Source organism: Lentzea chajnantorensis, from assembly GCF_054300775.1.
Map to the genome: position 1 here is coordinate 679,483 of NZ_JBSDZT010000002.1, position 57,671 is coordinate 737,153.

General features: G+C 70.6%; 49 protein-coding genes, 1 tRNA gene and 2 pseudogenes (2 of these 52 only partly in view). 30 read left to right on the forward strand and 22 right to left on the reverse strand.

Features of this window, described 5'->3' with window-relative positions:
* Positions 1-46, reverse strand: a pseudogene (locus tag ACVDFE_RS03895) (fumarylacetoacetate hydrolase family protein) (it extends 810 nt beyond the left edge of the window).
* Positions 47-159: 113 nt separating this feature from the next.
* On the opposite strand from ACVDFE_RS03895, the gene ACVDFE_RS03900 reads away from it, so the two are divergent.
* Positions 160-2,970 carry a S8 family serine peptidase gene (locus ACVDFE_RS03900; RefSeq protein WP_458429596.1) on the forward strand — a complete coding sequence of 937 codons (2,811 nt, stop codon included), beginning with the start codon at positions 160-162 and terminating at the stop codon, positions 2,968-2,970.
* Between the two features lie 51 nt (positions 2,971-3,021).
* Entirely contained in the window at positions 3,022-3,945 is a 924-nt protein-coding gene (locus ACVDFE_RS03905; RefSeq protein ID WP_458429597.1) for an N-acetylglucosamine kinase, read from the forward strand.
* Here ACVDFE_RS03905 and ACVDFE_RS03910 read toward each other — a convergent pair.
* Positions 3,940-4,848 carry a LysR family transcriptional regulator gene (locus ACVDFE_RS03910; protein WP_360385352.1) on the reverse strand — a complete coding sequence of 303 codons (909 nt, stop codon included), beginning with the start codon at positions 4,846-4,848 and terminating at the stop codon, positions 3,940-3,942. The genes ACVDFE_RS03905 and ACVDFE_RS03910 overlap by 6 nt on opposite strands.
* Before the next feature lie 206 nt (positions 4,849-5,054).
* On the opposite strand from ACVDFE_RS03910, the gene ACVDFE_RS03915 reads away from it, so the two are divergent.
* From ACVDFE_RS03915 to ACVDFE_RS03925, 3 genes are read left to right on the forward strand one after another with little or no spacing between them, the layout of a single operon-like run.
* Positions 5,055-5,849 (forward strand): 2-amino-3,7-dideoxy-D-threo-hept-6-ulosonate synthase, encoded by a 795-nt coding sequence (locus ACVDFE_RS03915; RefSeq protein WP_360385350.1) that lies wholly within the window; start codon positions 5,055-5,057, stop codon positions 5,847-5,849.
* Positions 5,846-6,919, forward strand: a complete 1,074-nt coding sequence (locus tag ACVDFE_RS03920) for a 3-dehydroquinate synthase II family protein (protein ID WP_458429598.1) — start codon at positions 5,846-5,848, stop codon at positions 6,917-6,919. Before ACVDFE_RS03915 ends, ACVDFE_RS03920 begins: the two co-directional genes overlap by 4 nt.
* Position 6,920: 1 nt before the next feature.
* Entirely contained in the window at positions 6,921-8,300 is a 1,380-nt protein-coding gene (locus ACVDFE_RS03925) for a class I adenylate-forming enzyme family protein (RefSeq protein WP_458429599.1), read from the forward strand.
* Here the strand turns inward: ACVDFE_RS03925 and ACVDFE_RS03930 are convergent.
* Positions 8,264-8,944 carry a DUF3159 domain-containing protein gene (locus ACVDFE_RS03930; protein ID WP_360385344.1) on the reverse strand — a complete coding sequence of 227 codons (681 nt, stop codon included), beginning with the start codon at positions 8,942-8,944 and terminating at the stop codon, positions 8,264-8,266. The two genes, ACVDFE_RS03925 and ACVDFE_RS03930, sit on opposite strands and share 37 nt — an antisense overlap.
* A gap of 127 nt (positions 8,945-9,071) precedes the next feature.
* On the opposite strand from ACVDFE_RS03930, the gene ACVDFE_RS03935 reads away from it, so the two are divergent.
* The 6 genes from ACVDFE_RS03935 to ACVDFE_RS03960 are packed head-to-tail and all read left to right on the forward strand — an operon-like array spanning position 9,072 to position 15,788.
* Positions 9,072-10,283, forward strand: a complete 1,212-nt coding sequence (locus ACVDFE_RS03935) for an ROK family protein (RefSeq protein ID WP_458429600.1) — start codon at positions 9,072-9,074, stop codon at positions 10,281-10,283.
* A 16-nt stretch (positions 10,284-10,299) separates the two neighbouring features.
* Positions 10,300-11,625, forward strand: a complete 1,326-nt coding sequence (locus ACVDFE_RS03940) for an ABC transporter substrate-binding protein (protein ID WP_360385340.1) — start codon at positions 10,300-10,302, stop codon at positions 11,623-11,625.
* Between the two features lie 11 nt (positions 11,626-11,636).
* Positions 11,637-12,611, forward strand: a complete 975-nt coding sequence (locus tag ACVDFE_RS03945) for a carbohydrate ABC transporter permease (RefSeq protein ID WP_360385338.1) — start codon at positions 11,637-11,639, stop codon at positions 12,609-12,611.
* On the forward strand, positions 12,608-13,501 hold the full coding sequence (locus ACVDFE_RS03950) for a carbohydrate ABC transporter permease (protein ID WP_360385336.1): 894 nt from the start codon (positions 12,608-12,610) through the stop codon (positions 13,499-13,501). Before ACVDFE_RS03945 ends, ACVDFE_RS03950 begins: the two co-directional genes overlap by 4 nt.
* Positions 13,498-14,766, forward strand: a complete 1,269-nt coding sequence (locus tag ACVDFE_RS03955; RefSeq protein ID WP_458429601.1) for a 6-phospho-beta-glucosidase — start codon at positions 13,498-13,500, stop codon at positions 14,764-14,766. Before ACVDFE_RS03950 ends, ACVDFE_RS03955 begins: the two co-directional genes overlap by 4 nt.
* A 5-nt stretch (positions 14,767-14,771) precedes the next feature.
* Positions 14,772-15,788 carry an N-acetylglucosamine kinase gene (locus tag ACVDFE_RS03960; RefSeq protein ID WP_360385333.1) on the forward strand — a complete coding sequence of 339 codons (1,017 nt, stop codon included), beginning with the start codon at positions 14,772-14,774 and terminating at the stop codon, positions 15,786-15,788.
* A 185-nt stretch (positions 15,789-15,973) separates the two neighbouring features.
* Here ACVDFE_RS03960 and ACVDFE_RS03965 read toward each other — a convergent pair whose 3' ends face one another.
* On the reverse strand, positions 15,974-16,372 hold the full coding sequence (locus tag ACVDFE_RS03965) for a hypothetical protein (RefSeq protein ID WP_458429602.1): 399 nt from the start codon (positions 16,370-16,372) through the stop codon (positions 15,974-15,976).
* 215 nt (positions 16,373-16,587) lie between these two features.
* On the opposite strand from ACVDFE_RS03965, the gene ACVDFE_RS03970 reads away from it, so the two are divergent.
* Entirely contained in the window at positions 16,588-17,352 is a 765-nt protein-coding gene (locus ACVDFE_RS03970; RefSeq protein WP_458429603.1) for an SGNH/GDSL hydrolase family protein, read from the forward strand.
* Between the two features lie 139 nt (positions 17,353-17,491).
* Here ACVDFE_RS03970 and ACVDFE_RS03975 read toward each other — a convergent pair whose 3' ends face one another.
* Positions 17,492-20,257 carry an AfsR/SARP family transcriptional regulator gene (locus ACVDFE_RS03975; RefSeq protein WP_360385329.1) on the reverse strand — a complete coding sequence of 922 codons (2,766 nt, stop codon included), beginning with the start codon at positions 20,255-20,257 and terminating at the stop codon, positions 17,492-17,494.
* 103 nt (positions 20,258-20,360) lie between these two features.
* Here ACVDFE_RS03975 and ACVDFE_RS03980 point away from each other — a divergent pair, with 103 nt between their 5' ends.
* Positions 20,361-21,395, forward strand: coding sequence for an ADP-ribosylglycohydrolase family protein (locus ACVDFE_RS03980; protein WP_458429604.1), 1,035 nt, complete (start codon positions 20,361-20,363; stop codon positions 21,393-21,395).
* Between the two features lie 309 nt (positions 21,396-21,704).
* On the opposite strand, the gene ACVDFE_RS03985 is transcribed toward ACVDFE_RS03980, so the two are convergent.
* The 3 genes from ACVDFE_RS03985 to ACVDFE_RS03995 form a co-directional block, all read right to left on the reverse strand.
* Positions 21,705-22,241 (reverse strand): FAD:protein FMN transferase, encoded by a 537-nt coding sequence (locus ACVDFE_RS03985; protein ID WP_458429605.1) that lies wholly within the window; start codon positions 22,239-22,241, stop codon positions 21,705-21,707.
* Positions 22,242-22,451: 210 nt separating this feature from the next.
* Positions 22,452-22,949 (reverse strand): FMN-binding protein, encoded by a 498-nt coding sequence (locus ACVDFE_RS03990; protein ID WP_360385323.1) that lies wholly within the window; start codon positions 22,947-22,949, stop codon positions 22,452-22,454.
* A gap of 11 nt (positions 22,950-22,960) precedes the next feature.
* Positions 22,961-24,319 (reverse strand): ferredoxin reductase family protein, encoded by a 1,359-nt coding sequence (locus tag ACVDFE_RS03995; RefSeq protein WP_458429606.1) that lies wholly within the window; start codon positions 24,317-24,319, stop codon positions 22,961-22,963.
* Between the two features lie 143 nt (positions 24,320-24,462).
* Between ACVDFE_RS03995 and ACVDFE_RS04000 the strand changes: the two genes are divergently transcribed.
* Together ACVDFE_RS04000 and ACVDFE_RS04005 are read left to right on the forward strand one after the other, a co-directional pair.
* Entirely contained in the window at positions 24,463-25,161 is a 699-nt protein-coding gene (locus ACVDFE_RS04000; RefSeq protein ID WP_360385321.1) for a response regulator transcription factor, read from the forward strand.
* On the forward strand, positions 25,158-26,558 hold the full coding sequence (locus ACVDFE_RS04005) for a sensor histidine kinase (RefSeq protein ID WP_458429607.1): 1,401 nt from the start codon (positions 25,158-25,160) through the stop codon (positions 26,556-26,558). Before ACVDFE_RS04000 ends, ACVDFE_RS04005 begins: the two co-directional genes overlap by 4 nt.
* Before the next feature lie 119 nt (positions 26,559-26,677).
* Here the strand turns inward: ACVDFE_RS04005 and mgrA are convergent, their stop codons facing one another.
* Together mgrA and ACVDFE_RS04015 are read right to left on the reverse strand one after the other, a co-directional pair.
* Positions 26,678-27,706, reverse strand: coding sequence for an L-glyceraldehyde 3-phosphate reductase (gene mgrA / locus ACVDFE_RS04010; protein WP_458429608.1), 1,029 nt, complete (start codon positions 27,704-27,706; stop codon positions 26,678-26,680).
* 303 nt (positions 27,707-28,009) lie between these two features.
* A tRNA-Thr gene (locus ACVDFE_RS04015) sits at positions 28,010-28,082 on the reverse strand.
* Positions 28,083-28,258: 176 nt separating this feature from the next.
* On the opposite strand from ACVDFE_RS04015, the gene ACVDFE_RS04020 reads away from it, so the two are divergent.
* The 3 genes from ACVDFE_RS04020 (at position 28,259) to otsB (ending at position 33,769) form a co-directional block, all read left to right on the forward strand.
* Positions 28,259-29,689 (forward strand): threonine/serine ThrE exporter family protein, encoded by a 1,431-nt coding sequence (locus tag ACVDFE_RS04020; protein ID WP_458429609.1) that lies wholly within the window; start codon positions 28,259-28,261, stop codon positions 29,687-29,689.
* A gap of 69 nt (positions 29,690-29,758) precedes the next feature.
* Complete coding sequence (locus ACVDFE_RS04025; protein WP_360386613.1) at positions 29,759-31,192, forward strand: alpha,alpha-trehalose-phosphate synthase (UDP-forming); 1,434 nt, start codon at positions 29,759-29,761, stop codon at positions 31,190-31,192.
* 45 nt (positions 31,193-31,237) lie between these two features.
* Positions 31,238-33,769: a trehalose-phosphatase gene (otsB, locus tag ACVDFE_RS04030; RefSeq protein ID WP_360385313.1), complete on the forward strand. Its 2,532-nt coding sequence runs from the start codon at positions 31,238-31,240 to the stop codon at positions 33,767-33,769.
* A gap of 36 nt (positions 33,770-33,805) precedes the next feature.
* On the opposite strand, the gene ACVDFE_RS04035 is transcribed toward otsB, so the two are convergent.
* Entirely contained in the window at positions 33,806-34,336 is a 531-nt protein-coding gene (locus ACVDFE_RS04035) for a hypothetical protein (RefSeq protein WP_360385311.1), read from the reverse strand.
* Positions 34,337-34,569: 233 nt separating this feature from the next.
* Positions 34,570-35,976 carry a DNA repair protein RadA gene (gene radA / locus ACVDFE_RS04040; RefSeq protein WP_360385309.1) on the reverse strand — a complete coding sequence of 469 codons (1,407 nt, stop codon included), beginning with the start codon at positions 35,974-35,976 and terminating at the stop codon, positions 34,570-34,572.
* A 160-nt stretch (positions 35,977-36,136) separates the two neighbouring features.
* Here radA and ACVDFE_RS04045 point away from each other — a divergent pair, with 160 nt between their 5' ends.
* A complete protein-coding gene (locus tag ACVDFE_RS04045; RefSeq protein ID WP_360385307.1) occupies positions 36,137-36,568 on the forward strand; it encodes a hypothetical protein in 432 nt (143 codons plus the stop codon).
* Between the two features lie 66 nt (positions 36,569-36,634).
* On the opposite strand, the gene ACVDFE_RS04050 is transcribed toward ACVDFE_RS04045, so the two are convergent.
* Positions 36,635-37,387, reverse strand: a complete 753-nt coding sequence (locus ACVDFE_RS04050) for a hypothetical protein (RefSeq protein ID WP_458429610.1) — start codon at positions 37,385-37,387, stop codon at positions 36,635-36,637.
* 254 nt (positions 37,388-37,641) lie between these two features.
* On the opposite strand from ACVDFE_RS04050, the gene ACVDFE_RS04055 reads away from it, so the two are divergent.
* From ACVDFE_RS04055 to ispF, 3 genes are read left to right on the forward strand one after another with little or no spacing between them, the layout of a single operon-like run.
* On the forward strand, positions 37,642-38,130 hold the full coding sequence (locus ACVDFE_RS04055; protein ID WP_065915127.1) for a CarD family transcriptional regulator: 489 nt from the start codon (positions 37,642-37,644) through the stop codon (positions 38,128-38,130).
* Positions 38,131-38,169: 39 nt separating this feature from the next.
* Positions 38,170-38,862 carry a 2-C-methyl-D-erythritol 4-phosphate cytidylyltransferase gene (ispD, locus tag ACVDFE_RS04060; RefSeq protein WP_458429611.1) on the forward strand — a complete coding sequence of 231 codons (693 nt, stop codon included), beginning with the start codon at positions 38,170-38,172 and terminating at the stop codon, positions 38,860-38,862.
* Complete coding sequence (ispF, locus tag ACVDFE_RS04065; RefSeq protein ID WP_458429612.1) at positions 38,859-39,326, forward strand: 2-C-methyl-D-erythritol 2,4-cyclodiphosphate synthase; 468 nt, start codon at positions 38,859-38,861, stop codon at positions 39,324-39,326. The genes ispD and ispF overlap by 4 nt, the downstream gene beginning before the upstream one ends.
* Here ispF and ACVDFE_RS04070 read toward each other — a convergent pair.
* Positions 39,323-39,601: a DUF6191 domain-containing protein gene (locus tag ACVDFE_RS04070; protein ID WP_458429613.1), complete on the reverse strand. Its 279-nt coding sequence runs from the start codon at positions 39,599-39,601 to the stop codon at positions 39,323-39,325. The two genes, ispF and ACVDFE_RS04070, sit on opposite strands and share 4 nt — an antisense overlap.
* A 26-nt stretch (positions 39,602-39,627) precedes the next feature.
* Between ACVDFE_RS04070 and ACVDFE_RS04075 the strand changes: the two are divergent.
* The 6 genes and pseudogenes from ACVDFE_RS04075 to ACVDFE_RS04100 form a co-directional block, all read left to right on the forward strand.
* Positions 39,628-39,948: pseudogene (locus ACVDFE_RS04075) on the forward strand (TIR domain-containing protein); the annotation flags it as partial.
* Between the two features lie 673 nt (positions 39,949-40,621).
* Positions 40,622-41,245 (forward strand): HAD family hydrolase, encoded by a 624-nt coding sequence (locus ACVDFE_RS04080; RefSeq protein WP_458429614.1) that lies wholly within the window; start codon positions 40,622-40,624, stop codon positions 41,243-41,245.
* Complete coding sequence (gene cysS / locus ACVDFE_RS04085) at positions 41,242-42,636, forward strand: cysteine--tRNA ligase (protein WP_458429615.1); 1,395 nt, start codon at positions 41,242-41,244, stop codon at positions 42,634-42,636. Before ACVDFE_RS04080 ends, cysS begins: the two co-directional genes overlap by 4 nt.
* Before the next feature lie 5 nt (positions 42,637-42,641).
* Positions 42,642-43,613: a 23S rRNA (guanosine(2251)-2'-O)-methyltransferase RlmB gene (gene rlmB, locus ACVDFE_RS04090; RefSeq protein WP_360385290.1), complete on the forward strand. Its 972-nt coding sequence runs from the start codon at positions 42,642-42,644 to the stop codon at positions 43,611-43,613.
* Between the two features lie 570 nt (positions 43,614-44,183).
* On the forward strand, positions 44,184-45,410 hold the full coding sequence (locus tag ACVDFE_RS04095; RefSeq protein ID WP_360385288.1) for an MFS transporter: 1,227 nt from the start codon (positions 44,184-44,186) through the stop codon (positions 45,408-45,410).
* 253 nt (positions 45,411-45,663) lie between these two features.
* Positions 45,664-47,085, forward strand: coding sequence for a GGDEF domain-containing protein (locus tag ACVDFE_RS04100; protein WP_360385286.1), 1,422 nt, complete (start codon positions 45,664-45,666; stop codon positions 47,083-47,085).
* A gap of 426 nt (positions 47,086-47,511) precedes the next feature.
* Here ACVDFE_RS04100 and ACVDFE_RS04105 read toward each other — a convergent pair whose 3' ends face one another.
* The 7 genes from ACVDFE_RS04105 to ACVDFE_RS04135 form a co-directional block, all read right to left on the reverse strand.
* Positions 47,512-48,336 (reverse strand): metal ABC transporter permease, encoded by an 825-nt coding sequence (locus tag ACVDFE_RS04105; RefSeq protein ID WP_458429616.1) that lies wholly within the window; start codon positions 48,334-48,336, stop codon positions 47,512-47,514.
* A gap of 43 nt (positions 48,337-48,379) precedes the next feature.
* The gene (locus tag ACVDFE_RS04110; protein WP_360385282.1) at positions 48,380-49,171 is read right to left on the reverse strand and encodes a metal ABC transporter ATP-binding protein; all 792 of its coding nucleotides are present in this window, start codon (positions 49,169-49,171) and stop codon (positions 48,380-48,382) included.
* The gene (locus ACVDFE_RS04115; protein WP_458429617.1) at positions 49,168-50,112 is read right to left on the reverse strand and encodes a metal ABC transporter solute-binding protein, Zn/Mn family; all 945 of its coding nucleotides are present in this window, start codon (positions 50,110-50,112) and stop codon (positions 49,168-49,170) included. Before ACVDFE_RS04115 ends, ACVDFE_RS04110 begins: the two co-directional genes overlap by 4 nt.
* A 98-nt stretch (positions 50,113-50,210) precedes the next feature.
* Positions 50,211-51,305, reverse strand: coding sequence for an ABC transporter ATP-binding protein (locus ACVDFE_RS04120; RefSeq protein ID WP_360385278.1), 1,095 nt, complete (start codon positions 51,303-51,305; stop codon positions 50,211-50,213).
* Between the two features lie 151 nt (positions 51,306-51,456).
* Positions 51,457-52,353, reverse strand: coding sequence for a sugar ABC transporter permease (locus ACVDFE_RS04125; RefSeq protein ID WP_360385276.1), 897 nt, complete (start codon positions 52,351-52,353; stop codon positions 51,457-51,459).
* 1 nt (position 52,354) lies between these two features.
* Positions 52,355-53,272: a carbohydrate ABC transporter permease gene (locus ACVDFE_RS04130; RefSeq protein WP_458429618.1), complete on the reverse strand. Its 918-nt coding sequence runs from the start codon at positions 53,270-53,272 to the stop codon at positions 52,355-52,357.
* A gap of 61 nt (positions 53,273-53,333) precedes the next feature.
* Positions 53,334-54,593: an extracellular solute-binding protein gene (locus ACVDFE_RS04135; protein ID WP_360385274.1), complete on the reverse strand. Its 1,260-nt coding sequence runs from the start codon at positions 54,591-54,593 to the stop codon at positions 53,334-53,336.
* A gap of 220 nt (positions 54,594-54,813) precedes the next feature.
* Here ACVDFE_RS04135 and ACVDFE_RS04140 point away from each other — a divergent pair, with 220 nt between their 5' ends.
* Positions 54,814-55,851, forward strand: a complete 1,038-nt coding sequence (locus ACVDFE_RS04140; RefSeq protein WP_458429619.1) for a LacI family DNA-binding transcriptional regulator — start codon at positions 54,814-54,816, stop codon at positions 55,849-55,851.
* A 134-nt stretch (positions 55,852-55,985) separates the two neighbouring features.
* Positions 55,986-57,089 (forward strand): LacI family DNA-binding transcriptional regulator, encoded by a 1,104-nt coding sequence (locus ACVDFE_RS04145; RefSeq protein WP_360385270.1) that lies wholly within the window; start codon positions 55,986-55,988, stop codon positions 57,087-57,089.
* 7 nt (positions 57,090-57,096) lie between these two features.
* On the opposite strand, the gene ACVDFE_RS04150 is transcribed toward ACVDFE_RS04145, so the two are convergent.
* Positions 57,097-57,671 carry the 3' portion of a hypothetical protein gene (locus ACVDFE_RS04150; RefSeq protein ID WP_458429620.1) on the reverse strand. 97 nt of this gene lie beyond the right edge of the window, so 575 of the gene's 672 nt are visible here — the last part of the coding sequence; its start codon lies beyond the right edge, outside the window; its stop codon occupies positions 57,097-57,099.

Sequence of the window (57,671 nt, forward strand, 5' to 3'; positions counted from 1 at the left end):
CCGCGGGACGTTCAGCGCCGACCGGTCCGAGCCGCAGAAGCTGCACGGCGGTTCCTCCTCTGCTCACACCGCACGAAATACATCGGATGTATAGCCCTGCCGAGGCACTCGCGTCTAGGCCCTGACGTGAAGTCGTCCGATGACTAGGAGAGGTTGATCATGAATTTGGCCATCGCGTCACTCCTGGTGGGCGCGCTGCTGACACCCGTTGCTTCGCCGCCGGATGTAACCGTTTTCGTCGAGCTGACCTCGGCCCCGGCGGTCGAGTCGAGGGACGCTTCTCAGGCGCGTTCCGCACGGGAGCGGATCTCCGAGCACGTGTCGCGGGTCGTGTCCCGGTCCGGTGGGAAGGAGGTTGCGCGAACGACCAACGCGGTGCCCGGCGTCGTCCTCGCGGTCGGCCGTTCCCACCTGTCGGAACTGGCGCGGATGCCCGAGGTCCGCGCGGTCCACCGGATGGTCCCGAAGGAGCCGTCCAACGCCTCCGCCGTTCGGCTCACCCGCACCTCCGACGTCTGGCGGTCGCTCGGCCGCCTCGGCGAGGGCGTCCGGATCGGCGTGATCGACACGGGCATCGACTACCGGCACGCGGACTTCGGCGGCGGCACGTTCCCCACGGCCAAGGTGGTCGGGGGGTACGACTTCGCCGGTGACGCCTACACCGCGGGCAAGGCCCCGCCGGTGCCGGACGCGGACCCGCTGGACTGCCAGGGCCACGGCACGCACGTGGCCGGCACGGCGGCCGGGTTCGGCGTGAACGCCGACGGCTCGACCTACCGCGGCTCGTACTCGTCGGTCGACCTCGACTCGATGCGGATCGGGCCGGGAACGGCACCGCGGGCGTTGCTGTACGCGCTGAAGGTGTTCGGCTGCCGGGGTTCCACCGAGCTGACCGCGAAGGCGCTGGACTGGGCGCTCGACCCGAACGGTGACGGCGACTTCTCCGACAAGCTCGACGTGGTGAACCTGTCGCTGGGCAGCAACTTCGGCGCACCGGACGACCCCGACTCGCTGTTCGTGCGCAAGCTGGTCGAGCACGGTGTGGTCGTGGTCGCGGCGGCGGGCAACGGCGGCGACCTCTACGACGTGTCCGGGTCGCCGGGCAACGCACCGGGCGTGATCTCCGTGGCGAACAGCAGGGACGCGGGCGAGGTGCTCGACGGCGTCGAGGCGCTGGGACAGCGGTGGCCGGGCCAGTACAGCATCGGTTACAAGGACCCGATCGACCTGACGCTGCCGGTGGTGCGGCTGAAGTCCGGTGTGGACGGTTGCGAGCCGATCAGCGAGCCGCTGGCCGGCAAGCTCGTCTGGCTGGAGTGGGACGACGACGACGCGACGCGCGCCTGCGGTTCCGGTCCGCGCACGGACAACGCGTGGCAGGCCGGCGCGGCCGGGGTGCTGCTGCCGACGACGTTGCCCGCGTTCGCGGCCGGCATCGCGGGCAACGCGCACATCCCGGCGTTCCAGCTGACGGCGGCCGCGGCCACGGCGCTGCGGCCCGCGCTGGAGGCCGGGACGCTGACGGTGCGCCTGGCGTCGTCGCTGAAGCGCGCGGTGCCGTCGGTGACGCCGGAGATCGAGGACACGATCACGCCCTCGTCGTCGCGGTCGCGGTCGGCGATCTCGGCGGCCGCCCCCGGTGACACGATCTTCTCCGCTGCCTCGGGCACCGCCTCGGACGGTGTGTCGATGGGTGGCACGTCGATGGCGTCGCCGCACGTGGCGGGCATCGCGGCCCTGCTGCGCGAGGCGCATCCGCAGTGGACGGTCGAGGAGATCCGCGCCGCGCTGGTGAACACGGCCTCCGGGGTGGTCCGGTCCGCGTCCGGCGTGCGGGAGGCGCCGATGCGGGTCGGGTCCGGCCGGGTGGACGGGCTGGCTGCGCTCGGCGCGGACGTGCTGGTGCTGGGCGACGCGTCGTTCGGCACGGTCGAGGTGGACGGGCCGGTGCAGGCCACGCGGACGTTGCGGGTGGTCAACAAGGGCACGGAACCGGTGCGGCTGAACCCGTTCTACGAGCCGATCACGAAGGTGCCGGGGGTGGCGTTCTCCGTGTCGCCGTTCGTGGTGGTGCCCGCAGGCGGGTCGGCGCCCGTGCGGGTGCAGCTGCGGATCACGAACCCGGCGGCGCTGCGCAAGACACCGGACCCGAGCGTGTCGCTGGCCGACGGCCGGCAGTTCCTGGCGGAGGCGTCCGGGCTCGTGCGGTTCACCGGCGACCGGTCGTTGCAGGTCCCGGTCTACGCGGCGCCGAAGCCGGTGTCGCGGCTGTCGGTGTCGTCCGGCCGGGTCACCGGGCAGGGCCTGGACCAGGGCGAGTTCGTCGCGCGCATGACCGTGCTGGAACTGGGCGCGCGCTCACCGCGGCTGCCCGCGTGCACCCCGGAGGTGCGCGACGGCTGCACCGCGAACCGGACGGCCCGCGGCGCCGACCTGCGGTACGCCGGCGCGACCGCCACGCCGGAGCTGCTGGCGTTCGGCGTCGCGACCTGGGACACGTGGCAGAACCAGGGCGGCAACACCCGGCCGCGGGTGCGGTTCACGGTGGGCGGCAAGGAGTTCCTGACCGAGGCGGTCAGGCAGGAGGGCGCGGACGGCACCGTGACGGCGGACGTGTGGCTCGCGCGCACGACCGACGTCGCCTCCGACGAGGTGGTGGACGAACAGCCGCTCAACGGCCTGGCCGGTTCCACCGACACCAACCTCTTCGACAGCGACGTGGTGGTGCTGCCGGTGTCGCGCTCGGTGCTGCCGACCGGCCCGGTGACGTACACGGTGGCGGTGGCCAGCCGATACCCCGCGCCCGCCGACGCCGACGAGCTCGTGGACGTGACCGAGCCTGCCGTCTTCACCTACGGGACCGAGGTCCCGTCACTGTCCACTGTGGTCCATCCGGGTGATCGAGTTCCACCGGGCACCCTGGTGTTCTTCCACCACAACGCGACGGGTGACCGCGCGCTGACCGGGTGACACCCGGTTGGGCGTGCCACCGGTGACCTGACCTCGGCATACTCGGTCGTCATGGATCTCGTGGTCGGTCTGGACGCCGGTGGCACGTCCACCAGGGCAGTGGTGCTCGACCTCGGCGGCGCCCGGCTGGGCCAGGGCCTCGCCGGCGGCGCGAACCCGAACTCGCACCCACCCGCCCTCGCCGCGGCCCACATCGGCGAGGCACTGAAGGAGGCCCTCGACGGCCTCGACACCCGCCGCGTCCGCTCCGGTGTCCTGGGCATGGCCGGTGCCTCCCGGATGTCGGACCCGGCGGTGTCGGCCCTGTTCGAGGAGGCCTGGGAACGCGCGGGCCTGCACTGCCCGATGCGCGTGGTCACCGACTGCGAGGCCGCGTTCGCCACGGGCACCTCCTCCGCCGACGGCACCGTGCTGGTCGCCGGCACGGGCTCCATCGCGGGCCGCATCGTGGACCACCGCATGGTCGGCCAGTCCGGTGGCTACGGCTGGCTGCTCGGCGACGACGGCTCCGCGTTCTGGCTGGGCCGCGAGGCCGTCCGCGCCACGGTGCGCCTGCTGGACCTGGACGCGCCGCTGGAGGGGCTGGCCACCGCCGTGCTGACGACGGCGGGGGTGCGCGGGCGCGGTGCGTTGATCACCGCGGTGAACTCCTCGCCACCGATCGCCCTCGCGCGCTTCGCCCCACTGGTGTCGGCCGCCTACCACCACGGGGACCCGGCGGCGCTGTCGATCGTGGCGTCGGCGGCGCGGTTGCTGGCGGACATGGCCTCGGCGGTGCGCACGCCGGAGGACACGTCGCCGATCGTGCTGGTGGGTTCGTTGATCAAGACACCGGTGGGGGTGCACCTGAAGCAGGAGCTGCAGGGGCGGTGCGGTGCAGAGGTGATCATGGCGACGGAAGGGGCCGTGGGGGCGGCCTGGCTGGCGGCGGTGGACGTGCTGGGCCCGGACGCGCCGCGGCCCAGCCGGTCATGAGGCCAGCAGCCTGCCCGAGTGCGGTGTCCGCTCGCGGTAGGCCCGGAGCAGCCCGGCGTGCACGTCGTCCACGTGCTCGGCGGCGTCGTCGTTCCACACCAGCGTGATCCGGCGGTACAGCGGGTTGCCGGTGATCGGTTTGAGCAGCACGCCCGGCGCGTCCTGGCCGGGGAAGAACCCCGCCACGGCACCGGTCGACCGCACCAGGTCGGCGGCCACCGCGGCATCGGCACCGAAGTGCGCGCACCGGGGCGTGAACCCGACGGCCTCGCAGGCCTGTTCGAGGTTGAGCCGGCCGCCGTGGTTCTCGTCCGGCACGACCCACTCCTCCCCTGCCAGCTCGGACAGCCGCACCTCGCTGCGGCCCGACAGCCGGTGGCCCACCGGGACGCCGATCAGCATGCGTTCCGTCACGACACCGCGCAGGCCGATCGCTTCGGGAAACCGCAGTGGGCTGCGCGGGAACTCCACCACCAGGGCCAGGTCCAGCTCGCCCGTGCACACGAGCTCGAGCACGGTGTCGCCGCCGCGTTCGACGTGCGTGGTCTGCGGCAAGCCGGGCAGCACCTCGCGCACGGCCCCGACGAGCAGCCCGGTGGGCGACCCCGCCACGCCACCGAGCCGGATGCCCGAGTCACCCCGCCGCACCAGCCGGTGCGAGGTGACGATCAGGTCGTCGAAGCGTTCGACCAGGTCCTGAGCCCGCAGCACGACGTGGCGGCCCAGTTCGGTCAGCTCGACGCCGTCGGTGCGACGCAGGAACAACGGCCCGCCGAGGCTCGCCTCGATCCTGCGCACCTGGGCTGTCAGTCCGGCCTGCGCGATCTTCAGCTGCGTGGCGGCCCTGGTGATGCTGCCCGCACTCGCCACGGCGAGCACCACGTGCAGATGTCTGAGCTCCATTCGCACTGACGAAGCCTAGGGCAGTGGAGGAGCGACAAACACGGCCACGCGGGTGTCACCAAATGACCTTTCTGCGGCCCGCGCCGACCCTCGGATTGCTCCGTTCGGCCGATAAACCGGGAGTTATCGGAACCTCACACCTACCGCTGCGCGCACCGGCTGCCTCAGGCTGCTGTCGACCACCGGATGACACCAGGGGTGAGGCCATGAGGAAAGCGTTGCGGCTGCGACGCCTTTCCCGTCAGCAAGACGACAGGTACCTCTTCGTACCGCTGGACCACAGCGTCTCGGACGGCCCGGTCGTGCCGAGGGACCGGTGGCACGACCTGATCAGCGCCGTCGTGCAGGGCGGCGCCGACGCGGTCATAGTCCACAAAGGACGCGTGCGCACCATCGACCCGGCCGTGCTCGGCGGTTGCGGGTTGATCGTGCACCTCAGCGCGGGCACCGCGCACATGGCCGACGTCAACGCCAAGGTGCTCGTCGGTGAGGTGGACGAGGCGTTGCGGCTCGGTGCCGACGGGGTGAGCGTGCACGTCAACATCGGCTCCGACACGGAGGCGCGTCAGCTGGCCGACCTGGGCACGGTCGCGGCGGCGTGCGACGCCTGGAACGTCCCGCTGGTCGTGATGATCTACGCCAGAGGACCGCGCATCGGAGATCCGCGCGACCCGGCCCTGCTGGCGCACGTCGTCAACATCGCGACGGACCTGGGCGCGGACATCGTCAAGACCAACCTCGCGCACCCGGCGGAGAACATGGCGGACGTCGTCGCGAACTGCCCGCTCCCCGTGCTCGTCGCGGGCGGCGCCGCCTCCTCGCACAGCCTCGCCGGACACGCGCGCGCCGCGATGGCCGCCGGCTGCGCGGGCCTCGCGGTGGGACGGCGGGTCTTCGCCTCACCGACGCCGATGCAGCTCGTCGCGGAGCTCGCGGCGATCGTGCACACGCCCACCGACACCAGCCTCATCGACGCACTGACAGCCTTGGAGAACCGGTGAAGTTCGCCTGGATCGACCTCAGAACCGTCCCGGAAGCGCAGCGCACCGCGGTGGTCGACGCCGCCGTGCACAGCCGCGTGGCCGGAGTCGTCGCGGACGATCCCGCGCTGCTCGACGACCTCCCTCCCACGATCACGCGGGTGCTGCTGGCGGACGAGCCCGTCGAGAGCCCGCACCTCGTGGTCGTGCCGGTGGACGAGCAGGACGAGCTCGACCGGCTGCCCACGCGGTCGGCGTCCGTCACGGTCGGCGACGACCGCACGCTCAAGCTCGCCTGCGCCGCGGCGGAGCGCCTGGACCACACCGTCGTCACGTTCACCGACCCGACCAAGATCCCCCTGGAGATCGTGATCGCGGCCGCGCACGGCGCCCCCGGCAAGCTGGTCACGGTGGTCTCCGACCTCGTGGAGGCCGCGATCGTCCTCGAATGCCTGGAACACGGCTCCGACGGCGTCCTGATGGCCCCCGCCGACGCCACCGACGTGTTCAAGCTCGCCCGGCTGCTCGAAGCCACGTCCCCGCCGCTGACGCTGACCACGCTCACCGTGGAGGCGTTGACCCACAACGGTCTGGGCGACCGCGTCTGCGTCGACACCGCCTCGCACTTCGCCGAGGACGAGGGCATCCTCGTCGGCTCCTTCTCGTCCGGCTTCGTGCTGTGCTGCAGCGAGACGCACCCGTTGCCGTACATGCCGACGCGGCCGTTCCGCGTCAACGCGGGCGCGCTGCACTCGTACGTCCTCGGGCCGGCGAACCGCACGAACTACCTGTCCGAGCTGCGGTCCGGCAGCAAGGTCCTCGCCGTCAACGCCGACGGCCGCACCCGCGAGCTGACCGTGGGCCGCGCCAAGCTGGAGTCCCGCCCGATGCTCACGATCACCGCGCGCTCACCGGAGGGCGTCGTGGTCGACCTGATGGTCCAGGACGACTGGCACGTCCGCGTCCTCGGCCCCGGTGGCAAGGTGCTGAACGTGACCGAGCTCCGCCCCGGTGACGAGCTCCTCGGCCACGTCGCCACCGAGCAACGGCACGTGGGCCTGCCGATCGGCGAGTTCTGCAAGGAGTCCTGACATGCGTGCGTTCATCACCGACCTGCTGCACCGCCACGGCGACGAGGTGCCGTTCCTCAGCCACCGCAGCACGGTCACGCACGGGTTGTTGCGCGCCGATGTCACCGCTCAGGCCCGTCGTTTCGCCGCTGCGGGAATCGGGGAGGGCAGCGCGGTCGCCGTCCAGGTGCCGCCGAGCTTCAGCCAGCTCGAAGCCGTGCTCGCGTTGTGGAGCACCGGTGCGCAGGTGATCTCGATCGACCACCGCCTGACGCCGACCGAGACCCAGGTCCTGCACTCGTTGACCCGCCCGGAGTTCCTCGTGCACCCGAGCGGTGCGGCCGCCTCCGGCTTCCAGGAGCGGTACGACCTGGTGACCACCCGCGCGGACGGCCTGCCCGCCGCCACCGACCACCCGCTGGTCCAGTTCAGCTCCGGCTCGACGGGCCGGCCGAAGGTGATCGGGCGCAGCACGTCGTCGCTGGCGGACGAGGTCGCGCGGTTCGAGGCCGCCGAGGGCATGGTGCGCCGCGGTGAACGCCTGCTGCTGCTGAACTCCCCCGCTCACAGCTTCGGCATGGTCGGCGGCCTGCTGCACTCGCTGGCGGCGGGCGTGCACCTCGTCTTCGCGGAAAGGCCCACCGCGGCGGCGATCCTCCGGCAGGCGCGGGACTTCGAGGTCGACTTCGTCACCGGCCAGCCGTTCCACTTCGACCTGCTCGCCGCCTCCCCCGATCCTTCCGCGCTGCGCACGGCCCGCGGGGCGTTCGCCGGCGGCGAGCTGATGCCGCAGGACGTCGCCTCCCGCTTCCAGGCCACCTACGGCATCCCGGTCGGCGAGTGCTTCGGCACCACCGAGACCGGCGCGCTGACCATGGCCGTCGGCGGTACGGTCCGCCCGTCCGTCGGCCCGCTGATGCCGGGCGTCACCGCACGGGTCCGCGACGGCCTGGTCGAGGTGGCGCTGCCCGCCACCCCCTACCTGTCCGAGGACGGCCCGTCGCGCTTCTCCGGCGGCTGGTTCCGCACGGGCGACCGGGGCGAGTTCACGCCCGACGGCGAACTGCGCCTGCTCGGCCGCTCCGACTCGCTGGTCGTGGTGCGCGGTTTCAACGTCGACCTGACCGAGGTGGAGAAGGTCCTGTGCGGGCACCCGCAGGTGACCGAGGCCATCGCGCTGGGCCAGCCGGAGATCCGCGCCTACGTGAGCACCCGGAGCACGACGCTCACCGCGCGCGCCCTGTCGGAGTGGTGCGCGGAGAGGCTCGCCGAGTTCAAGCTGCCCCGGCACATCCACGTGATGGACGCGCTCCCGCGCACCCCCACCGGGAAGGTCGTGCGGAGCGCGGAGCCGCTCCACGCGTCCTACCTGCGGGCGCGGTCACTGCCCGACCCCGGCTGAGCACCCGGTTCCGGCACCTGCGGGTGCCGGAACCCCGGATGCCCCGAAGGCAGCGCCTTCCGCAGCACCCACCCCGACACCAGGATGCACACGACCTGCAACGGCCACGACAGCGCCGCGCGCAGCGTGGCGAGCCAGAACACCTGGGCGTCGAGCCACAGCGGCGTGAACACCGCCACGCGCAGCACGTACTGGGCGACCCACGGCCAGGAGGCGATCGAGTAGGCGCGCAAAAGGGCAGGATCGCGCCGCCACCGGGTCTTCTGCCCCAGCAGGGTGCCGACCACCACGCCGAGCAACGGCCAGCGCACCGCTGTCGACCCGGCCCACGCCAGCGCCGACGCGACGTTCGACAGCAGCTGGATCAGGAAGAAGTCCTCGACGCGGCCCGTGTACAGGGCGATCAGGGCCGCGGCCACGACCAGCAGCACGGAGAGCACCACGGCGCGGGGTTTCTCGCCGCGCACGAAGCGGATGACGCCGATGACGACGCCGCACAGCACCGCGGCGACAGCGCCTGCTCCGATCGAGTGGCCCCAGACGAGCCAGCCCGCGACGAACGCCAGTGGGGGCAGGGAGGCGTCGAGGGCGCCGCCTCGGCCTCCGAGCAGTGATGCGAGCGACTCCTGGCGCACGTCGGTCATGTTCCCAGACTGCCTTAGGTCAGCCTAAGTCAGGTAACGGAGCTGTATCGGGGATTGACCGCGGTGAACCAGGTCACTACCGTCTCCACGAAATCGTCTGGAAAGTTAACAGACAGGAGCTGACCCAATGCGTGCCGGAAGCCCACGACTGCTGCGGGAGATCAACGACCGCGCAGCCATCGAGGCTCTGCTGCGCAACGGGTCGCTGACCCGGTCGGAGTTGGAGGGCCTCATCGGTCTCTCCAAGCCGGCGACCGCACAGCTGCTCACCCGGCTCGAAACCGCCGACACCGTCGTCCGCAACGGACTGCGCGGGGGCGGGCGGGGGCCGCGGGCCCAGCTGTGGTCGGTCAACGGGACCCTCGCGCACATCGCCGCCGTCGACCTCACCCCCGAGTCGGTCGACGTCGCCATCGCGGACATCTCCGGTGCCGTGCTCACCGAGCACAAAGCGCCGATGCCCGCCAAGCACGGCGTCGTGGAGGCGTTCGCCGGCGCGGTCGGCACCGCGTGCGCGCAGGCCGGTCTGGGTCCCGAGGAGCTGCTGCACGTCGTGGTGGGCTGTCCGGGTGCGGTGAACCCCGCGACCGGCGAGCTCGCGTACGCACCGCACCTGCCCGGCTGGAACGGCTTCGACGTGCCCGGCCGGCTGCGCGAGCGGCTCGGGACGTCGGTGAGCGTCGAGAACGACGTCAACCTCGTCGCACTGGAGGAGATGGTCGCCGGGCGGGCCACGGAGGTGCGCGACTTCGTCGTCATCTGGCCGGCCGACCTCGTCGGTGCCGCCGTCGTGATCAACGGGGTGCTGCTGCGCGGCGCCTCCGGTGGCGCGGGCGAGATCGACGGGTTGATGATCCCCGACCGCGCGACCGCCGACACCGACACCGACCGCTCCGGCGGCACGTACGGCGAACTGCTCAGCAGTGCTTCGATCTGCAAGCTCGCCAGGGCCCACGGGCTCGCCGCGCGCAACGGTCACGGTGCCGTGCGCAAGGCGCTGGCCGCGGGTCCCGCGGGCCGTGAGTTCCTGGCCGACCTCGCCAGGCGCATCGCCACGGGTGTGGCCGGTGTCGTCGCGGTGCTCGACCCCGAGCTCGTCCTGCTGTCCGGCGACATCGCCCAGGCAGGCGGAACCACGTTGAACGACCTCGTTGCCGCGGAGCTGCGGCAACTGGTGGTGCCCAGGACCCCTGTGCAGCTGGCGCTGGTGACCGGGAAGCCGGTGCGCTCCGGCGCACTGCACTCGGCGCTGGCCGTCGCGCGCGAGCAGGTGTTCGGCCTGCCGGCAGCCACCACCGCACCATTCCGCGGCCCCGTGGTCGCCGGGTCCCCACGTTGATCGAGAAGGAGTGCACATGCGCAAGCACACCCGTGCTGCCTTGCTCTGTGTCGCCGCAGCGCTGACCCTCACCGCATGTGCGGCGGGCAAGGGTGGCGGCGCCGGTTCCGACGCCGCAGCTGCTCCCGGCAAGGACGACAAGCTGACGCTCACGGTCTGGAGCAACTACTCCGACCGCGAGCTCGAAGAAGTCACGAAGGCCCTCAAGACGTTCAACAAGAAGTTCCCGAACATCGAGATCAAGCACGAGGGCTCACAGGACGACGACAAGATCACCGCGGGCATCCGGTCGGGCAACACGCCGGACGTCGCGCTGTCGTTCACCACCGACAACATCGGCCAGTTCTGCTCCTCCGGCGCGTTCCAGCCGCTGAAGGCCTACATCGACCGCGACAAGGTCGACCTGAACCAGCTCTCCCCCGCGGTCCAGGAGTACACCGAGTACAAGGGCAACCGCTGCGCGATGCCCATGCTCACCGACGTGTACGCCATGTACTTCAACAAGGACCTGCTGGCGAACGCCGGCGTCACGAACCCGCCGAAGACGCTCGACGAGCTCTACGACGCGGCCGTCAAGGCGACCAAGAAGGCGCCCAACGGCGACATCGAGGTCGCGGGCTACCTGCCCACCATGGGCTTCTACGCCAACCGCCCGACCATCCTCGCGCCGTCGTTCGGCGCGGAGTGGGAGAAGGACGGCAAGTCCGCGCTCTCGACCTCGCCCGGCTTCACCGAGATGATGACGTTCCAGAAGAAGCTCGTCGACTTCTACGGCTACGACGCCCTCGAGCGGTTCCGCGCAGGCCTGGGCCAGGAGTACTCGGCCGACCACGCGTTCCACCAGGGCAAGATCGCGATCATGATCGACGGTGAGTACCGCACCGCGTTCCTCAAGGCGCAGGCACCGCAGATCAAGTTCGGCACCGCCCCGTTCCCGACGTGGAAGCCCGCCGACTACGGCACGGCGTTCACCACCGGCACGATCATGGGCATCCCCAAGGGCGCCAAGAACCCCGGCGCCGCGTGGGAGCTGATCAAGCACCTGACGTTCGACACCGACACGATCGTCGACCTGTCCAACGCCATCAAGAACGTGCCGAGCACCAAGGCCGCCATGGAGAGCCCGAAGCTCCAGGTGGACGAGCAGTTCAAGACGTTCATCGAGCTCGCCAGGAGCGACAAGCTCAAGGGCAACCCCGTCACCCCCATCGGTGACGCGCACATCAAGGCCGTCACCGACTTCTCGGTCTCCTACCAGTCCGGCAAGGTCGCGGACCTGGCGGCGGGCCTCAAGGAGGTCGACAAGAACATCGACGACCAGATCGCCAAGAGCGGCAAGTAGGGGTCCACGAGATGACCGCCACGCTCGGCGCCCGGCCCGCCCCCGGCAAGGGGCGGGCCCGTGCCCGCCACCGTCTGGCCGTGCTCGGGTTCATGGCCCCGGCCCTCATCGGCTTCGTCCTGTTCTTCGGCTACCCGCTGATCGCCACGGTCGTGTTCTCGTTCACGAAGTACGACCTGATCAACCCGCCGGAGTTCAACGGCCTCGACAACTACGCGTTCATGTTCAAGGACCCCTTGCTGGTCAAGGCGATCACGAACACGCTGTGGTTCGTCGTGGTGCTCACGGTCGCGCGGACCGTGTTCGCGCTGGGCGTGGCGTCGGTCATCGCTCGCTTGAAGTCGGGCGTCGGGTTGATCCGCACGCTCTGCTACCTGCCTTCGCTGGCGCCGCCGGTGGCCGCGACACTCGTGTTCTTCATGGTGCTGCGCCCCAACGGCGGCCCGGTGGACAGCGTCCTCGGCTGGTTCGGCCTGGACTCGCCGCTGTGGTTCTCGGACCCGGCGTGGGCCAAGCCCGGCATCACCGCGATCATGCTGTGGATCTCCGGCGACCTGATGATCATCATCCTGGCCGCGATCCTCGACGTGCCGCAGGAGCAGTACGAGGCCGCCGAGCTCGACGGCGCGGGCCCGGTCCGGCGCTGGTGGCACGTCACGCTGCCGACGATCTCCCCCGTGCTGCTCTTCGGCATCGTGAACTCGGTGATCCTCGCGCTCCAGCTCTTCACGCAGGCGGTCGTCGCGGGGTCGGCCGGCTCGGGCGCGGCGGACGCGACGGGGTCGACCAAGTACCTCGGGTTCCCGGACAACTCCACGCTGACGTTCCCGGTCTACCTGTACACGCAGGGCTTCCGCTACTTCGACATGGGCTACGCGGCCGCGATGGCCACGGTCCTGTTCATCATCTCGTTCGCCGTGACCATCGTGCTGGTCCAGCGGATGCGCAAGAACTCCACGGCTGAGGAAGGGGGTCCGGGAGCATGACCGCCACACTGGCCACACCGCCGGTCGACGTCACCGCGGAACCGGAGCAGCCGCGCCGCAAGCGCGACGTCGGGGGCTTCCTCAACTGGGTCGCGACCCACGCGATCGGTCTCGCGCTCGGCCTGATGTTCGCCACGCCCGTCGTGTTCGTCTTCCTCACCGCGGTGATGTCGGACGACCAGGCGTTCACCTCGAACCTGTGGCCGCGCGAGTGGCACTGGGAGAACTTCGTCGAGGTCTTCGACAAGGCACCGCTGCTGGAGTACCTGGTCAACAGCCTCACGTACTCGCTGCTCGCGACCGCCGGCATGCTGATCTCGTCGATCCCCGCCGCCTACGCGCTGGCGAAGCTGCAGTGGCGCGGCCGGAACGTCGCGTTCATCCTGGTCATCGGCGCGATGATGCTGCCACCGCAGGTCGTGGCCGTGCCGCTGTACGACACGTGGTCGTCGCTGGGCCTGACGGGCACGCTGTGGCCGTTGATCGTGCCGTACTTCCTGTTCGACGCGTTCAGCATCTTCCTGCTGCGCCAGTTCATGCTCACGATCCCGCAGTCCTACGTGGACGCGGCACGGGTGGACGGCTGCTCGGAGTTCCAGGCGCTGGTGCGGATCATCGTGCCGATGGCGAAGCCGGGCATCGCGGCCACCGCGCTGTTCTGCTTCCTCTTCACCTGGAACGACTACTTCGGCCCGCTGCTCTACACGGGCGAGGTGAAGGACCAGTGGACGTTGTCGCTGGCGCTGGCCACGTTCAAGGGCATGCACATCGTGCAGTGGAACTCGTCGATGGCGGTGACGTTCCTGACGATGGTCCCGGCCGTCGTCCTCTTCGTCTTCGCCCAGAAGTCTTTCGTCAAGGGAATCACGTTCACGGGGGTCAAGGGATGAAACTCACCGTCGTCGGTGGCGGGTCCACCTACACACCGGAGCTGATCGACGGCATCGCCGGCCGTCGCACCAGCCTGGCGGTGGACGAGATCGTCCTCGTCGACCCGGACCAGCACCGCCTCGGCCTCGTCGGCCCGTTCAGCCAGCGGCTGCTGGAGCACGCGGGACACCCGGCGAAGGTGCGCACCACCTCGTCGCTCGAAGAAGGCGTCGAGGGCGCGTCGGCTGTCCTCCTGCAACTGCGGGTGGGCGGGCAGACGGCGCGGGCCTCGGACGAGACGTTCCCGCTGACCTGCGGGTGCGTCGGCCAGGAGACCACCGGCGCGGGAGGCCTCGCGAAGGCCCTGCGGACCGTGCCGGTGGTCCTGGACATCGCGGACAGGGTGCGGCGCATCGCCGGGCCCGACACGTGGATCGTGAACTTCACGAACCCGGTCGGGATCGTGACGCGCGCGCTGCTGCAGGAGGGTCACAAGGCGATCGGCCTGTGCAACGTGGCGATCACGTTCCAGCGCTGGACGTCCGCGCTGCTCGGCGTGGACCCGGCCACCGTGGAGCTGGAGCACGTCGGCCTGAACCACCTCACGTGGGAACGCGGCGTCTTCGTCGACGGTGTGGACCGGCTGCCGGAGCTGCTCGCCGACCACGTCGACGGGCTGGCCGAGCACATCGGCATCGACGGTGCGCTGATGCGGCGGCTGAACATGGTGCCGTCGTACTACCTGAACTACTTCTACAACCACGACGCGGTGGTGCAGAAGCAGCTCGACTCGCCGCCGCGTGCGGAGGTCGTTGCCGCGGTGGAGAAGGAGCTGCTCGACATCTACGGCGACCCGTCGGTGGTGACGAAGCCGGAGCAGCTGTCGCAGCGCGGTGGCGCGTACTACTCGGAGGCCGCCGTGCAGCTCGTGCACGCCCTGACCGGTGGCGTGGGTGCCGAGAGGCACGTGGTGAACGTGCAGAACCGCGGCACGCTGCCGTTCCTGCCCGACGACGCCGTGATCGAGGTGTCGTCCACTGTGGACGGCAGTGGTGGCACGCCGTTGCCGGTGCGGCCGGTGGAGCCCTCGATCTCCGGCCTGATCTCGCACGTGACCGCCTACGAGCACCTGGCGCTGGAGGCCGCGGTCCGCGGTGGCCGCGACCGCGTGGCGAACGCACTGCTCGCCCACCCGCTGATCGGCCAGCACGCCATCGCGGACCGGCTGGCCGACGAGCTGATCGCGCAGAACCGCGATCTGCTCCCGTGGGTGAAGGGAGCCTGACGACGATGACGGACCGGGTGCTCGCGATCGACGGCGGCAACAGCAAGACCGCTGTGCTGCTGGTCGACGCGGACGGCAGGGTGCTCGCGCAGGTGCGCGGGCCGGGTGCGCCGCCGCAGACCGTCGGCATGAAACGCGGACTCGACGTGTTCGAAGGTCTGGCACGCGAGGCCGCGGCCCTGGCGGGCCTCGACCCCGACGAACCGATCGCCACGCACACAGCCGCCTACCTGGCGGGCGCGGACCTGCCGCGCGAGGAGGAGGACCTGACCCGCGCGATCACCGAGCGGGGCTGGTCGCAGTCCGTCGTCGTCGGCAACGACACGTTCGCGCTGCTGCGTTCCGGCACGGCCTCCGGTGTCGGTGTCGCGGTCGTGTGCGGTGCCGGCATCAACGCGGTGGGCGTCGCGGCCGACGGCCGCACGCACCGGTTCCCCGCGCTGGGCCAGATCTCCGGTGACTGGGGCGGTGGCGGTCACCTGGGTGAGCAGGCGCTGTGGCTGGCGGTGCGCGCAGAGGACGGTCGCGGTGCCGGCACGGAGCTGCTGCCCGCGCTGCTCGCGCACTACGGCGAGCGGTCGATCGCCGCCGTGGTCGAGAAGCTGCACTTCCAGGAGGTCGAGTTCGACCCGCACGTCCTCTGCCCGATCCTGTTCGAGGTGGCGGGCGGCGGTGACGCCGTGGCGCAGGCCGTGGTGGACCGCCTGGTCGAGGAGATCGTGCTGCTCTCGACGGTGTCGCTGCGCAAGCTCGACCTGCTCGGCGAACCCGTTGACGTCGTGCTCGGCGGCGGCGTGATGACAGGCACCGGTGAGGCGGTGCTCGGGCCGGTGCGGTCGCGGGTGCTGGAGGTGGCGCCGCTCGCGCAGGTGCGGGTCGTGGACCTGCCGCCGGTCGTCGGGGCGGCGTTGCTCGGACTGGACACCATCGGCGCCTCACCGGGTGCGGAGCTGCGGCTGCGGTCGGCGTACGACGACCACCTGCCCGCGGTGGACTCCGCGGTCGCGGTGGGCGGCCACTAGACCCCGTCTCAGGGGGCGGACCGGCGGCGGCGCCCCCTGAGACGGTCCCAAGACCCCTTCCCGAGGGGGAGCTGACAACGGCGGCGGCGCTTCTCCTCGGGAAGGCCCACGGCCCTCGCAGCGGCGTCACGCGCCGATGTCGCCGCGGGGGCCGTCGTCATTCCCGGCTCCGGCCGCGGGAACGGTCAGCGCCGCGACGGAGCCGGTGTCCGCCGCCAGGGCGCGACGGGCGGGGAGGTCAGCGGCGGCAGCACCACCGACGGCAGCACGGTCGGCACGGCCCTGCGCGCGGTGGGGGCCACGGGACGCACCACGGGGTTGGAGTGCGGTGGCGGCGTCACGGGCCGCGCGGGGACACGCCGGGCGGTGATGGGGTGCGCGGGAGCGGGCCGCGTGGTCGCGGCCGGTGAGGGCGTGAACTCCATCGGCGGCCGGGTGCCGCCCTCGGTCGGTGCGGCGGCCTCCGGGGCGGACGGGGGTGTGGCGGTCTCCTGGGCCGGGTTCAGCACCGCTGCGGCGAAGATCGCGGCTGTGATGAGTGCGACACCCAGGGAGACGGACGGAAGCGGCAAAACCGAACGCACCCGGCAGAAGCTAGCGACCGGAAGAGACGAATCCCCCTGAACCGCCTCAAGCTTCGCTCGATCGAGTGGTAAAAGGATCATCACCCACTGCGACGAGTCCCGGGCTGCCGCAACCGACGGTGGCGTAACCGGTGGCCGGTTGTGCATGCTGACCAGTCGCCGCGAACGGGAGCCGCGGGTGAAAGGGGGTTGTTGTGCTGCGCTGGAACAGTCTGGTGTCCCTGGGGGACAGTTTCACCGAGGGGATGGACGATCCCGGTCCAGGGGACACCTATCTCGGGTGGGCGGACCGGTTGGCGGGGATGATCGCCCGTCGGGCACCGGAGTTCCGGTACGCCAACCTCGCGATCAGGGGCAAGATGCTGCAGGAGATCGTGGACGAGCAGGTGCCGCTCGCGATCTCGCTCAAGCCGGACCTGGTGACGTTCTGCGGGGGCGGCAACGACATCCTCGTGCCGAACAGCGACCCGGACGCGCTGGCCGAGGTGTACGAGGTGGCCGTCGCCGACCTGCGGGCCGCCGGGAGCGACGTCGTCATCTTCACCGGGTTCGACACGCGGTCGACCCCGCTGCTGCGCAGCATCCGGGGCAAGATCGCGATCTACAACACGCACCTGTGGTCGATCGCCGAGCGGTACCACTGCCGGATGGTGGACCTGTGGGCGATGCACGTGCTGCACGACCGTCGCGCGTGGAGCGCGGACCGGCTGCACCTGTCACCGGAGGGGCACCAGCGGGTGGCGCTCAAGGCGTACGAGGTGCTGGGGCTCGCGGACGACCACGCGTGGAACGTGCCGTGGCCGGTGCTGGAGCAGGCGGACTGGGTGACCCAGCGCAAGGCCGACCTGAAGTGGGCGCGGGAGCACGTCGTGCCGTGGATCGGGCGGCAGCTGCGCGGGGAGTCCATGGGGGACGGTCTGGCGCCGAAGCGGCCGGAGCTGCTGCCGCTGGTCCGCTGTTCCGAGGAGAACCTGCAGTGACGTCGAGGGCCGACCGGCACTCTCCCCCGAATGCCGGTCGGCCCTCTTCGGTGCAGGCGCCGCCCCCTCGGTGATTCCCCCACTCGGCGGCCTGCACGTCCAACATCCCATTTTTTGGGACCAGTCGACTAAACGCCCGCTAAACCTCGGACGACAACGCGTCCAGGGCGGCCCGCACCTCCACCACGCGGGCCGAGTTGACCTGCGCGAACAGCCGCAGCGCCGCGGTCAGCTCCGCTGAGGCCGCACCCCATTCCGAGCGCTGGAGCAGCACCCCGGACAGCACCTGCCTGGCGAAGCCCTCGGTGTAGGTCATCGCCGCGGCGGCGGCGAGGTCAACGGCCTGCCGGGCCAGTGCCTCCGCGTCGTCGAGGTGGCCCGCCTGCAGGTGCAGCTCCGCGAGGTTCGCGAGGCCGTCGACGAGTGCGGGCTGGTCGCCGGAGCGGCGGTAGACGTCCACGGCGTGCGCCTGGTGCCGCAGGGCGACGTCGACGCGGCCGCGGGCCTGTTCGACCTGGGCGACGTTGTTGAGGCCGTGGCCCTCGCCGACCAGGTCACCGGACTGCTGCGCGAGCTGCACGGACTCCCAGAAGTGCAGCAGTGCCTCGTCGTGCTGCTTGAGCCGGAACAGCACGTCCGCGAGCTGCGCGAGCGTCAGCACGAGGTACTGGCGTTCGCCCAGCTCGGTGGCCAGGCGGTGGGCGCGGCGGGCGTCGGGCAGCAGCACCGGGCGGCCCAGCCGGGCGTTCGTGACGTAGGTGGTGTCGAGCATGAGGACCTGGCCGAGCCGGCTGCCGGTGACCTCGGCGGCGGCCGTGCCGAAACCGACCAGCGCGAGCCACTCACCGGTCAACGCGCGCACGGTCGCGTAGGGGTGCAGCATCCGGACCAGCTGCCAGACCTGGTCGTGCAGGCCGGACTCGGCGGCGGCGTGCACGACCGCGACGATGTTCGGCCACTCCCGGTCGAACCACGCGACCGGGTCGTCGTAGCCGGGCAGCGACGTGGACCCGTTGTCCCCCAGCGCGAAGTCCAGGCCGTCGCGGGCCGGCCGGATGGCGCGGCGGACGTGGTCGCAGGCGACGAGGTAGTAGTTCACCAGGCGCCGCAACGAGTCCACGTCCGCGCGGCCGGAGCCGCGCACGTACAGGCGCACCAGCTCGTGCATCGTGAAGCCGTCCGGCCACGGTTCGACCAGCAGGTTGACCTCGACCAGCCGCTCCAGCCGGTCCCGCGCCGACTCGACCCGGATGCGGGTGAGCGCGGCGACGGCGTGCGAGGACATCCAGCGGCCGGGCGCGAGGCCGACGGAGGTGAACACCTGGCTCAGCTCGGAGGGCAGGTCGCGGGTCGACAGGTCGAGCGCCCGCGACACCCCCACGCCCGCTTCCGGCAGGTCCAGGCCGCGCATCCGGTGGCCGTCGTCGGCCAGCTCCCCCACCAGCTCCTCGACCGTCCACCCAGGACTGATCACCAGCTTGGCCGCGGCCACCCGCAGCGCCAGCGGCAGACCGCCGCACAGCTCGGCGAGCTTGCGCGCGGCGACCGGGTCCTCCGTCGACAGCGGCCGGCCGAGCACGTCGTCGAGCAGTGCGCGTGCGGCCTCCTCGGCCAACGGCCCGAGCTTGCGCACCCGCGCGCTGTTGGTGACGACGAGCCGTTCCATCCGGCTGCGGGAGGTCACCAGCACCACCGAGCCGGAGCCCGGCGGCAGCAGCGGCAGGACCTGGTCGAACCCGGTCGCGTCGTCGAGGACCACGAGCACGCGGCGGCGGTTGAGCAGGGAGCGGTAGAGCCCGATGCGGTCCTCCACGGCGACGGGAACGCCGTCGGCGGGCACGCCCAGCGCCACCAGGAACCGGGTCAGCACCTCGCCGGGTTCGGCGTCGCCGAGCGAGGCGAACAGCACGCCGTGCGGGAACATCTCGCTGTTCTCGTGCCCCCACGTGATCGCGAGGGCGCTCTTGCCGACGCCGGGCGGACCGGTCAGCACGGCCACCGTCGTCGCGAGCAGGTTCCTGGTCGCGCAGACGTTGTCGAGCCACCTGCGGTCGTCGTCCCGGCCGAACAGGCGCGACGCGGACGCGGGCAGCAGCGCCGGTGCGACGATGCCCGCGCGGGGCGCCACCGGCCGGCTGTCGACCGCGCCGAGGAGGCTGAGCGCCGGGTCGTCGCGCAGCACCTGCTCCTGCAGCAGCCGCAGCTCTGGTCCGGGGTCGAGGCCGAGCTCGTCCACCGCGCGGCGCTGGAACCGCTGGTAGGCCTCCAGCGCGTCGGCCCGCTGCCCGGACCGGTAGAGGGCGCGCATGCTGTGCGCGACGAGCCGTTCGCGGAACGGGAACTCCGTGCACAGCCCGCGCAGCTCGCCGACGAGCTCCAGGTGGCGGCCCAGCTCCAGCTCGGCCTCGATGCGCTCCTCCAGCGCCGAGAGCCGCAGCTCCTCCAGGTCGGAGGTCAGCGGGTCGCCCGGCACGTCCGCCAGCACCGGCCCGCGCCACAACCCGAGGGCCTCGCGCAGCAAGCCCGCCCTGATGGCGGCGGGCTTGCCGCGCGACGACGCCACGAGCTGCCGGGCGCGGTGCAGGTCGAGGCGCCACGGGTCGACGGTCAGCTGGTACCCGGTCGGCGTGGTGCGGATCTTCGCGGAGCCCGACGGGTCGGCCTCCTCCAGCACCCTGCGCAGCCGTGACACGTAGCCGTGCACGATCGTGCGGGCCGTGGCCGGCGGCGCGTCCGTCCACAGCGCGTCCACGATCTGGTCGATCGAGACGGGCCGGTTCGCCTCGACCACCAGCATCGCGAGCAGACCGCGCATGCCGCGGCGGCCGAGCGTGACCACCCGGCCGTCCGCGAGCACCTGGAGTGGACCGAGCACGCCGAACTCGAGTCCGGTTTTGCTCCGCATGCCCCTCCCTCAAGTGCTCCTGACCTCGTTGCTTGTACAGGTGGGCGGCCGCTGGTCTCAGATACAAGTGCGGCCCGAGTCGGCGGGACGCTACTGTTCACCCGTGCCGCGAGATCCGAACTCCGTGGTTGACCGCGGCGCCGGGTGCCTGCTCGGCGGCGCTCTCGGTGATGCGCTCGGCGCACCGGTGCAGTACCTGGGCTGGGCGGACATCCAGCGCGAACACGGCACCGAGGGCGTACTGGCGCCGCCGAAGCCCGCCCTGGTCACCGACGACACCCAGCTGACGCTCTTCACCGCCGACGGGTACCTGCGCGCCTGGGTGCGCGGGAAGCACACCGGCGAGTGGCAGCCGTCGGACATGGTCTGGCACAGCTACCGGCGCTGGCTGATCACCCAGCAGCAACCGGCCCCCGAGCACAACGCGGTGGGGCTGCTGGCGGACGAACGGCTCTACGAGAGCCGCTCGCCCGGTCTGACGTGCCTGCGCGCGCTGGCCGCCGAGACACCGTCCACTCCGGAGAACCCGCACAACGAGTCCTCCGGCTGCAACGGCGTCACCCGCACCGCGCCCGCCGGTTTCGCGCCGTCGGCGGCCATCGCCTACGACCTGGGCTGCCGGTTCGCGGCGCTCACCCACGGCGGCACCGGCGGCTGGGTCTCCGGTGGCGCGCTGGCGCTGCTGGTGCACCTGCTCGCGGTGAAGGGCCGCCCGTTGCGCGAGGCGATCGACCAGGTCATCGGCCGGGTGCTGCGCGACGACACGTACACGGCGACGGTGCTGACCCGAGCGGTCGTGCTGGCCGAGGAGCACGACGGCGCCACCCCGGTGCGGGTCGACCGGCTCGGCAGCGGCTGGACCGGCCCCGAGGCCCTGGCCATCGCCGTCTACACCGTGCTGACGCACCCGAAGCCGGTGCAGTTCGTCGACGCGATGCGGGCCGCGGCCAACCACTCCGGCGGCAGTGACGCGACGGCGGCGCTGACCGGGAACGTCCTCGGCGCGCTGCACGGCACCGACGCGCTGCCGCGGGACTGGCTGGTCGGGCTGGAGCTGGTGGACGTGCTGGACGCGATGGGCCGCGACCTCGGCCGGTCCGCGGTGAACGCCGAGTTCGACGAACACCGCTACGTCTGACCGGAAACGTTGTGCGAGTTCGTGCCGGTCGTCCGGTCACCCGCTCGTGCCGGAATCGGCGAAGCCCATTTCGGTGCGAGCGAGTCGGGCGGACGACCGGCTTCTCGACGAACTCGCCGCGCGAGCGAGCGAGCGCCGACGAACACAGAAAAGGTCTTGGGTGCGCGCTCCCGAATAGCGCGTACCCAAGACCGTTTCGCACGAGTGTTGGTCGACAGCTGGCCTGGTCTCACCCCGAGCGCGAGCCCCGCGTCAGCTCTTGATCAACGAAATGTGCCCCGGAGATCAAAGCCCCGTTGTGCCGGGATGTTAACAGATGTGTACCGGAAGTCCAGGACTCCGGTGCACCCGCCGATCTTCGTCGACGACGAGCACCTCGCAGTCCGGCTGCGCGGCAGCCCACTCGATCCCTTCTCTCCCAAGGGAGAACGCCGCGGTGGCGGTGGTGTCCGCGATCGCCAGGTCGGCCGCGACGACTGTGACCGAAAGCAACCCGCGCACCGGCTCGCCGGTGCGGCCGTCGAGGATGTGCTGCCCGCGCTCGTACAACGCCGACGTGGCAACGGCTCCGTCGCGCACGCCGAGCACAGCGCACAGCGCGTCGGCCTGGTCGGGGTGCCGAACGCCGACGCGCCAAGGCTTTCCGGGTTCCGGCTCGCCGGCGACCACGACGTCGCCGCCCGCGTTGATGCAGAACCGCACGGCCCCGGCGGCCCGCAGCAGGTCGGCGGCGCGCTGCACGGCCCAGCCCTTCACGACCGCGCACGGGTCGAGGCCGCGGCCCGGCACCCGTGCCGTGAACGCGCCGCCGGTCGAGGTCTCGTACCAGTCGCACAGGTCGAGCACCTCGACGAGGTCGGGGGTGAGCTCCCGCGCGGTGAGCTTCGCCCCGGTCGAGCCGCGAGACCTCGCTGTCCGGCTTGAACGGCGAGAACCGCGCGTCCGCGTCCCGCAGTGAGGCGAACACCAGCTCGGCCAGCTCGTCGTCACCGTCGCGCAGGTCCACCGAGATCGGCAGGCCCATGATCTGCTCGACGCGTCGCAGGGTTCGCACCCCTACCTCGCCGAGTCGAGCGCGGCCTGCAACGACCGCTTGTAGCCCTCGGAGGTCGCGGTGGCACCGGAGACCGTGTCGATGTCGGCGCTCTGGGCCTTCAACGCCTCCTGGCGCAGGATCGGCAGCGCCGTCCTGGTCGGGTTGGAGTTGGGTGCCCGCACCGCCTTCACGTCGGTGATCCTCGTGCCCTGGAACGTGACCTGGACCTGCACGGTGCCCTCGTCGGTCTGCACCGCGGGCCCGGAGACGGTCTTGACCTGGTCCTGCTGCTGTGGCTGGGTCGTCGGCGCGGCGGCGGCGGAGGTCCTGGGCGCCCCGGTCTGCGGCGCGGTCGACCGGGGTGCGGTCGTCGTCGGCGGGGCCTGGCCCTGCGCCGGGGTCTCCGGTGCGGCGGCGGCCTCGTTGATCTCACCCTCGTGCGCCGCGCCCGGTTGGTACAGCCACACCGGCACGAGTCCGGCGACGCTGAGCACCAGTGCGGGGATCGCCCTCTTCACGTCCAACCCTCTCAGTCGGCCAGCGCGAAGCGCTCGGCGTGGACCTGACCCGACGGCACTCCCAGCTCGTCGAGGCTGCGGACGACGGCGTCGGTCATGCCGTTCGGGCCGCAGATGAACACGTCGCGGTCGGCCACGTCGGGGACCAGAGCGGCGATGTTCTCCGGGCCGAGCAGCGGCCCGTTGGCGGTGGTGGTCCCGGAGGAACCGGTGACCAGCCGCAGCACCGCCCCCTTGGAGCGGGCGAGGCCTTCGAGCTCGCGCAGCAGCACGGCCTCGCGCGGGTCGCTCACCCGGTACAGCACCACGACGTGGCCCCTGATCTCCTCCAGCAGCGCGCGGATCGGCGTGACGCCGACGCCACCGGCGACGAGCAGCGCGTTCGGCCTGGTCTGGTGCATGGTCGTGAAGGCGCCGTACGGGCCCTCGGCGAACACGCGGGTGCCGACCCGGACGTTGCGGAGGTCGGCGCTGCCGGTGCCCAGCGCCTTCGCGGTGAGGCGCAGGTACTTGCCGTTCGGTGCCGCGGACAGCGAGAACGGGTTGGCCTGCCACCAGCGGTCCTTGGTCAGGAAGCGCCACAGGAAGAACTGGCCCGCCTTCGCACCGAGCCGGTCGAGGTCCCTGCCCTCGACGTAGACGGAGACGACGTTGTGCGCCTCGGGCACCACGGCGGCGACGCGGAACCGGTGGCGCCGGTTGCGCCAGAGCGGGAGCACGAGCCGGCCGGCGACAACGGCGCCGATCGCGAACGTCCACAGCGCCCACCAGTAGGCGGTGGCGAGCTCGGACTTGCGGAACGTGCTGCCGACCGCGACCTGGTGCGTGAACGCGAGGAAGATCGCGACGTAGGTGTAGAGGTGGATGAAGTGCCAGGTCTCGTAGGCCATCCGGCGCCGGGCGAACCGGGCGGACACCACGCCGACGACCATGATGACCACCCACGCGACCAGCGCGCGGAGGATGCCTTCGAGCTCGGTGGCCTGCCGGACGACCTCCGCGACCGGGCCGTCCGGGCCCGCGTTGCCGAAGGCGATGAACGTCAGGTGCCCGACGAGCATCCAGAAGATCGTGAAGCCCACCCAGCGGTGCCAGGAGGTGAGCTTGTCCATGCCGAGCCGGCGGTCGAGCCACGGCAGCCGCGCGATCAGCAGCAGCTGGAACGCCATCGCGAGCGCGCCGTACAGCCCGGTCAGCCGGCCGAGGTTGACCAGCTTGTTCGAGCCGACACCGGCCGCGTTGAACAGGTAGGTGACGAACGCCGCGTTGGCCAGGAGGAAGACGTAGAGGCCGGCTTTGGCCAGCGCCTTGTGCGGCGTCGCACGCCCGGCAGCGGCCGGCCGCGCGGGAGGCTGCAGGGTGGTCGTCACGGAGGGCTCCTCGGTCGGGCGGTCTCGTCGATCTCGGCGGTCTTCCTCGATCCTCAGCGTCCGAGCTGTGGCCCCGCTTTGCCCGGGCTGTCGACTTCCTGTCGATCGAGCGGGCGGGGCACCAGGTGACGCACCATGAGCACGTGGACAAGGGCAACTCGGTTCGACTGCTCGTCGTGGACGACGAGCCGCACATCGCTGACCTGGTCGCGACGGTCGCGCGCTACGAGGGCTGGACGGCCTCGACGGCGCACAACGGCGAGGACGCGCTCAGAACGGCAGCCGAGTTCCAGCCGGACATCGTCGTGCTCGACCTGATGCTCCCCGACCTCGACGGCTTCACGGTCCTGGACCGGATGCGGTCGGCCGGTGCGATGGTGCCGGTGGTGTTCCTGACCGCGCGCGACGGCACCGCGGACCGGGTCGCGGGCCTCACCCGCGGTGGTGACGACTACCTCGTGAAGCCGTTCTCGGTCGAGGAGCTGATGGCCCGGCTGCGGGCGGTGCTGCGGCGCTCCACCGGGCCGTCGTGGAAGCGGTCGGTGCTGAAGGTCGCCGACCTGGTGCTGGACGAGGACACCCGCGAGGTCCGCCGCGGCGGCAAGCTCGTCACGCTGACGCCGACCGAGTACGAGCTGCTGCGGTACCTGATGCGGCGCTCCCCCGCCGTGCTGACCAAGGCGCAGATCCTCGACCACGTGTGGGAGTACGACTTCGGCGGCCGGTCCAACGTGGTCGAGCTGGTCATCTCGCACCTGCGCCGCAAGCTCGACGACGGCCGCGAACCGTTGATCCACACCGTGCGCGGCGTGGGGTACGTGCTGCGCCGAGCAGCGGAATGAAGCCGCTGAGCCGGTGGCGGCTGGGCACCCGCCTCGCACTCGCACTCGGCGCGCTGGCGCTCACGGTGTTCGTGATCGTCGGCTGGGTCATGGTCGCCTCGATGCAGACGTTCCTCGACCGGCGGCTCGACGACCAGATGGCGATCAGCCAGCAGGGCGCTGCCAACGAGGTCAAGGCGCACTGGCGGGTCGGCAAGATCCCGCCGGACTGGTACGCGGTCGTCTACGTGAAGCAGGACGGCGAGCTGCGGCCCCAGCCCGGTGACCAGCAGCCCGCCGACCGCGCGGAGTTCGACGCGCTCGCGAGGAAGGCCCTGAACGGGGACACGTTCGAGACCGAGTACCTGCGCGGTGACGGCAAGTTCCGGCTGCGCGCGTGCCAGATCGTCAAGGACGAGATCGTGCTGGTCAGCGGTGCCCCGATGGACGACAGGGACGGCACGCTGTCGCAGCTCATCACGGTCGGCGTGGTCGCGTTCCTGGCCGCGCTGGTCGCGTTGGTCGTGGGCGGTCAGGCGTTGATCCGCAAGGGCATGCGGCCGTTGTCGGACATGGCCGACACCGCGCACGACATCTCCTCGCACGACCTGACCGACTCGAACCGCCTGGCGGTGCGGGTGAACGGCGCCGGCGGCGGGGTCGAGGTCGAGGAGCTGCGCGAGGCGTTCAACACCATGCTGGCGCACATCGACTCGTCGCTGGCCGCGCGCACGGCCGCCGAGCAGCGGCTGCGCCGGTTCATCGCCGACGCCTCGCACGAGCTGCGCACGCCGCTGACGTCGTTGCGCGGTTACGCGGACCTCTTCCGGTACGCGGCGGCCAACGAGCCGGGCGAACGCGAGCAGCACCTGGAGAAGCTGCGGTCGGAGGCGGCGCGGATGAGCGTGCTGCTCGACGACCTGCTGCTGCTGGCCCGCCTGGACTCCGCGGCGACCGAGCCGCCGTTGCGCGTCGAGGAGCTGGACCTGGCGGTCGTGGCGGACGCGGCCGCCGACGCGTTCCGGGCGGCCCGTCCGACGCACGGGCTGGAGGTCGACGCGGACACGGTGACCATGGCCGCCGACCCGACCCGGTTGCGGCAGGTGCTCGACAACCTGCTGACCAACGCGGCCGTGCACACCCCGCCCGGCACGCTGGTGTCGTTGCGGGTGACGGCGGAGGACGGCTCGGCGGTGATCAGGGTCTCCGACACCGGCCCCGGAATTCCGGAGGCGGACCAGGCGCGGATCTTCGACCGGTTCTACCGCGTGGACGACTCCCGCACCCGCCAGCGCGGCGGCTCCGGCCTCGGCCTCGCCGTGGTCCAGTCACTCGTGCACGCCCACGGCGGCACCATCACCCTCGCCAGCCGCCCCGGCTCGACCATCTTCACAATCCGCCTCCCCCGCCACCGCTGACGGCACGCGGGGCCCTTTCGCACTCTCAGAGAGTACGAAAGCTCCCCGCGTGCGGTTCGGTCACTCGGCCTGGGAAGCGGGGCCCAGAGGGGCACGCGGGACTCCCGCGTGCCGGGGGATCATTCGGCTTGTGACGAAGGGGCCCAGAGGTCGATGCCGGATTCGACGGCGTACCTGTCGATCTCGGCGAGCTCGTCGTCGGTCAGCGGCGGGGCCTGCAGGGCGGCGAGGTTCTGCTCCAGCTGCCCGACCGACGAAGCGCCGATCAACGCCGAGGTGACCCGCGGGTCGCGGATCGTCCACGTCAGCGCGAGCTGCGCCAGCGACTGGCCGCGCGACTTCGCGATCTCGTTGAGCGACCGGATGCGGCCGAGGTTCTCCTCGGAGAGCAGGTCCGTGGACAGCGACTTGCCCTGCGTGGCGCGCGAGCCCTCGGGGATGCCGTCGAGGTAGCGGTCGGTCAGCATGCCCTGGGCGAGCGGCGAGAACGCGATGCAGCCGGCGCCGACCTCCTCCAGGGTGTCCAGCAGCTCCGGCTCGATCCAGCGGTTGAGCATCGAGTAGCTCGGCTGGTGGATCAGCAGCGGCACACCCGCGCTGCGCAGCAGCTCGGCCGCCTCGCGGGTCTTGGCCGGCGAGTACGACGAGATGCCGACGTAGAGCGCCTTGCCCTGCTGCACCGCGGACACGAGCGCGCCCATGGTCTCTTCCAGCGGCGTCTCCGGGTCGAACCGGTGCGAGTAGAAGATGTCGACGTAATCCAGTCCCATGCGGGTCAGCGACTGGTCGAGCGAGCTCAGCAGGTACTTGCGGCTGCCCCACTCGCCGTACGGGCCGGGCCACATGTCGTAGCCGGCCTTCGTGGAGATGACGAGCTCGTCGCGGTACGGCCGGAGGTCGTCCTTCAGGATCTGCCCGAACGTGATCTCCGCGGAACCGTAGGGAGGTCCGTAGTTGTTGGCGAGGTCGAAGTGCGTGACACCGAGGTCGAACGCCCTGCGCGCGATGCCCCGGCCGGACTCGTACGGCCGGTCGCCGCCGAAGTTGTGCCACAGGCCGAGGGAGATGGCGGGCAGCTTGAGGCCGCTGCGTCCCGTGCGCCGGTAGGTCATCTGGTCGTAGCGCGCGCTATCCGCGAGGTAGGACATGATGCTCACAATGTCACGTCCCAGCAGGACGGAGCAGGACATGAATGGGCGGTCACGGCCTGTTCACCGGTGAACAGGATCAGTCTTGCGGCCGATCTCACCATTCCCGTCCCGCGCCCCGAAGGCACACCGGGCGCCGAACTGGCGAACGGACCAGGCCGTCGGCGGCATGCGGAACCGCAATCGGCGGTTCGCCACGCTGTGTGCCGGAGCCATTACCGAACCCGGTCGCAATAGCCGGTGAAGTGCCTCCCGTGAATGCGACAGGGGCCCGCCCACCTGGGCGAACCCCCGTTGTCGAAGAGCCGGCGAGGGGAATCGAACCCCTAACCTTTCGCTTACAAGGCGAGTGCTCTGCCGATTGAGCTACGCCGGCCTGGCTCGTGTTCGCGAACATCGTAAGCGCCCGTTGCGGGAGCTACCTGCGGCGAACGGTCTGCTCTCAGTGTGATCGGATTGCTCCGACCGGAGGCGGACCAACCAACTGAGTGGCGCAAAGCGCCGAACCGCTCGCCTTGACCAGGTCAGGAGGGTAACCAACGGACAGTGATCATGTCCTCCTTTTCGGGTCGCCCGATCGGAGGTGGCCGACGCCACAGCAACGGCACGAGAACTTCCCACGATCACACGACGGAGGTGCGCGCGATTTACCCGAACAACCTGCACGGTCCCTCATTGCCCGACGACACCACGGTTCACCTGGTACTCGATCTCGCTCTCAAGATCGGCGAGGTCCAGATGGCCAGCGGAGCCGGCGCGGCGGACGTGACAGCCACGATCCTCTCGGTCACGGAGAGCTATGGGCTCCCGCACACCGAGGTCGACGTGATCTACACCTCCATCAGCGTGTCGTGCCACCGGGGAACGGCCGCACCACCGATCACCGCCGTCCGCGTCGTGCGGCAGCGCAGCCTCGACTACACCCGGCTCGCCGCCGTCGAGCACCTGGTGCGCAACCTCGGGCCGATCGAGGAGGCGCACTCGGAGCTCGAGCAGATCACCAACGCCCCGCACCCGTACCCGCGCTGGGTCGCCACGGCCGCGTGGGCCGGCATGGCGGCCTCGGTCGCGTTCCTGGTCGGCGGCGGGCTGTCGCTCGCGATCACCGCGGCCGTCGTCACGGCCGTGATCGACCGGGTCGGCCGGGTGCTGAACCGGCGCGCGCTGCCGTTCTTCTTCCAGCAGCTGGTCGGCGGCGCGCTCGCCACGGGGGCCGCGCTGACCGTGTACTGGACCGGGTTGCTGCCCGCGGTGCGGCCGAGCCTGCTGGTCGCGGTCGGGATCGTGGTGCTGCTGTCCGGGCTGGCGCTGGTCAGCACCGTGCAGGACGCGATCTCCGGCTACAACGTCACGGCCGCCGGGCGCACCGTCGAGACCGTGCTGCTCAGCGCCGGTCTGATCGCGGGTGTCGCGCTGGCCATCCGCACGGCCGTCCACTTCGGGCTGCCCATCCGGCTCAGCGACCCGCTGCCCGCGTTGATCTCGGCGGTGCCGATGCAGTTCGCGGCAGGCGCGGCGACCAGTGCGTTCTTCGCGCTCGCCTGCTATGCCCGGCCGCGTGCGCTGGTGGCCGCCGCGGTGTCCGGTGCGATCGGCACGGCCTCCTACGGCCTCGCCACGAGCTTCGGGGTGGACGCGCTGCTCGCGTCGGCGGTGGCGGCCGCGATCACCGGGTTCGGCGGCGCGACGATGACCCGCAGGCTGCGCATCCCGACGCTGGTCGTGGTGCAGGCGGGCGTGGTGCCGCTGCTGCCGGGCTGGACCACCTACCGCGGCCTGTTCCAGCTGACCGCGGAGGGCGACCCGGCCGGGCTGAGCACGCTCGTGTTCGCGAGTGGCATTGCTCTCGCCCTGGCCGGTGGGGTGGTGTTCGGCGAGTACCTGGCGCAGCCGGTGCGCACCGGACTGGGCCGTTTGGAGCGCAAGTTCGCTGGTCCGCGCATGTCCGGTCCGCTCAAACCCACGAAGCGTCGGTTGGAGTGAAACCCGCTGTGACGGGGGTTACACGACACGCCGAGGGAGCGCGACCGCACTAGCCTCAGAAATGTGAGCATGGACATTGGCGAGAACGGGGCGGAATTCGTAGTCGTGGCCAACCGGCTGCCGGTTGACCTGGAGCGCTTGCCCGACGGAACCGAACGGTGGAAGCACAGCCCCGGCGGGCTGGTCAGCGCGCTCGAACCGTTCCTCCGCTCACACAGCGGCGCCTGGGTCGGCTGGCCGGGGGTCGCCGACGCCGACGTGTCGCCCTTCGAGGACGACGGCCTGCTGCTGCACCCGGTGTCGCTGTCGGCCAAGGAGGTCGAGGACTACTACGAGGGGTTCTCGAACGGCACCCTCTGGCCGCTCTACCACGACGTCGTGGCGCAGCCGGCGTTCCACCGGCACTGGTGGAACGCCTACGTGAAGGTCAACCAGCGGTTCGCCGACGCGACCGCGAAGGTGGCCGCCCAGGGCGCGACGGTGTGGGTGCAGGACTACCAGCTGCAGCTGGTCCCGGCGATGCTGCGCGAGCAGCGGCCCGACCTGAAAATCGGCTTCTTCCTGCACATCCCGTTCCCGCCGGTCGAGCTGTTCATGCAGCTCCCGTGGCGCACGGAGATCATCCGCGGACTGCTCGGCGCCGACCTGGTCGGTTTCCACCGGCCCGGCGGCGCGCAGAACTTCCTGTGGCTGGCCCGGCGCCTGGTGGGCCTGGAGCCGAGCCGCGGCACCGTCGGCGTGCGCACCCGGCCGGGCGTGGTCCAGGTCGGTGACCGCACGGTGCGCGTGGGCGCGTTCCCGATCTCCATCGACAGCGCCGGCCTCGACGCGGTCGCGCGCAAGAAGGAGACCCAGGCCCGCGCGAAGCAGATCCGCGAGGACCTCGGCAACCCGAAGCGCATCCTGCTGGGCGTGGACCGGCTCGACTACACCAAGGGCATCGACGTCCGGATCAGGGCCCTCTACGAGCTCATCGCGGACGGCCGGGTCGACCCGGAGGACGTCGCGATGGTCCAGCTGGCCACGCCCAGCCGGGAGCGGGTCGACCACTACGTGACGATGCGCAAGGACATCGAGCAGTCGGTCGGCCGGATCAACGGCGAGTTCGGGCGGGTCGGCAAGCCCGTCGTGCACTACCTGCACCAGTCGGTGAACCGCGAGGAGCTCGTCGCGTTCATGAGCGCGGCGGACGTCATGGTCGTCACGCCCGTTCGGGACGGCATGAACCTCGTCTGCAAGGAGTACGTGGCCTGCCGATATGATCTTGGTGGAGCTCTGGTGCTCAGCGAGTTCGCCGGTGCAGCCGCTGAACTGACCAGTGCGTTCCTGGTGAACCCCCATGATCTGGACGGTGTCAAGAACGCATTGCAGGCCGCCCTCGACATCGATCCCGCCGAAGGCCGCCGTAGGATGCGCGCGCTGCGCCGCCAAGTCCTCACCCACGACGTTGACCGCTGGGCAAGGTCGTTCCTGGAGGCGCTGGGCACGCAGACCTCGGTCTGAATCCTTTCAGATCCCCTTGACCCATCGAGTGCTCCAGGAGGGGCGTTGACCGCCGAGGCCCTCCCCGCCGACCTGCGCCGCGCCATCGTGCAGCTGGCCCGTACCCCGCGACTGCTGGTCGCAAGCGACTACGACGGAACACTCGCGCCGATCGTGAGCGACCCGGAGGCGGCCCGTCCGCTGCCGGAGTCGGTGAACGCGCTGCGTTCACTCGCGTCGCTGCACGAGACGACGTCGGCCGTGATCTCCGGTCGCGCACTGCGCGACCTGGCCACCCTGTCCCGCCTGCCCGGCGAGGTCCACCTCGTCGGGTCCCACGGCTCCGAGTTCGACGTCGGCTTCGTGCACGCGCTCGACGCCGACGCCAAGGCGTTGCTGCGGCGCATCGAGGCCGAGCTCGACGAGATCGTCGACGGCCACGAGGGCGTGCAGCTGGAGGTCAAACCGGCCTCCGTCGCCGTGCACGTCCGCCGTGCCGCGTCCGAGGAGATCGGCGAGGCCGTCCTCGACGCCGTGCGCTCCGGCCCGTGCACGTGGGACGGCGTGCAGGTGACCGAGGGCAAGGCCGTCATCGAGCTGGCCGTCGTCGAGACCAACAAGGGCCACGCCCTCGACATCCTGCGCCACCAGGTCGGTGCGACCGCCGCGATCTTCCTCGGTGACGACGTCACCGACGAGAAGGCGTTCGCCCGCCTGACCGGCCCTGACGTGGGCATCCGCGTCGGCGCCGGCGAGTCGCTCGCCCAGTACCTGGTCGACGACCCGTCCGACGTGGCCACGGTGCTGGCGTTCCTGCTGGAGGAACGGCGCGCGTGGCTGCACGGCGACCAGGCCGTGCCGATCGAGCGCCTGACCATGCTCGCCAACGAGCGTTCCGTGGCCCTCGTGACCCCGGACGCCAAGATCAACTGGCTGTGCCACCCGGAGCCCGACTCGGCCGCGATCTTCGCGGACCTGCTCGGCGGACCGGCCGCGGGCCACTTCTCGATCAAGCCGGAGCACGGGTCGCTGCCGCTGGGCCAGCGCTACCTGCCGGGCACGATGATCGTGGAGACCCGCTGGTCGCGCCTGCTGGTCACGGACTACCTGGAGCACGACCTCGCCTCGCACCGCACCGACCTGGTGCGGCGCATCTCCGGCTCGACGAACGCGGTGATCACGTTCGCCCCGCGCCCGGAGTTCGGCCAGGTGCCGGTCAGGTTCATCCGCGAACGCGACGGCCTGCGCGTGGTCGGCACCTCCGACCCGATGGTGCTGCGCTCCCCCGGCGTCGACTGGGAGATCACCTCGGACGGCGTGCAGGAGACCGCACGCGCCGTGGTCCGCCCCCGCGAGGGCGCCCCGGTGCTGCTGGAGCTGCGCTGCGGCACCGACGACATCTCCGAGCACGCGCTGGGCGAGTCGGTCCGCCGCGACCGCGCGGCCGGTTACTGGTCGGACTGGGCGGCGGGCCTGAACCTGCCGAAGGTGCAGACGGACCTCGTGCTGCGCTCGGCGCTGACGCTGCGCGGCCTGGTGCACAAGGACTCCGGCTCGATCATGGCCGCGGCGACCACGTCGCTGCCGGAGGAGCTCGGCGGCGTCCGCAACTGGGACTACCGCTACTGCTGGCTGCGCGACGGCGCGATGACCGCCGCCGCGCTGGTGTCGGTCGGCTCGTTCGCGGAGGCCGACGGCTTCCTGGGCTGGCTGCACGGCGTCCTGGAGACCATCCCGGGCCCGGAGCGCCTGCACCCGCTCTACACGCTGCACGGCACGCAACTCGGCGCCGAGGCCGTGATCGACACACTGCCCGGCTACGCGGGCTCCCGCCCGGTGCGCGTCGGCAACCTCGCGAACCAGCAGGTGCAGCTCGACGTGTTCGGCCCGGTCGTCGACCTGGTGGTGCAGCTGGCCTCGGCTCGCGGGTCGTTGTCGGACGCCGACTGGACGATGGTCCAGGCGATGGCCGAAGCGGTGTCGCGGCGCTGGCACGAGCCCGACCACGGCATCTGGGAGGAACGGCACGCGCCGCGCCACCACGTGTACTCGAAGGTCATGTGCTGGCTGACCATCGACCGCGCGATCAAGCTCGGCGAGCAGTTCGGCCGCGAGCTGGACCCGTCCTGGGTGCCGCTGCGCGACACGATCGCCACCGACGTGCTGAAGAACGGCTGGAACGACGAGGTCCAGTCGTTCACCACGGCCTACGACGGCGACGACCTCGACGCGGCCTCGCTGTTCGTCGGCCTGTCCGGCCTGATCGACCCGGCCGACGAGCGGTTCCAGTCGACGGTGACCGCCATCGAGGCAGAGCTGCGCTCCGGCTCGACGGTGTACCGCTACCACCGCGACGACGGCCTGCCGGGCGACGAGGGCGGCTTCCACCTCTGCGCCGCCTGGATGATCGAGGCGTACCTGCTCACCGGCAGGCGCACCGAGGCCGAGGAGCTGTTCGGCCAGATCGTCGCCGCGGCCGGCCCGACCGGCCTGCTGCCGGAGGAGTACGACCCGATCGCGGAACGCTCGCTGGGCAACCACCCGCAGGCGTACTCGCACCTCGGCCTGATCAGGTGCGCGCAGCTGCTGTCGCAGTAGGGGATCTTCTTCGCAAGTGCCGCCGCGGCCGTGCTCCTACGGCCGCGGCGGCACTTTTTCGATGACCGTCGCCGTCCCCGGTGACCGGCCCAGCAGCGAGATCCGGTCCCCCTTCGCCAGGTGCGCCCAGGCCGTGGGGACGAACGGGCGCAGGCGGGCCGTGGCGCGTTCCCCGGCGTACAACGTCGGCTTGGACTCGATCCACAGCGCGGCGACCCGTTCGTCGCCGGTCAGGTCCCAGGTCGGGCGCTGGTTGCGCGCTTCCAGGGGCTCCGCGTCGTGCGCGAGCGTCAGCTGCACCCGCAACAGGCCTTGGATCGACTCCACGCACCGCCACTGGAACCAGGCCTCGTCCTGGTCCAGCTCCGTCGCCGCCTCCGCGAGGAGGGCCCAGAAGCGCGGCGTCTGCCAGGTGTTGCCGGGGTGGTCGCCCAGGAGGTCGAGGACCAGGTCCCACTCCTCGTGGTCGAGGTAGTCGAGCAGGTCCTCGGACCGCACGTCGGCGGGCACCTGCGCGGCGGCCAGGCGCAGCAGCTCGCCGACCTCGTGGTCGTGTCTCCCCAGCACGGGGGGTATTCGATCACCTCGGGTGGGTGGGGGTGATGGCGTCCCCCGGTTGCGGTGACGGATGCCGGTTCGGCGTAGGCCGGTGGTTGCGGTGGGTGGTCGTGTTGCGGTGGGCAACCTCGCCTCTGCGCGGTCTCGCCCGAGGCACCCCGAACGCCGCGCCCGCGAGACGCTCAGCGGTGCGATCGGTGCGATCGGTGCGATCGGTGCGATCGGTGCGATCGGCTGCGGGGCTAGTCGTCGTCCTCCGGCTTGTCCTTGCCGCCACCGCCACCGCCGCTGCGACGGCGGTTCAGGCCCAGCACCTCCAGCGCCGACACCAGGTCGTTGGCCACCAGCGCGCGCACGCCGTCGGGCAGGGGGCCGTGGTCCGGGGGGACGAGGGCCTTCTTGAAGCCGAGGCGCGCGGCCTCCTGGAGGCGTTTGCCGACGCCGTTCACGCGGCGGATCTCGCCGGCCAGGCCTACCTCGCCGAGGACCACCAGGTCCGCGGGCAGGGCGATCTCGCGTTCCGCGGAGGCCACGGCCAGGACGACGGCCAGGTCGGCCGCGGGTTCCACGAGGCGCATGCCGCCGACGGTCGCCGTGAACACGTCCTTCTGGAACAGGTTGACCTTGCCGCGCTTCTCCAGGACCGCGAGGGCCATGGAGATGCGGGCTGAGTCGAGGCCGCTCACCGCGCGGCGGGGTGCGGGGAGGTTCGTCTTGGCGACCAGGGCCTGCACCTCGCCGAGCATGGGGCGCTTGCCCTCGACGATGACGGTGACGCAGGTGCCCTCCACGGCCTTTTCGCGGCGGGTCAGGAAGAGGCCGGAGGGGTCGGGGACGCCGACGATGCCGTCGTCGCGCAGCTCGAAGCAGCCGACCTCGTCGGCGGCGCCGTAGCGGTTCTTGATGCCGCGCAGCAGGCGCAGGGACGAGTGGCGGTCGCCTTCGAACTGCAGGACCACGTCCACGAGGTGTTCGAGGACGCGGGGGCCGGCCACCGAGCCGTCCTTCGTCACGTGGCCCACCAGGACCACGGGCAGGCCGCGTTCCTTGGCCATGGCGATCAGGCCGGACGCGACGGTGCGGACCTGGGTCACGCCGCCGGGCACGCCCTCCACGCTCACCGTCGACATGGTCTGGATGGAGTCGACGATCAGCATCGCCGGTTTCACCGCGTCGACCTGGCCCAGGAGCGCACTCAGCTCCGACTCGGCGGCCAGGTACATCTCGGGGTGGAGGTTGCCGGTGCGTTCGGCGCGCAGGCGGACCTGGCCCGCGGACTCCTCACCGGTCACGTAGAGGCAGCGGCCGTGGGACTCGGCCCAGCGGTGCGCGGTCTCCAGCAGCAGGGTCGACTTGCCGACGCCCGGTTCACCCGCCAGCAGCACGACCGCGCCGGGCACCAGGCCGCCGCCCAGGACCCGGTCGAACTCGCTCACGCCCGTCGACAGGGCGCGGGCGGACTCGATGTCCACCTCGCCGATCGGGCGGGCCGTCGACGTGGGGGCGCCGGCCACCACGCGGGTCACCGACGCGGTGCCGCGTTCCTCGATGCTGCCCCACGCCTGGCACTCGGGGCAGCGGCCGAACCACTTCGCCACCTCGTGCCCGCACTCGGCACAACGGAAGATCGGCCGCGCTGTCTTCGCCACGGGTCGAACGGTAGAGCACGGCACCGACAGAAAACGGAAGACCCAGCTCAGAGGGGGTTGCAGAAGAAACTTCCAAGATTCTTCTGCAGGCTTGTCGATCCGGAGTGGTGGCCGTTCGACGCATCAGTGGAAGGACCCGACAGCCACCGAGGAGACCGCAATGACCACCACCACCGCGACCCGCCCCGCCACCAAGGTGAACGCCGGCCGCTACGCCACCGCCGTCACCCGCGTGCTGATCGGCCTGCTCTACACCACGACCGGCTTGAACGGGTTCCTGAACTTCATGCCCGCACCCGATCCCAGCACGCTCGCGGAGGCGGGGGTGAAGTTCAGCGGGGCGCTCTACGAGACGGGCTACATGCTGCAGCTGACCTCGGCCACGCAGCTCGTGGCGGGCCTGCTGCTCGTCGTCGGCCGGTTCGTGCCGCTGGCGCTCGCGCTGCTCGCTCCGGTCGTGGTGAACATCTTCCTGTTCCACGTGTTCCTGGAGCCCAGCGGCCTCGTGACGGCGCTCGTCGTCGTCGCCGCGGAGATCGGGCTGGCGTGGGCCTACCGCGACCGGTTCCGCCCGATGCTCCAGGCGCGCTGAGAGCCCCCGGAACGCGAACGCCGCCCTGGGCAGGCCCGGAGCGGCGTTTCGGCGTTCAGCAGCGACTCAATGGCCGCCGTCGTGGCCTTCGCTGACGCGCTTGTGGTCCGAAGGCGCGACCGGCACCTCCAGCGTCACGGAACCGGCCTTCTCGAACAGGAACGTCAGCTTCACCGTCTGCGCGGCGGTCACGTCCCTGTTCAGCTTCTTGAGCGTGCAGCGGATCTGCAGCACCTCGAGCGACTGGTCGTGCGCGGCCGACGACGAGGTCGGCGACACGGACGACGAGCCCGACGGGCTGCCGGAGGACGACGCGGCCGACGAGGACGCGACCGAACCGGAGGTCGGGGCACCCGAGGACGGCGAGCCGGTGGTCGACGGCGCACCCGAGGACGGCGCACCCGACGACGGGGTCAGCGACACCGACGAGGACGACTGCGACGACGAGGACGGCGACGAGGTCTTGGACGGCGCGTGGGACGCGTCGTACTCGGCGCGCAGCGCGTACTGGGCCGGGACGTCCTTGCTGCCGACGATCTCCAGCTCGGACCCGGAGGCCTCTGACTTGATCGACAGCAGCTTGTCCGGGTCGTTGCCGGTGTTCGCGATGACGAACGTCAGCGGCACGTCCTCGCCCTCGCGGTACCGGTTGCCGTCCGGCGGGAAGGCCAGCATGGCGTTGCGGACCGCCATCGGGCCCGCGTTGCCGCTCGCACCGTCGACGGCGGCGACCTGGGTGTCGGTCTGGGTGATCTGACCGGCGCTGCAGCCGACCGCCACCAGGCCGAGGCCCGCGGCCAGCGCTGCCGTCACGATCATCCGGCGAGACACTCCTGAGTTCACGGCTCCAGCGTCCTTCCTAGGGAACAACCACCAGGCAAAGAGCCTAACCGGGGCCCGGAAAGCCGACTCGACGTGGTGCCAATCGATCTTGTGTGGCCGCTACGTTGCACGCGAACAGGTGGTTTGTCAACCCCCCGCGCGGCCCTGACCAGCGCTAACGGATCATCGAGCGGCGTGGGAAGGGTTGCCGGACGTGTTAGGATGGAGGAAGCGAAAGGGGCAGAGGACACATGGTTTTCAAGGTCGGAGAGACCGTCGTCTACCCGCACCACGGTGCCGCTCTCATCGAAGCAATCGAGACCCGCGTTATCAAGGGCGAGGAGAAGAAGTACCTCGTCCTCAAGGTGGCGCAGGGCGACCTCACCGTTCGGGTTCCCGCTGACAACGCCGAGATCGTCGGCGTGCGTGACGTTGTCGGCCAGGAGGGACTCGACCGGGTCTTCGAGGTCTTGCGCGCTCCCCACACCGAGGAGCCGACCAACTGGTCTCGGCGGTACAAGGCCAACCTTGAGAAGCTCGCCTCCGGCGACGTGAACAAGGTTGCGGAAGTGGTGCGCGACCTCTGGCGGCGCGAGAAGGATCGCGGTTTGTCCGCCGGCGAGAAGCGGATGCTGGCGAAGGCGCGGCAGATACTGGTCAGCGAGCTGGCGCTGGCCGAGGGCACCGACGAGGACAAGGCCGAGGTCCTCCTCGACGAAGTTCTCGCCACGGCCTCGTAGTTCTCGGCAGAACACACTGAGCATCGGATAACGCCGCACATGAGTGTTGTCGCGCTCGTGCCTGCGGCAGGGCGAGGTGAGCGCCTGGGCTACGGAATGCCCAAGGCGCTGGTACCGGTCAACGGAACACCGCTGTTGACCCGTGCCGTTCAGGGCCTGTTCGCGTCGGGTCAGGTCCAGCACGTCGTCATCGCAGCTCCACCGTCCGATGTGGACCAAGTGCACACCGCTACCGCCTCGCTGGCCCCGGCCGGCGGGGCGGTGCACGTGCTTTCAGGGGGCTCCGAACGCACCGACTCGGTGCGCCTCGCCCTCGACCACGCGCTCCGCGTGGTGCCCGACACCTCCATCGTGCTCGTCCACGACGCCGCTCGTGCGTTCACCCCTCCCGAGGTCATCGCCGGGGTCGTGGCCGCTGTGCGCGACGGTCACGACGCCGTCGTCCCGGTGTTGCCCGTCGCCGACACGATCAAACAGGTGGACGAGGTCGGAGTGGTCGTCTCCACGCCCGACCGTGCCGGCCTGCGGGTCGTGCAGACCCCGCAGGGTTTTCGCGTCGACGTTCTCAGAGCCGCCTATGGCTCCGGTGTCGCCGCGACTGATGACGCAGGTCTTGTGGAGAAGAACGGTGGCGAGGTCCACACGGTTCCCGGCCACGCGCACGCCATGAAGATCACCACGCCGTTCGACCTCGCGGTCGCGGCGGCACTGTTCGCGGGGGAACGAGAGTGAGAATCGGCCAGGGCGTCGACGTCCACCCGATCGAGGCAGGCCGTGAGTGCTGGGTCGCCGGGCTGCTGTGGGAGGGCGTGGACGGCTGCGCGGGCCACTCCGACGGTGACGTCGCCTCCCACGCGCTGTGCGACGCGCTGCTCTCCGCCGCGGGTCTGGGCGACCTGGGCGCGGTCTTCGGCACGTCGGACCCGCGCTGGTCGGGCGCTCACGGTGTGGTGCTGCTCACCGAGGTCCGCCGGCTCGTCGAGGAGGCCGGTTACCGTGTGGGAAACGCCACAGTGCAGGTGATCGGCAACGCGCCGCGCATCGGCAAGCGCCGTGAAGAGGCGCAGGACGCGCTGTCCGCGGCCGTCGGCGGCCCGGTGTCGGTGACCGGCACCACGACGGACGGCCTGGGTCTCACCGGTCGCGGCGAGGGCATCGCGGCGATCGCCACGGCACTGCTGGTGCCCGTCCCCTAGTCCGGCAGCCTGAGCACGGCCGTGCCGCCGTCCAGGTCGACCCGGCTCCTCGGCGGCGCCGCGTCGCCTTCCTCGTCGCGCAGCTGCCGCTCCTCCTTGCGGAACTCGACCTCGTCGCGCTTGCCCGGCTCGAACGTCGCGCCCAGCTCCCCGATGCCCGCGGTGGCCATCGGCGTGCCCCTCCTGCGGCGCACCACCCGTTCGACCACCGCCAACACGAACAGGGCCGCGACCAACGCCGGCAGGGACAGCGCGAAGAGGTAGCCCGGGCTCATGAACGGAGAACTTCCCGCCGGACGTGATGGTTCCCACCACTAGAGTTCGCGCGGTGACCAAGTACGACGTCTGCCTGTCGTTCGCCGGCGAGGACCGCACCTACGTCGACGAGGTGGCCCGCCACCTCAAGGAGCTGGGCGTCAAGGTCTTCTACGACGACGACGAGCAGGTCGACCTGTGGGGCAAGAACCTCACCGAGTACCTCGACGAGGTCTACCGCAAGGAGTCCCGCTTCTGCGTCATGTTCGTCTCGCGGCACTACGCGGCGAAGATGTGGACCAAGCACGAGCGCCAGAGCGCGTTCGACCGGGCCATGACCCAGGACGACGAGTACGTGCTGCCGGTGCGCTTCGACGCCACGGAGCTGCCCGGCCTGCGCACGGGTGTCGGCTACCTCGACGCCGCCAGGGTCACCCCCCGGCGGCTCGCCGAGATGGTGGCGAGGAAGCTCGGCACCGCCACCCCGCCGCAGCGGGCGGAGGGCTGGGAGTACGCCCTGTTCGCGGACACCGTGCGCGCGGGTCTGCGCGGGTTGCAGAGCAAGCGGGTCGACCACGACATGGCGTTCGCGAGGAACGTCCGCACGTTCACCACGGACACCGAGGCGCTCGACTACTTCGCGGCCCGCACGCGCGCGTTCGACAACATCATCAACGCCATCGCCGAGGTCCTGTCCCCGCAGCGGCAGCTGCTGGCGTTCGGAGCGAACGGCCACAGGGGCGACGAGGAGAAGATCACCCGGCTGGCCACGATGTTCGTCGAGGTCTACGACAACCTGCTGACCTGGGCCGCCGAGCTGCGCGGCACCGCCACGCCGGAGAAGTTCCGCCCTCTCTACGCCGCGACCGCGCGGCTCGCCGACCAGCCGCTGGCACAGATCGACGAGTTCGTGCGCCGGTTCGCGGACGCGCGCGGGTCCGGTGAGCTGCGGCTGACCATCGACTACGACCCGGCCGAGGTCGAGGCAGAGCTGCACAAAGGTCCAGACCAACTAGCCCGGCGGCACGTAGAGTCGCGGCGTGACGATCCGCGCCGCTCTCTTCGACTTCTCCGGCACGCTCTTCCGGCTCGAGCACCCCGGGCTGGAGTCCAACGGCGACCTGATGCGGGCGCTCACCGCACCGGTCGGGATCGCCGACGGCGTGGACCCCGAGCTGGCCGACGCCTGGTACCGCCGCGACCTCGACCCCGAGGTCCACCGCTGGGTCCACGTGAAGGTGCTGCGCGACGCGCTCGTGCCGGACGCCGAGGCGTTCTACGAGCAGCTCATCTCGCCCGAGTCGTGGCGGCCCTACCCGGACGTGAAGGCGACGCTGGAGCACCTGGCCGACGTGCCGGTCGCGGTCGTCAGCAACATCGGGTGGGACATCCGGTCCGTGTTCGAGCTGCACGGGCTGACGCACCTGGTGGACGAGTTCGTGCTCTCCTACGAGGAGGGCGTGGTCAAGCCGGACCCGAAGATCTTCACCACCGCCTGCGAACGGCTCGGCGTCGCGCCGGCGAACGCCGTGATGGTCGGCGACAGCGCTGAGGCGGACGGCGGAGCGGAAGCCGTCGGTTGCTCCTTCCGGCTCGTCAATCCGGTTCCGACGAGTGACCGGCCCACTGCGCTCCTGGATGTGGCCCGTACCATTCCCGTGTGAGCCTCCACATCTACGACAGCGCGAGCCGGAGCATGCGGGAGTTCCACCCGCAGGTCAACGGAACGGCGTCGATCTACGTGTGTGGGGCGACCGTGCAGGGCGTCCCGCACATCGGGCACGTCCGCAGCGGCCTGAACTTCGACGTGCTGCGGCGCTGGCTGGGGCGTGACGGCGCCGACGTCACGCTGGTCCGCAACGTCACCGACATCGACGACAAGATCCTCACCAAGGCCGCGGCGAACGACCGGCCCTGGTGGGAGTGGGCGTACACGCACGAGCTCGCGTTCGAGAGCGCCTACGACGCGCTGGGCTGCCTGCCGCCGTCGTACGCGCCGCGCGCGACCGGGCACGTCACGCAGATGGTCGACCTGATGCAGCGGCTGATCGACAAGAACCACGCCTACGACGTCGACGGCGACGTCTACTTCGACGTGCGCTCGTTCCCCGAGTACGGGGCGCTGTCCGGGCGCAAGATCGACGACCAGCAGCAGGGCGAGACCGAGGTCCGCGGCAAGCGCGACCCGCGCGACTTCACGCTGTGGAAGGCCGCGAAGCCCGGTGAGCCGTCCTGGCCGACGCCGTGGGGCAACGGCAGGCCCGGCTGGCACCTCGAGTGCTCCGCGATGGCCACGACGTACCTGGGCAGCACCTTCGACGTCCACGGCGGCGGGCTGGACCTGATCTTCCCGCACCACGAGAACGAGCAGGCGCAGTCGCGCGCGGCCGGTGACGGCTTCGCGAACTACTGGATGCACAACGCCTGGGTGACGATGTCGGGCGAGAAGATGTCGAAGTCGCTCGGCAACGTGGTGTCGATCCCGGAGATGCTGAAGCTCGTCAGCGCGGCCGAGCTGCGCTACTACCTGGTCGGCCCGCACTACCGGTCGAACATCGAGTATTCCGGGGACGCGCTGCAGGACGCGGTGGCCGGGTACCGGCGCGTCGAGTCGTTCCTGCGCCGCGCGGTGGAGAGGCTCGGTCCGATCGACCTCGCGGGTCTCATGTGCCCCGACTTCGTGGCGGCCATGGACAACGACCTGGGCACCCCGCAGGCGCTCGCCGCGCTGCACAACAAGGTGCGCCAGGGCAACACCGCGCTCGCCGACGGCGACGACACCACGGCCCGCGAGGCCGCCGAGTGCGTCCGCCGGATGGCCGACATCCTCGGCGTCGACCCGTTGTCGCCGAAGTGGAACAACGCGTCGTCCGCCGACACCGGCATGCGGCAGGCGTTGACCACGCTGGTGGATCGACTGCTCGTCGAGCGCCAGGAAGCCCGCAAGACCAGGGACTTCGCGCGCGCTGACGCGTTGCGCGAGCAGCTGGACGAGGCGGGCATCGCCGTCGAGGACACCCCCGACGGTCCGCAGTGGACTTTGAAGGACGACTGACTTCCGTGGCTGGCAACTCCAAGCGCAAGGGCGCGATGCGCAATCCGGGCTCGAAGAAGGGCGCGGTCGTCGGTTCCGGCGGGCAGAAGTCCAAGGGGCTGCAGGGCAAGGGTCCGACCCCGAAGGCGACGGACCGCCCGAACCACCCCGCCTACAAGCGGGCCAAGGCGGTCGCGAAGAGCGACGCGGTGAAGACGCAGCGCCGCCAGAAGACCGAGAAGGCCCAGGCCGAGACCGTGGCCGGCCGCAACCCCGTCGTGGAGTGCCTGCGTGCGGGCACGCCCGCGACGGCGCTGTACGTGGCGCTGGGCATCGACGCGGACGACCGCGTGGCCGAGGCCGTGCGCCTGGCTGCCGACCGGGGCATCTCCGTGCTGGAGGTGGCCCGCGGTGAGCTCGACCGGATCACCGGTGGCGCGATGCACCAGGGCCTCGGCCTGCAGGTGCCGCCGTTCGAGTACGCCACGCCGAACGAGCTGCTGGAGCAGGCGCAGCGCTCCACCCAGCCGCCGTTGCTGGTGGCGCTGGACGGTGTGACGGACCCGCGGAACCTGGGTGCGGTCGTGCGGTCCGCGGCGGCGTTCGGTGCCCACGGCGTGGTGCTGCCGCAGCGGCGCAGCGCGTCGATGACCGCGGTTGCCTGGCGCACCAGCGCGGGCACGGCGGCGAAGCTGCCGATCGCGATGGCCACCAACCTGACGCGCACCCTGCGTGACTGGGCTGAGGCCGGTCTGATGATCGTCGGGCTCGACGCGGACGGCGACGTGGACGTCGACGGCCTCGAACTGGCGACCGGTCCGCTGGTGGTCGTCGTGGGCTCGGAGGGTCGCGGTCTCGGGCGTCTCGTGAAGGAGACCTGCGACCAGACGGTGTCCATTCCGATGGCCACGGGCGTGGAGTCGCTGAACGCCTCCGTCGCCGCCGGAGTGGTGCTCGCGGAAGTGGCGCGCCGTCGCCGGGTCGCGGCCAAGGGCTGACGCAAGTCCCTGCCACGTCACGAAAAGACGGCTCGGCAGTCGACGTCAATGATCATTTTCCCGCTCGCGGACCCACGCCGGCCCGCGAGCGGGAAAACGTTCTCGTTTAACTGTTGCCAGCCACTTGCGGGTGACCGCGATGACAATCGGCGTGGCCTATTACGCGGGTACTCCCGAGCGCGGGTACCTTCGCATCTGTTCCTTTGTTGCCGCACCCGCCGGGAGTCGGCGGACGACGGTTGGAGCTGATTGCACCGGTTGGTCGAGCCGGTGAGGACCGATTGGCACCACGCGACACGTTGCGTGACCATTTGGGCTCCAACCAGGCGAATCCGAGGTCAACTGTGAAGAAGATCAGGCCTGCGTTTCGCTATTGTAACTACTTTAGGTAACTGGCCTGCTCCGTTTAGGTACACACTGTGGTAGGACAGACGTTGAACGGTCAGGCAGCTTCTACCGTGATTGTCGATAGGAATTGATTACCACCGGCGGGGGCGACGTGACTCGGCGTAGAACGAATCAGGACGAGCTGATTCGCCACGGCCGGGCCGCGACGCGCCGAGGACACGCATGACGACCCGAGGCGCGCTCCGCGAGCTCGTGGGTTTGCGTGAGTTCCGCGCCATGTGGATCGGCTCCACCGCTTCGACCGCCGGTGACCAACTCGCCGCGGTCGCATTGTCGCTGCTCGTGTTCGAACGAACACAATCCGCAGCGTGGACCGCGCTCACCTGGTCGTTGACGCTCTTCCCGCCGCTGATTTCGGGTCCGTTGCTCGGCTGGGTCGCCGACCGGTTCCCGCGACGCACGGTAATGGTGACGACGGCCTGGATGCAGGCCGTGCTCATGGCCGCGATGGCGATTCCCGGCATGCCGCTGTGGGCGATGATCGTGTTGCTGGTCGTGGTGCTGGCGATTTCCTCGCCGTACCTGGCGGCCCAGGAGGCGAGCCTCCCGCACGTGCTGCCGGCCAAGCGCTACGACGACGGTGTGGCGCTCTTCGGCACGTCCGTGGACATCGCTCAGATGGCCGGGCTCGCCGCCGCAGGTTTCCTCGTCGCCCACACGAACCCCGGCATCGCGCTGGCGATCAACGCCGTGACGTTCGCCGCCCTGGCGATCCTGGTGCAGGTGTCGGTCGAGCACCGCCCTGCCGCGGACCCGCTGGGACGCAAGAAGAAGGACGACGAAGAGCCGCGCGGCGTGCTCACGTTGATGGTGACGGAGCCGCGGCTGAGGACCCTGCTGGGCGTCCGGCTGCTGGCGGGACTCGCGATGGTCCCGGAGGGCCTGGCGGTGCCGCTGGCGGCGAGCCTGGACGCGGTGTGGGCGGTGGGCCTGATCCTCGCGATCGAGCCGGCCGCGAACGTGCTCGGCGTGGCGTTGCTGTTCCGCATCGTGCGGGACCCGGCCAAGCGGGAACGCCTGATCGGTCCGCTCGCGATCCTGTCGCTGGCGCCGTTGATCATGTTCGCGTTCAACCCGAACCTGACGTGGACGATCGTTTTGTTGGTCATCGCCGGTATAGGCGGGGCTTATCACACACCCGCTCGTTCGGCGTGGATGCGACTACTTCCCGACCAGTACCGCGGAAGGGCCTATGGCATTGGGCGCGCGGCACTGCGTTCGAGCCAGGGCGGCGGAATGGCGCTGGCCGGTGTCGTCGCCCATTCGGTCGGTTCGATCACAGCAACGATCGCGGGCGCGGGGGGCATCGGGTTGCTGCTGGCGACACAGGCCACCTTCGCCTGGCGCCGGGCGCGGCGTCGCGCGGACAGCAAGACGGTGGCAATCTGAAACAGAACGGTCACCAATAGCGATATCCCGATCGAGGAGGCACCTCAAACGCGGAGGTTCCGGGCGGAAGCATTGAGGAGGGTGGTGTTCAGAAGTCACGGTTGCTCATGGCAGGACACCTCCTCGTTGCGACGAGCAGCAGCGCGGTGGTCTACGACCGGGTCAGCAGCGGCTTGCTCATGATGTGTCATGAGCGTAGGGGGTCGTGGTGAAGAACAGTTTGACTGATCGCGGGCGATCGCGGGCACTCGGCTTGACTCCGATTCGCAACTGGGACCTTTGGACCGTTGCGCCCAGCGCGATCGCGTACTTCTTCGTGCTCGAAGCCGCGGTCACCGGCGCCGCCATCTGGCTGCTGACGAATCTCACCCCGGTCGCCACCACGGACTGGCTGCGCTTCGGCGCGCTGATCGCCGCGATCACGATCCACCTGACGATCGTCCGCAGAGCCGAGGAGGCCCGCCGCAACGAGGCCTCCGGTCCCCACATCGACCTGACGTCGGTCTGGACGTTCGCCGCCGCGGTCGCCCTCCCCGGTGGCCTCGCGGTGGTCGCCACGATCTGGATGCGCATCCTGATCCAGCCGATCGCCCGCCGCCAGCCGTACCGCTTCGTCTTCGGCACCGCCTCCATGCTGGCCTCCACCCTGCTGTCGTGGGCGCTCGTGCACCTCTCGGGTGTCTCGCTGGCCGCGACCGGAAACGTGCCCACCGACCTCGGCCTGGTCCTGGTCCTCGCGATAGCCGCCCTCGTGTACTGGTTCGTCCAGGTGATGACCGTGGCGGTCGCGTTCAAGATCGTGACCCCGAACTCGAAGGTCTTCGAGTTCCTCGGCTCCCGCGTCGACAACATGCTGGAGATGAGCACGCTCGGCGCGGGCGCGATGCTCGGCATGCTCATGACCTCCCACTGGGTCGGCCCCCTGCTGCTGGTGGTCCCCGTGATCTTGGTGAACGCACTGTTGTCCCGGGCGGCTGAGCGCCGCACGCATCTCGAACGACTCCTGCGCGAACAGGAGCAGCTCCACCAACGCCTCGCCGCCGATGCGCACACCGACTACCGCACGGGCCTGCTGAACACGAACGGCCTCGCCGAGTACGCCGGCCGCCTCGCCGAACGCTGCCGCCTCGACGGCGTCCCGATGACCGTCCTCGTCATCGACCTCGACCACTTCAAGCGCATCAACGACACCTGGGGCCACCCCGCGGGCAACGCGGTCCTGGCCGAGGTCGGCCGCATCCTGCGCGAAAAGCTCCGCCCCGGCGACGTGGCCGGCCGCGACGGCGGCGAGGAGTTCGTCGTGGCCCTGAAGGACACCCCGGTCGCCCAGGGCGTGACGATCGCCGAACGCATCCGCGAGGCCATCGGCCGTCTCGCCGTCCCGACCACCGACAAGCACCGCAACGTGGTGACCCTCTACGGCCGCGAGATCCAACCCTCGGAGCCCGACGGCGACTCGCTGCGCGCCATCTCCGCGTCCATCGGCGTGGCCGTCATCCCGGACAACGGCCCGGACATGGCGACCGCGCAGCACTCCGCGGACGCCGCCCTGTACAAGGCCAAGGAGAACGGGCGCAACCAGGTCCGGGTGGCCGGGCTGGACATTCCGCCGCGGTTGATGCCAGCTCCTCGGGCGGACGACGTCACGAAGCCCATCACGTCACGTTCGGCCTGAGCCGCGTTCGGGCTGGGTCGCCGCTTCGCCGGGTGCCTGCGCGCTCTGGGCGAGGCACGGTCCGAGCACACCACGGTCCGAGCAACCACGGTCTGGGCCGAGACCGCCTGAGCTCGGGGCAGCCGTCATGCCCGTGGCGTCTCACACCCATGGCGCCTCGTGCCCAGTGGCACGCCCTCACGCCCGCGACCCCATGCCCGCGACCTCACGCCACGGCCCCGGACCGCGCGACCCGATCATCCTGCCTGCCGAACCCTCAGCACTCGCTGATTCTCGTTCCCATGAGAACCCCACGTTCCCCTGCCGCCTCCCCCGCGCTTCCTTCCTCACGGGGCGAAGACGACCATGCTTTCCGGACATCTATCAGACGACGATCGAGGCAAATCCGGACAGGATTCACCCGTTCGAGCGACAGCCCGCGGCCTGTCACGCAGCCCGCGAAACCCCGGTCCGCACAGCCCCGATCCCACGACAGACCAGGTAGATCACGAAGCTCACCGCCGTGACGAGCGCCGACACCGGCAGCCCGGGTTGCAGCGACAGCAGGATTCCGCCCACCGCGGCAACCTCGGCGAACACGACGGACAGCACGATCGCCCGCACCGGTGACGCGGTCAGCCGCATGGCCGCCGCGGCGGGGGTGATCATGAGGGCCAGCACCAGCAGAGCGCCCACGACCTGCACCGACAGCGCCGTCGCGACGCCTATGAGCACCGCGAACACGATCGACAGGCCGCGGACCGGCACGCCGCGTGCGACGGCCACGTCGGGGTCGACCGAGGCGAAGAACAGGGGGCGGTAGATCACCGCCAGCACGGCGAGGACGGCTGCGGAGGAGATGACCAGCAGTTGCAGGTCGGTCGAGTCGACGCCGACGATCTGGCCCACCAGCAGGCCGAACTTGTTCGACGAACGTCCTTTGTAGAGGGCCAGCATGAGGATGCCCATGCCGAGGCCGAAGGCGAGGATCGCGCCGATCACCGAGTCGCGGTCGCTCTCGCGGCGGGACAGCACGCCGAGGAGCACCGCGGCGATGATCGAGCCGGCCAGTGCGCCGTAGCCGACGCCGACGCCGAGCAGCAGGGCCGCTGCGCCGCCGGTGAAGGCGAGTTCGGAGGTGCCGTGGACGGCGAAGGCCATCTTGCGGGTCACGATGAACGGGCCCAGTGCGCCCGCGACCAGGCCGAGGACCGCGGCGGCGATCAGGGCGGTCTGCACGAAGTCCAGGGCGAGGAGGTCGAAGAAGGTCACGACGCGGCTCCCGCCGACGAACGGGTGGAGGACGAGGAGGCGGTCACGACGCGGCCCCCGCCGACAGGTGGTGGGTCTGTTCCTCGCAGGCGCCGGCGCCGACGACCAGGATCTGGTCGCGCACGCGCACGACCTCGACCGGTGTGCGGTACAGCTCGGACAGGGTCGCGGAGGTCATGACCTCTTCCGGGGTGCCGATGCGGAAGCGGCCGCCGACCAGGTACAGGACCCGGTCCACGAGCGGGAGGACCGGGTTCAGCTCGTGCGTCACGAAGAGGACGGCGGTGGCGGCTTCGCGGCGGCGTTTGTCGATCAGCTCGCTCACCACGCGCTGGTTGGCGAGGTCGAGTGAGAGGAGTGGCTCGTCGCAGAGCATCACGGTGGGGTCGCCGACGAGGGCTTGGGCGACGCGCAGGCGTTGTTGTTCGCCGCCGGACAGCAGGCCGATCGGGGAGTCGGCGTAGCGGGTGGCGCCCACGGACTCGATGGCCGCGTCGACGCGGATGCGGCGGGCGGCGCGACCTCGTACGCCCAGGCCCCAGCGGTAGCCGTCGAGGCCCAGGCCGACGAGGTCGCGGCCGCGCAGCGTCATGGACTGGTCGAGCGCTCGCTGCTGCGGGATGTAGCCGATGGCGCGGTTGCCGCCGTTGACCTCGACCGTGCCCGAGGACAGCGGTTGCAGGCCCAGCAGCACGCGCATCAGGCTCGTCTTGCCGGAGCCGTTCGGGCCGAGCACCGCGAGGAACTCACCGGGTTCGACGTCGAGGTCGAGGGAGTCCCACAGCACTCTGTCCCCGTAGGACAGCCGGGCGCCGCGCAGCGAGATCGCGGTCATGCCTTGAGCGCCTGCGAAAGGGCGTCCACCTGCTTGCTCATCCAGTCAAGGTAGCCGGTCGTTCCCGCGGGCAACGTCTCGGTGACCTCGACGACGGGCACACCGGCCGCCTTGGCCTTCTCGACGAGCTGCTTGGTGACGTTGTTCTCGGTCTGGGTGTTGTTGATCAGCACGTTGACCTTCTTGCCCTCGACCAGCTGGTTCATCTCGGCCAGCGCGGCGGCGGGGACGTCGGACTCCTCCTCGACGGCCTTGCTGAACGCCTCGGGGGTCGCGTCCTCGGCGCCGGCCTCGTCGAGCAGGTAGTGGGCGATCGGTTCGGTGGCGGCGACCTTCTTGCCGGCGCCGACGCCCGTGACCTTCTTCTCCAGGTCCTCCAGCGCGGCGGTGAACTTCTGGGTGTTGCTCTCGAACGTCGCCTTCTTGTCCGGTGCGAGCGCGCTCAGCTCGTTCGCCGCGGCCTCGGCCACGGCCTGGACGGTGTGCAGGTCGTACCAGACGTGCTCGTTCTCGCCGTGCTCGTGGCCGTGGTCGTCCGCGGCGGGCGCCTCGGAGGTCGTGGTGGCGGTGGAGGTGGCCGGCTCCTCGGCGTGGCTGTGCTCGCGCAGCGGGAACGCCTCGACCTTCTTGGTGGCGTCGCTGGTGATCAGCTTCGCGAAGAAGTCGTCGTAGCCGCCGCCGTTGAACACGACGAGCTTGGCGTCCTTGACCAGTGCGGCGTCGGCGGGCTTGCTCTCGTAGGAGTGCGGGTCGGCGCCGGGGTCCTCCAGCAGCGCCTTGACCTCGACCGCGTCACCACCGACGGCGGCGACGACGCTGCCCCAGACGTTGGTGGAGGTGACCACCTTGATCTTGCCGTTGTCCGCGGCCGGCGTGGTCGTGCCGCAGGCTGCCAGGCTCACGACGGCGAGAGTGCCGACCAGAGCGTTGCGGAGAGTCATCACGCCGTCCCTCGATCAGGTAATGGAAACCGTTGTCGAGTTCAGCTTACGACATGAAAAAGCCCCCGGCGGTCACGCCGGGGGCCTTCGCGTGTGACTCACGCCTCCAGGCGGTCGCCCGTCTCGGGGTGGAACAGGTGGATCTCGCTGTGGTCGCGCACGGCGACCTTGACGTGCTGGCCCAGGGTGGGCGGCGTGCGGCCGTCGACGCGGACGACGAAGCGCTGCGACGAGTCGCCGATCTTCACGGCGCCGTGCACGAGCGCGTCGGCGCCGAGCTCCTCGACCAGCTCGACGGTCATCTCCATGCCCTCCTCGCCCGACGGCACGATGCCGAGGGCCTCGGGGCGGATGCCGAAGGTGACCTCGTCCAGGCCACCGGCGGCGGCGATCGCGTCACGCGAGAGCGGCACGATGACGCCGTCGAGCTTCGCGCCCTCGGACGTGATCGGCACGGTCTTGAGGTTCATGGCCGGCGAGCCGATGAAGCCCGCGACGAACGCGTTGGCCGGGCGGTCGTACAGCGCGCGCGGGGTGTCGCACTGCTGCAGCAGGCCGTCCTTGAGCACGGCGACGCGGTGACCCATCGTCATGGCCTCGACCTGGTCGTGCGTGACGTAGATCGTGGTGGTGCCGAGGCGCTGCTGGAGGGCGGCGATGTTGGCGCGGGTCTCGACGCGGAGCTTGGCGTCCAGGTTGGACAGCGGCTCGTCCATGAGGAACACGGAGGGCTCGCGGACGATGGCGCGGCCCATGGCGACGCGCTGGCGCTGACCACCGGAGAGCGCCTTCGGCTTGCGCTCCAGGTACTTGGTGAGGTCGAGCATCTTGGCGGCCTCTTCGACCTTCGCCTTGATCTCGGTCTTGTTGACGCCGCGGAGCTTGAGCGCGAAGCCCATGTTCTCGGCGACGGTCATGTGCGGGTAGAGCGCGTAGGACTGGAACACCATGGCGATGTCGCGGCCCTTCGGCGGGACGTTCGTGACGTCCTTGCCGCCGATGTGGATGGCGCCCTCGTCGATGTCCTCGAGGCCGGCGAGCATGCGCAGCGCCGTCGACTTGCCGGAACCGGACGGGCCGACGAGCACCAGGAACTCGCCGTCAGCGACCTCGAGCGACAGCTCGTCGACCGCGCGCACCGGCGGGTTGCCGGAGAACACCCTCGACGCCTTGACGTAGGACACCTCTGCCATGTGACGCACCTTTCACCGCTTGTCTGGGCGCGACGTTATGCATTGCAAGCGCTTACGGGAATGGCCGTAAGCGCTTGCGTTGCGCGAGTTCGCAACGCAAGCGCTTACGTCCGACAGCATGGATGAGCGCGCTCTCACGCGCCGCCCGCGGTCAGCCCTTCACGGCACCGGACGCGAGCCCGGTCACCAGGAACCGCTGCACCAGGTAGAACACGACGATCGCCGGGATGGCGACCAGGATGGACGCGGCCGCGAGGTGGCCCCACTCGGTGCGGTTCTGCTGCACGAACACCTGCAACCCGACGGCCAGGGTCTTCGACTCGTCCGCCGCCGACAGGAACGCCGACGCGAACGCCACCTCGCCCCACGCCGTGAGGAACGCGTAGAACGACGTCACCGCGAGGCCCGGCTTGGCCAGCGGCATGATCAGCCGCCAGAACACGCCGAACGGCGACAAGCCGTCCACGCGGCCGGCCTCGTCGATGTCGGCGGGGACCGTGTCGAAGTAGCCCTTGAGCATGTACGTGCAGAACGGCACCGCGGTGGTGCAGTAAACGAGCACCAGGCCGATGGTGGAACCGTTGAGCCCCAACGCGATCAGGATGTTGTAGAGCGGCACGATCAGGACCGCGAACGGGAACATCTGCACCAGCAGGAACGACATCATCAGGCCGCGCTTGCCGGGGAACCGGAAGCGCGAGGCCGCGTAGCCGGCGGTGGCCGAGATGAACACGCCGAGCACGGTGGTCAGCAGTGCGATCACCACGGAGTTGCCGAACCAGGCGAGGAAGTCGCCCTTCTCGCCGGCCAGCACGCGGCTGTAGTTGTCGAACGAGGACTCGTTCCACAGCTTCGGCGTCGGTTCGACGGCGCGGGCGTCGGGCTTCAACGAGGTGACGAACACCCAGAAGATCGGGAACACCGAGATGACCGACGCGGTGATCAGCGTGGCGTGCAACAGGATCGAGGACCCGGCGGAGCGGTCCGACCGGCTCAGGCGGCGTTCGGGGGCCTTGACCACCTGGAGGGACGAAGCATCGAGCGTCACGTCACCACACCTCGCCCTGCTTGCGCAGTGCCCGCCGGTAGACGGCGGCGAACACCAACAACACCGAAAGGATCAGCACGCCGTAGGTCGACGCGATGGCGTAGTCGCGGGACGCGCCGGAGAAGAAGCGCTCGAACGCGTAGGTCACCAGGATGCGGGTGTTCGGGTTGGGGCCCGCCACCAGGTAGATCACCGGGAACATGTTGAACGTCCAGATGATGCCGAGCAGGATCACCGTGGACGACACCGAGCGCAGGCCGGGCAGGGTCACGTGGCGGAAGCGCTGCCACGGCGTCGCGCCGTCCATCTCCGCCGCCTCGTAGAGGTCGCCGGGGATCGACTGCAGGCCGCCCAGGAGCGCCACCATCATGAACGGCGTGCCCAGCCAGACGTTGACCATGATCACGGACACGAGGGCCCAGTCGGACTGGCCGAGCCAGACCGGGTCGGGCAGGCCGACGGCGCGCAGGACCTGGTTGATGATCCCGTACTGCGCGTTGAACATGTACTTCCAGGCGAACGCGCTGATGAACGCGGGCACGGCCCACGGCAGGATCAGCAGCACGCGGTAGAGCGAGCGGCCCTTCACCTGGCGGTTGAGCAGCATCGCCAGGCCCAGGCCGATGGTGTAGTGGAAGAACACGCAGGCGAACGTCCAGATCAGCGTGCGGACCAGCGTGCCCCAGAAGGCGCCGTAGGAGTCGCCGCCGGACAGGACGTTGAGGTAGTTCTTGAAGCCCACCACGTCGTAGGACGCGGCCCGGTCCAGGACCGGGTTGGCGATGTTGCCCTCGTTGATGTTCGTGAAGGTGAAGAACACGCCCTGCGCGAGCGGGTAGAGCACCAACACCGCGATGACCACCACGACCGGCAGCACCATCGCATACGCGTACCAGTACCGGTCCAGGAACCGACGCACCGATCTCCTCCGAACCCCAGGCGGACGGCCGGGGCGGAAGGCCCCGGCCGTCCAACACCAATCAGCCGATCGAGTACTCGGTGACGACCTGCTCCTTGTACGCCTTGGCGACGTCGTCGAGAGCGGCCTTCGGCTCCTTCTTGCCGGCGAGGACGTCGGCGTAGGCGATCTTCAGCGGGTCGAACAGCTGGCCGCCCTCGGGGATCCAGGCGCGCTCGTGCGCGACCTTGGTGACCGGCTCGAACGCGGAGACGACGGCGTTGGCCTTGACGTCGGCGTTCTGGTAGGCCGACTTGCGGGTCGGCAGCAGGCCCAGCTCCTTGGCGATGGCGGCCTGCGACTCGGCCGACGCCATGCACTGGACGAACTTGATCGACGACTGCTTCGCCTTGGTGCCCTGGCGGATCGTGTAGTCGTGGCCGCCGACCGGGGCGCTGCCCTTGCCCGCGGTCGGGCCGGGGACCGGCGCGATGCCGAGGTTGGCCGGGTCGGTGAACGCGGTGCCCTTGAGGTAGTCGGCCACCGCCCACGGGCCGTTGATCACCATGGCGGCGTCGCCGCTGGAGAACGCGGCCTGCATCGTGGTGTAGGAGTTGCCGGCGTCGAGCGAGGTGAACGCGGCCTTCGAGTCGAGCAGGCCCTTCGCGGTCTGCAGCGCCTTCACGTTCTTCTCGGAGTTGACCACGATCTTCTTCGCGGAGGCGTCGACCAGGTCACCGCCCTCGCCGTAGATGAACGGCAGCGCGTAGTACGCGTCGTTGTTGAGGAAGAACGCCTTCTCGCCGCCCAGCTTGGCGGCCGCTGCCTTGAGCTCGTCCCACGTCTTCGGCGGTTCGACGCCCGCGTCGGCGAGCTTCTTCTTGTTGTAGAGCAGCGCGAGGGAGTCGGTCACCTGCGGCACCGCGTAGGTCTTGCCCTCGAACTTCGTGGAGCCCAGCGGGGCCTCCAGGAAGTCGCCGGTGTCCTTCGCGAGGTCGGTGTCGGAGAGGTCGGCGACGTAGCCCAGCTTGGCGAGCTGCGGCACCCAGGCGACCTCGGCGCGGAAGACGTCGGGGCCCTGGCCGCCCTGGGCTGCGGTCTTGTAGTTCGCGAGCGCCGTGTCGAACGCCTGCGTCTCGACCTTGACCTTGTAGCCGCCCTTCGAGGCGCAGTCGTTCGCGATCTTGGCGAACGCGGGGCTCTCGTTGGGGCCACTGGTGTCCCAGAACGTCACTTCGCCCGAGTCGGATCCGCTGTTGCTGCTCGATCCGCCGCTTCCGCAGGCGGTGAGCACGAGGGCGACACCCGTCGCCATGGCGGTCACGAGGGTTGTCCGTCGCATCGTTGCTGCCGTTCCCTCCAGCTGGGGCCTCGACTCCGAGCGAGACGAGGTGTTGCAAGGTTTTGCGAGAATGTTGCGGGCGATTTCACTACCCGAACCATGGTCAGGTCAAGACGTCGACCGTAACCAAGCCGTAACGGCCCCGTCCCGTGAACCGTCATTGCAAAATTTTTCTGGACACGGCAGGCTTGCGCCGACCCAAGCTGAGCAGGGAGGCAACGTGTCCGGACTGTCCGAGATCGCCAGGGCAGCCGGGGTGTCCATCTCGACCGTCAGCCGAGTGCTGAACCGGCGGGCGGGCGTCAACGACGAGACCCGCCAGCGGGTGCTGTCGGTGCTCGCGGAGATGCCGTACACCCCGCGCGGACTCGGCGCGTTGCAGCGCACGGGCGTGATCGGCCTGCTGGTGCCGGAGCTGTCGAACCCGGTGTTCCCGGCGTTCGCGGAGGCGCTGGAGACCCGCGCCGCGCGGCTGGGCTACTCCTCGCTGCTGTGCAACACCCGCAGCGGCGCGCCGATGGGCGAGGAGGAGTACGTCCGGATGCTGCTCGCCCGCGGGGTCGAGGGCATGGTGTTCGTGTCACCGGAGATCACCAACGTCGAGGTCCCGCTCGGGCAGGCACCGCGGCCGAGCTACTACGCGAAGCTGCTGGCCGACGGCGTGCACATGGTGTTCCTGAACGGCGCCACGCCCGCGCTGGACGTGCCCGACGTGACGGTGGACGAGCAGATGGCCGGTTACCTGGCCACCAAGCACCTGATCGACCTCGGGCACGAGCGGATCGGGTTCGTGTCGGGGCCGGCGCGGTCGCTGCCGTCACGGCTCAAGCGCGCCGGGTGGGCCGCCGCCCTGGAGGAGAACCACCTGCCGGCGGGCTCGGAGTACGTGGCGCACGGGCCGTTCAGCGCCGAGGGCGGTGGCGAGGCGGTGGCGCAGCTGCTCGACACGGTGGCGCCGACCGCGGTGATCTGCTCGTCGGACCACATGGCGCTGGGCGTCATGCGCGAGGCACACCAGCGGGGGATCGCGGTACCCGATCGGCTGTCCGTCGTCGGGTTCGACGACATCCCGCTGGCTGCCTACTCCTCGCCCGCTTTGACGACGCTGGCGCAGCCGATCGAGGAGATGGCGGCGGCCGCGATCGACGAGCTCGTGCAGCGCCTGGACCCGGATCGGCGCAGGCAGGGCAACGACAACTACACGCGCGTGTTCCGGCCGCGGCTGGTCGTGCGGGAGTCGTCAGCGGCCCCGAAGTGAGACACCCGGCGGGGGATATTGGTCTGGACCAAATTCTGAACAAGCCAGATGGGACGACCAGCGCGGATGCGTCATTTGAGGGACGCCGGTCACCCTGACTTCACGAATTGGTTCTGAACCGTTACGGTCCTTTCATGGCGCGGTCTATGCATGTGCGACGTCCTGCGACGCTGGCCTCCCTGGCCGCTGAGCTGGGCGTTTCCCGGACAACGGTGTCCAACGCGTACAACCGTCCCGACCAGCTCTCCCCCGAGCTGCGTCGCCGGGTGTTGGACACGGCCCGAAGGCTGGGTTACCCCGGCCCGGATCCTGTGGCGCGCTCGTTGCGCACCCGCAAGGCGGGGGCGGTGGGCCTGCTGCTCACCGAGAACCTCTCCTACGCCTTCCGCGACCCCGCGGCGATCGGCTTCCTCGAAGGCCTCGCGCTGGCGTGCGAGGACGCGGGTACGGGCCTTCTGCTGGTGCCCGCCAACCCCGAACGCGAGGACGTCGCGTCCGTCCACCGCGCCGGCGTCGACGGCTTCGTCGTCTACTCGGTGCCCGACGACGACCCGCACCTCGCGGCCGTGCTGGAGCGGCCGGTGCCCACGGTGGTCTGCGACCAGCCCGACCTCGGCACCGTCGACCGCGTCGGCATCGACGACCGTGGGGCGATGTACGAGCTCGCGCAGCACCTGATCTCGTTGGGGCACCGCAGGATCGGCGTCGTGTGCATGCGCCTGGCCCGCGACCGCAACGACGGGTTCGTGACGCCGGACCGCCAGCACGCCGCGCACTTCCACGTGCAGCGCAACCGCCTCTCCGGTCTCGCCGAGGCGTTCAGCGAGGCCGGTGTCGACTGGTCGCAGGTGCCGGTGGTCGAGCGGTTCGACCACAACCCCTCGTCCGGTGCCTCCGGTGCCGCCCAGGTGCTCGACCGGGACCCGCAGGTCACGGCGTTGATCTGCACCTCGGACGTGCTGGCGCTGGGTGCCATGACCGAGGCGGCCCGGCGCGGGCTGCGGGTGCCGCACGACCTCACGGTCACCGGGTTCGACGGGATTCGCGGGGCCGAGGAGGCCGGGCTGACGACCGTGCGCCAGCCGGTGCTGGAGAAGGGGCGGGCGGCGGGCAAGCTGCTGCTCGACGCCAACGAGCGGTCCCGGCCGCGGTCGGTGAACCTCGCGACCGAGCTGATGATCGGCAACACGTCGGGCCCGCCGCGGGGCGGGGCGGAGGAGCGCTGGTTCGGCCCGTGAGCCGGGCCTAGTTCCCCAGCCGGAACACGGTGGGCTGGCTGGACTTCCCGGCCAGCTTCGCCACCAGCAGGTAGTCGCCGGCGCCCAGCCGGGTGTGCGGTCCGCACCCCGGCTGCGAGGTCGAGGCGGCCCACTTCGTGCCGAAGTTGAAGACCTCCTTCGGTGCCAGCACCCGCACCTCCCTGCCCGTCGCGGCGAGGCAGTGGTTGCTCGACCACAGCACCGTGTGCCCGTCGGCGGTCAGCACGGTCAGCTCGCGGTGCTCGCGGCCGATGTCCTTGATGCACGGCGCCGGACCGTTGTTGACCACGTCCATCGACAGTTCCGGCTGGTCACCGCCGCTGTAGACCGGTTTGTCGACCTTCGCGACCACCACGACCGCGTCGTCGGGACACGGCTGCGGCGGGCCGGGCGGCGGAGGCGGCGCGGCTGTCGGGGTGCTCACCGCGGGCGGCGGGGTCGTCGAGGAGGACGCCGCACCGGCCTCCGACATCGTCGGCGGTGGCGTGGAGGCCGAGGCGGCCGCGGCGTTGGTGGGCTGCGCCCGCTGGTCGGGGCCGGAGCCGAAGAGGCCGACGATCC

Bases quoted from the DNA above. Each gene is read 5' to 3' on its own strand.
- ACVDFE_RS03900 (WP_458429596.1), top strand. From the start codon at position 160: ATGAATTTGGCCATCGCGTCACTCCTGGTGGGCGCGCTGCTGACACCC.
- ACVDFE_RS03905 (WP_458429597.1), top strand. From the start codon at position 3,022: ATGGATCTCGTGGTCGGTCTGGACGCCGGTGGCACGTCCACCAGGGCA.
- ACVDFE_RS03910 (WP_360385352.1), bottom strand. From the start codon at position 4,848: ATGGAGCTCAGACATCTGCACGTGGTGCTCGCCGTGGCGAGTGCGGGC.
- ACVDFE_RS03915 (WP_360385350.1), top strand. From the start codon at position 5,055: ATGAGGAAAGCGTTGCGGCTGCGACGCCTTTCCCGTCAGCAAGACGAC.
- ACVDFE_RS03925 (WP_458429599.1), top strand. From the start codon at position 6,921: ATGCGTGCGTTCATCACCGACCTGCTGCACCGCCACGGCGACGAGGTG.
- ACVDFE_RS03930 (WP_360385344.1), bottom strand. From the start codon at position 8,944: ATGACCGACGTGCGCCAGGAGTCGCTCGCATCACTGCTCGGAGGCCGA.
- ACVDFE_RS03935 (WP_458429600.1), top strand. From the start codon at position 9,072: ATGCGTGCCGGAAGCCCACGACTGCTGCGGGAGATCAACGACCGCGCA.
- ACVDFE_RS03940 (WP_360385340.1), top strand. From the start codon at position 10,300: ATGCGCAAGCACACCCGTGCTGCCTTGCTCTGTGTCGCCGCAGCGCTG.
- ACVDFE_RS03945 (WP_360385338.1), top strand. From the start codon at position 11,637: ATGACCGCCACGCTCGGCGCCCGGCCCGCCCCCGGCAAGGGGCGGGCC.
- ACVDFE_RS03950 (WP_360385336.1), top strand. From the start codon at position 12,608: ATGACCGCCACACTGGCCACACCGCCGGTCGACGTCACCGCGGAACCG.
- ACVDFE_RS03955 (WP_458429601.1), top strand. From the start codon at position 13,498: ATGAAACTCACCGTCGTCGGTGGCGGGTCCACCTACACACCGGAGCTG.
- ACVDFE_RS03960 (WP_360385333.1), top strand. From the start codon at position 14,772: ATGACGGACCGGGTGCTCGCGATCGACGGCGGCAACAGCAAGACCGCT.
- ACVDFE_RS03975 (WP_360385329.1), bottom strand. From the start codon at position 20,257: ATGCGGAGCAAAACCGGACTCGAGTTCGGCGTGCTCGGTCCACTCCAG.
- ACVDFE_RS04005 (WP_458429607.1), top strand. From the start codon at position 25,158: ATGAAGCCGCTGAGCCGGTGGCGGCTGGGCACCCGCCTCGCACTCGCA.
- mgrA (WP_458429608.1), bottom strand. From the start codon at position 27,706: ATGTCCTACCTCGCGGATAGCGCGCGCTACGACCAGATGACCTACCGG.
- ACVDFE_RS04020 (WP_458429609.1), top strand. From the start codon at position 28,259: ATGTCCTCCTTTTCGGGTCGCCCGATCGGAGGTGGCCGACGCCACAGC.
- ACVDFE_RS04025 (WP_360386613.1), top strand. From the start codon at position 29,759: ATGGACATTGGCGAGAACGGGGCGGAATTCGTAGTCGTGGCCAACCGG.
- ACVDFE_RS04045 (WP_360385307.1), top strand. From the start codon at position 36,137: ATGACCACCACCACCGCGACCCGCCCCGCCACCAAGGTGAACGCCGGC.
- ACVDFE_RS04050 (WP_458429610.1), bottom strand. From the start codon at position 37,387: ATGATCGTGACGGCAGCGCTGGCCGCGGGCCTCGGCCTGGTGGCGGTC.
- ACVDFE_RS04055 (WP_065915127.1), top strand. From the start codon at position 37,642: ATGGTTTTCAAGGTCGGAGAGACCGTCGTCTACCCGCACCACGGTGCC.
- ispD (WP_458429611.1), top strand. From the start codon at position 38,170: ATGAGTGTTGTCGCGCTCGTGCCTGCGGCAGGGCGAGGTGAGCGCCTG.
- ACVDFE_RS04070 (WP_458429613.1), bottom strand. From the start codon at position 39,601: ATGAGCCCGGGCTACCTCTTCGCGCTGTCCCTGCCGGCGTTGGTCGCG.
- ACVDFE_RS04095 (WP_360385288.1), top strand. From the start codon at position 44,184: ATGACGACCCGAGGCGCGCTCCGCGAGCTCGTGGGTTTGCGTGAGTTC.
- ACVDFE_RS04110 (WP_360385282.1), bottom strand. From the start codon at position 49,171: ATGACCGCGATCTCGCTGCGCGGCGCCCGGCTGTCCTACGGGGACAGA.
- ACVDFE_RS04115 (WP_458429617.1), bottom strand. From the start codon at position 50,112: ATGACTCTCCGCAACGCTCTGGTCGGCACTCTCGCCGTCGTGAGCCTG.
- ACVDFE_RS04120 (WP_360385278.1), bottom strand. From the start codon at position 51,305: ATGGCAGAGGTGTCCTACGTCAAGGCGTCGAGGGTGTTCTCCGGCAAC.
- ACVDFE_RS04135 (WP_360385274.1), bottom strand. From the start codon at position 54,593: ATGCGACGGACAACCCTCGTGACCGCCATGGCGACGGGTGTCGCCCTC.
- ACVDFE_RS04145 (WP_360385270.1), top strand. From the start codon at position 55,986: ATGGCGCGGTCTATGCATGTGCGACGTCCTGCGACGCTGGCCTCCCTG.